General features: G+C 64.0%; 54 protein-coding genes and 1 tRNA gene (2 of these 55 running past the window's edge). 27 read left to right on the forward strand and 28 right to left on the reverse strand.

Annotation, left to right across the window (positions count from 1 at the left end; genetic code table 11):
• The 4 genes from G404_RS0105020 to G404_RS0105035 form a co-directional block, all read right to left on the reverse strand.
• On the reverse strand, positions 1-589 hold the 5' portion of the coding sequence (locus G404_RS0105020; RefSeq protein ID WP_028640105.1) for an alpha-E domain-containing protein. 359 nt of this gene lie to the left of the window's left edge; only the first 589 of its 948 coding nucleotides appear in the window; its start codon is at positions 587-589; its stop codon lies beyond the left edge, outside the window.
• 27 nt (positions 590-616) lie between these two features.
• Complete coding sequence (locus G404_RS0105025; RefSeq protein WP_028640106.1) at positions 617-2041, reverse strand: circularly permuted type 2 ATP-grasp protein; 1425 nt, start codon at positions 2039-2041, stop codon at positions 617-619.
• A 156-nt stretch (positions 2042-2197) separates the two neighbouring features.
• Positions 2198-3478, reverse strand: coding sequence for an MFS transporter (locus G404_RS0105030; protein ID WP_036520416.1), 1281 nt, complete (start codon positions 3476-3478; stop codon positions 2198-2200).
• A gap of 105 nt (positions 3479-3583) precedes the next feature.
• The gene (locus tag G404_RS0105035) at positions 3584-4414 is read right to left on the reverse strand and encodes an esterase/lipase family protein (protein WP_245584396.1); all 831 of its coding nucleotides are present in this window, start codon (positions 4412-4414) and stop codon (positions 3584-3586) included.
• Positions 4415-4660: 246 nt separating this feature from the next.
• Here G404_RS0105035 and uvrB point away from each other — a divergent pair, with 246 nt between their 5' ends.
• Positions 4661-6847 carry an excinuclease ABC subunit UvrB gene (gene uvrB / locus G404_RS0105040; RefSeq protein WP_028640109.1) on the forward strand — a complete coding sequence of 729 codons (2187 nt, stop codon included), beginning with the start codon at positions 4661-4663 and terminating at the stop codon, positions 6845-6847.
• Positions 6848-6891: 44 nt separating this feature from the next.
• Complete coding sequence (locus tag G404_RS18175; protein WP_211230734.1) at positions 6892-7410, forward strand: hypothetical protein; 519 nt, start codon at positions 6892-6894, stop codon at positions 7408-7410.
• A 24-nt stretch (positions 7411-7434) separates the two neighbouring features.
• Here the strand turns inward: G404_RS18175 and G404_RS0105050 are convergent, their stop codons facing one another.
• The 4 genes from G404_RS0105050 to tsaD are packed head-to-tail and all read right to left on the reverse strand — an operon-like array spanning position 7435 to position 11551.
• The gene (locus G404_RS0105050) at positions 7435-7905 is read right to left on the reverse strand and encodes a hypothetical protein (RefSeq protein ID WP_028640110.1); all 471 of its coding nucleotides are present in this window, start codon (positions 7903-7905) and stop codon (positions 7435-7437) included.
• A gap of 13 nt (positions 7906-7918) precedes the next feature.
• A complete protein-coding gene (locus G404_RS0105055) occupies positions 7919-9457 on the reverse strand; it encodes a lipopolysaccharide biosynthesis protein (protein ID WP_245584397.1) in 1539 nt (512 codons plus the stop codon).
• Between the two features lie 40 nt (positions 9458-9497).
• Entirely contained in the window at positions 9498-10505 is a 1008-nt protein-coding gene (locus tag G404_RS0105060; protein ID WP_028640112.1) for an NAD(P)H-dependent glycerol-3-phosphate dehydrogenase, read from the reverse strand.
• Entirely contained in the window at positions 10502-11551 is a 1050-nt protein-coding gene (tsaD, locus tag G404_RS0105065) for a tRNA (adenosine(37)-N6)-threonylcarbamoyltransferase complex transferase subunit TsaD (protein WP_028640113.1), read from the reverse strand. Before tsaD ends, G404_RS0105060 begins: the two co-directional genes overlap by 4 nt.
• A gap of 45 nt (positions 11552-11596) precedes the next feature.
• Here tsaD and hemC point away from each other — a divergent pair, with 45 nt between their 5' ends.
• From hemC to G404_RS18180, 3 genes are all read left to right on the forward strand, one after another.
• The gene (hemC, locus tag G404_RS0105070; protein ID WP_084601040.1) at positions 11597-12589 is read left to right on the forward strand and encodes a hydroxymethylbilane synthase; all 993 of its coding nucleotides are present in this window, start codon (positions 11597-11599) and stop codon (positions 12587-12589) included.
• A complete protein-coding gene (locus G404_RS0105075; RefSeq protein ID WP_028640115.1) occupies positions 12590-13270 on the forward strand; it encodes a uroporphyrinogen-III synthase in 681 nt (226 codons plus the stop codon).
• Between the two features lie 105 nt (positions 13271-13375).
• On the forward strand, positions 13376-14200 hold the full coding sequence (locus G404_RS18180; RefSeq protein WP_051280221.1) for a hypothetical protein: 825 nt from the start codon (positions 13376-13378) through the stop codon (positions 14198-14200).
• A 7-nt stretch (positions 14201-14207) separates the two neighbouring features.
• On the opposite strand, the gene G404_RS0105085 is transcribed toward G404_RS18180, so the two are convergent.
• Complete coding sequence (locus G404_RS0105085) at positions 14208-15428, reverse strand: FAD-dependent monooxygenase (protein ID WP_028640116.1); 1221 nt, start codon at positions 15426-15428, stop codon at positions 14208-14210.
• Positions 15425-17092, reverse strand: coding sequence for an alkaline phosphatase family protein (locus tag G404_RS0105090; RefSeq protein ID WP_028640117.1), 1668 nt, complete (start codon positions 17090-17092; stop codon positions 15425-15427). Before G404_RS0105090 ends, G404_RS0105085 begins: the two co-directional genes overlap by 4 nt.
• A 146-nt stretch (positions 17093-17238) precedes the next feature.
• On the opposite strand from G404_RS0105090, the gene G404_RS0105095 reads away from it, so the two are divergent.
• Positions 17239-19344 (forward strand): protein-disulfide reductase DsbD family protein, encoded by a 2106-nt coding sequence (locus G404_RS0105095; RefSeq protein WP_051280248.1) that lies wholly within the window; start codon positions 17239-17241, stop codon positions 19342-19344.
• Here G404_RS0105095 and G404_RS0105100 read toward each other — a convergent pair.
• From G404_RS0105100 to G404_RS0105130, 7 genes are all read right to left on the reverse strand, one after another.
• Positions 19316-20080: an SDR family NAD(P)-dependent oxidoreductase gene (locus G404_RS0105100; RefSeq protein WP_028640119.1), complete on the reverse strand. Its 765-nt coding sequence runs from the start codon at positions 20078-20080 to the stop codon at positions 19316-19318. The two genes, G404_RS0105095 and G404_RS0105100, sit on opposite strands and share 29 nt — an antisense overlap.
• A 66-nt stretch (positions 20081-20146) precedes the next feature.
• On the reverse strand, positions 20147-22963 hold the full coding sequence (locus tag G404_RS0105105) for a M16 family metallopeptidase (RefSeq protein ID WP_028640120.1): 2817 nt from the start codon (positions 22961-22963) through the stop codon (positions 20147-20149).
• 45 nt (positions 22964-23008) lie between these two features.
• Positions 23009-24457 (reverse strand): hypothetical protein, encoded by a 1449-nt coding sequence (locus tag G404_RS0105110; RefSeq protein ID WP_028640121.1) that lies wholly within the window; start codon positions 24455-24457, stop codon positions 23009-23011.
• Positions 24454-25338, reverse strand: a complete 885-nt coding sequence (locus tag G404_RS0105115) for an ABC transporter ATP-binding protein (RefSeq protein ID WP_028640122.1) — start codon at positions 25336-25338, stop codon at positions 24454-24456. Before G404_RS0105115 ends, G404_RS0105110 begins: the two co-directional genes overlap by 4 nt.
• A complete protein-coding gene (locus G404_RS0105120; protein ID WP_051280222.1) occupies positions 25335-25742 on the reverse strand; it encodes a GntR family transcriptional regulator in 408 nt (135 codons plus the stop codon). Before G404_RS0105120 ends, G404_RS0105115 begins: the two co-directional genes overlap by 4 nt.
• Positions 25743-25799: 57 nt before the next feature.
• Entirely contained in the window at positions 25800-26927 is a 1128-nt protein-coding gene (locus G404_RS0105125; protein ID WP_028640124.1) for a M42 family metallopeptidase, read from the reverse strand.
• 17 nt (positions 26928-26944) lie between these two features.
• Positions 26945-28672, reverse strand: a complete 1728-nt coding sequence (locus tag G404_RS0105130; protein WP_169719687.1) for an amidohydrolase — start codon at positions 28670-28672, stop codon at positions 26945-26947.
• Between the two features lie 150 nt (positions 28673-28822).
• Here G404_RS0105130 and G404_RS0105135 point away from each other — a divergent pair, with 150 nt between their 5' ends.
• Positions 28823-29629, forward strand: a complete 807-nt coding sequence (locus G404_RS0105135) for a phytanoyl-CoA dioxygenase family protein (RefSeq protein WP_036520422.1) — start codon at positions 28823-28825, stop codon at positions 29627-29629.
• A gap of 8 nt (positions 29630-29637) precedes the next feature.
• On the opposite strand, the gene G404_RS0105140 is transcribed toward G404_RS0105135, so the two are convergent.
• Together G404_RS0105140 and G404_RS0105145 are read right to left on the reverse strand one after the other, a co-directional pair.
• Positions 29638-30087: a hypothetical protein gene (locus G404_RS0105140; protein WP_156906203.1), complete on the reverse strand. Its 450-nt coding sequence runs from the start codon at positions 30085-30087 to the stop codon at positions 29638-29640.
• Positions 30088-30203: 116 nt separating this feature from the next.
• Positions 30204-30911 carry a GntR family transcriptional regulator gene (locus tag G404_RS0105145; protein WP_028640128.1) on the reverse strand — a complete coding sequence of 236 codons (708 nt, stop codon included), beginning with the start codon at positions 30909-30911 and terminating at the stop codon, positions 30204-30206.
• Positions 30912-31133: 222 nt separating this feature from the next.
• On the opposite strand from G404_RS0105145, the gene G404_RS0105150 reads away from it, so the two are divergent.
• Positions 31134-32519, forward strand: coding sequence for an aminotransferase (locus G404_RS0105150; protein WP_028640129.1), 1386 nt, complete (start codon positions 31134-31136; stop codon positions 32517-32519).
• Here the strand turns inward: G404_RS0105150 and G404_RS0105155 are convergent.
• On the reverse strand, positions 32516-33100 hold the full coding sequence (locus tag G404_RS0105155; protein ID WP_028640130.1) for a TetR/AcrR family transcriptional regulator: 585 nt from the start codon (positions 33098-33100) through the stop codon (positions 32516-32518). The two genes, G404_RS0105150 and G404_RS0105155, sit on opposite strands and share 4 nt — an antisense overlap.
• Positions 33101-33325: 225 nt before the next feature.
• Here G404_RS0105155 and G404_RS0105160 point away from each other — a divergent pair, with 225 nt between their 5' ends.
• Positions 33326-33652, forward strand: a complete 327-nt coding sequence (locus G404_RS0105160; protein WP_028640131.1) for a CC_3452 family protein — start codon at positions 33326-33328, stop codon at positions 33650-33652.
• A 57-nt stretch (positions 33653-33709) separates the two neighbouring features.
• Here G404_RS0105160 and G404_RS0105165 read toward each other — a convergent pair whose 3' ends face one another.
• Together G404_RS0105165 and G404_RS0105170 are read right to left on the reverse strand one after the other, a co-directional pair.
• Positions 33710-35833 (reverse strand): xanthine dehydrogenase family protein molybdopterin-binding subunit, encoded by a 2124-nt coding sequence (locus G404_RS0105165; RefSeq protein WP_028640132.1) that lies wholly within the window; start codon positions 35831-35833, stop codon positions 33710-33712.
• Positions 35830-36303 carry a (2Fe-2S)-binding protein gene (locus tag G404_RS0105170; RefSeq protein WP_028640133.1) on the reverse strand — a complete coding sequence of 158 codons (474 nt, stop codon included), beginning with the start codon at positions 36301-36303 and terminating at the stop codon, positions 35830-35832. Before G404_RS0105170 ends, G404_RS0105165 begins: the two co-directional genes overlap by 4 nt.
• Positions 36304-36473: 170 nt before the next feature.
• Between G404_RS0105170 and G404_RS0105175 the strand changes: the two genes are divergently transcribed.
• The 14 genes from G404_RS0105175 to G404_RS20040 all read left to right on the forward strand — a co-directional run bounded on the left by G404_RS0105175 (position 36474) and on the right by G404_RS20040 (position 50028).
• Positions 36474-37199 carry a gamma-glutamyl-gamma-aminobutyrate hydrolase family protein gene (locus G404_RS0105175; protein ID WP_028640134.1) on the forward strand — a complete coding sequence of 242 codons (726 nt, stop codon included), beginning with the start codon at positions 36474-36476 and terminating at the stop codon, positions 37197-37199.
• Positions 37196-38056: an ABC transporter permease gene (locus G404_RS0105180; RefSeq protein ID WP_028640135.1), complete on the forward strand. Its 861-nt coding sequence runs from the start codon at positions 37196-37198 to the stop codon at positions 38054-38056. The genes G404_RS0105175 and G404_RS0105180 overlap by 4 nt, the downstream gene beginning before the upstream one ends.
• Positions 38056-38898, forward strand: a complete 843-nt coding sequence (locus tag G404_RS0105185; protein WP_028640136.1) for an ABC transporter permease — start codon at positions 38056-38058, stop codon at positions 38896-38898. Before G404_RS0105180 ends, G404_RS0105185 begins: the two co-directional genes overlap by 1 nt.
• Positions 38898-39983 carry an ABC transporter ATP-binding protein gene (locus tag G404_RS0105190; RefSeq protein WP_036520425.1) on the forward strand — a complete coding sequence of 362 codons (1086 nt, stop codon included), beginning with the start codon at positions 38898-38900 and terminating at the stop codon, positions 39981-39983. Before G404_RS0105185 ends, G404_RS0105190 begins: the two co-directional genes overlap by 1 nt.
• A 52-nt stretch (positions 39984-40035) precedes the next feature.
• Entirely contained in the window at positions 40036-41364 is a 1329-nt protein-coding gene (locus G404_RS0105195) for an NAD(P)/FAD-dependent oxidoreductase (protein ID WP_051280224.1), read from the forward strand.
• A gap of 18 nt (positions 41365-41382) precedes the next feature.
• Complete coding sequence (locus G404_RS0105200; protein ID WP_028640139.1) at positions 41383-42726, forward strand: glutamine synthetase family protein; 1344 nt, start codon at positions 41383-41385, stop codon at positions 42724-42726.
• Positions 42727-42865: 139 nt separating this feature from the next.
• Positions 42866-43933 carry a polyamine ABC transporter substrate-binding protein gene (locus G404_RS0105205; protein WP_028640140.1) on the forward strand — a complete coding sequence of 356 codons (1068 nt, stop codon included), beginning with the start codon at positions 42866-42868 and terminating at the stop codon, positions 43931-43933.
• Positions 43934-44169: 236 nt separating this feature from the next.
• Complete coding sequence (locus G404_RS0105210) at positions 44170-46686, forward strand: TonB-dependent receptor (protein WP_028640141.1); 2517 nt, start codon at positions 44170-44172, stop codon at positions 46684-46686.
• A gap of 93 nt (positions 46687-46779) precedes the next feature.
• Positions 46780-46856 (forward strand) — tRNA-Met (locus G404_RS0105215).
• A gap of 913 nt (positions 46857-47769) precedes the next feature.
• Positions 47770-48186, forward strand: a complete 417-nt coding sequence (locus G404_RS0105220; protein WP_028640142.1) for a (deoxy)nucleoside triphosphate pyrophosphohydrolase — start codon at positions 47770-47772, stop codon at positions 48184-48186.
• A 2-nt stretch (positions 48187-48188) separates the two neighbouring features.
• Positions 48189-49115, forward strand: coding sequence for an HNH endonuclease (locus G404_RS0105225; protein WP_028640143.1), 927 nt, complete (start codon positions 48189-48191; stop codon positions 49113-49115).
• Positions 49116-49281: 166 nt separating this feature from the next.
• Positions 49282-49467, forward strand: a complete 186-nt coding sequence (locus tag G404_RS18185; RefSeq protein WP_051280226.1) for a helix-turn-helix domain-containing protein — start codon at positions 49282-49284, stop codon at positions 49465-49467.
• Positions 49468-49499: 32 nt separating this feature from the next.
• Complete coding sequence (locus G404_RS0105235) at positions 49500-49775, forward strand: BrnT family toxin (RefSeq protein WP_028640144.1); 276 nt, start codon at positions 49500-49502, stop codon at positions 49773-49775.
• On the forward strand, positions 49741-50028 hold the full coding sequence (locus tag G404_RS20040; protein ID WP_084601044.1) for a helix-turn-helix domain-containing protein: 288 nt from the start codon (positions 49741-49743) through the stop codon (positions 50026-50028). The genes G404_RS0105235 and G404_RS20040 overlap by 35 nt, the downstream gene beginning before the upstream one ends.
• 407 nt (positions 50029-50435) lie before the next feature.
• On the opposite strand, the gene G404_RS0105240 is transcribed toward G404_RS20040, so the two are convergent.
• Both G404_RS0105240 and G404_RS0105245 read right to left on the reverse strand, forming a co-directional pair.
• Positions 50436-51338: a tyrosine-type recombinase/integrase gene (locus G404_RS0105240; RefSeq protein ID WP_036520428.1), complete on the reverse strand. Its 903-nt coding sequence runs from the start codon at positions 51336-51338 to the stop codon at positions 50436-50438.
• A gap of 294 nt (positions 51339-51632) precedes the next feature.
• A complete protein-coding gene (locus tag G404_RS0105245; protein WP_028640146.1) occupies positions 51633-52034 on the reverse strand; it encodes a ParB/Srx family N-terminal domain-containing protein in 402 nt (133 codons plus the stop codon).
• A 191-nt stretch (positions 52035-52225) separates the two neighbouring features.
• Here G404_RS0105245 and G404_RS0105250 point away from each other — a divergent pair, with 191 nt between their 5' ends.
• From G404_RS0105250 to G404_RS0105265, 4 genes are all read left to right on the forward strand, one after another.
• Positions 52226-52486 carry a hypothetical protein gene (locus G404_RS0105250; protein WP_028640147.1) on the forward strand — a complete coding sequence of 87 codons (261 nt, stop codon included), beginning with the start codon at positions 52226-52228 and terminating at the stop codon, positions 52484-52486.
• 87 nt (positions 52487-52573) lie between these two features.
• On the forward strand, positions 52574-52843 hold the full coding sequence (locus tag G404_RS0105255) for a type II toxin-antitoxin system ParD family antitoxin (RefSeq protein ID WP_245584398.1): 270 nt from the start codon (positions 52574-52576) through the stop codon (positions 52841-52843).
• Entirely contained in the window at positions 52836-53126 is a 291-nt protein-coding gene (locus G404_RS0105260; RefSeq protein ID WP_028640149.1) for a type II toxin-antitoxin system RelE/ParE family toxin, read from the forward strand. Before G404_RS0105255 ends, G404_RS0105260 begins: the two co-directional genes overlap by 8 nt.
• Positions 53127-53224: 98 nt before the next feature.
• Positions 53225-53500 carry an HU family DNA-binding protein gene (locus G404_RS0105265; protein WP_028640150.1) on the forward strand — a complete coding sequence of 92 codons (276 nt, stop codon included), beginning with the start codon at positions 53225-53227 and terminating at the stop codon, positions 53498-53500.
• Between the two features lie 84 nt (positions 53501-53584).
• Here G404_RS0105265 and G404_RS19770 read toward each other — a convergent pair whose 3' ends face one another.
• From G404_RS19770 to G404_RS0105280, 4 genes are all read right to left on the reverse strand, one after another.
• On the reverse strand, positions 53585-53941 hold the full coding sequence (locus G404_RS19770) for a hypothetical protein (protein WP_156906205.1): 357 nt from the start codon (positions 53939-53941) through the stop codon (positions 53585-53587).
• Positions 53942-53988: 47 nt separating this feature from the next.
• Positions 53989-54279, reverse strand: a complete 291-nt coding sequence (locus tag G404_RS0105275) for a hypothetical protein (RefSeq protein WP_028640151.1) — start codon at positions 54277-54279, stop codon at positions 53989-53991.
• Between the two features lie 73 nt (positions 54280-54352).
• Entirely contained in the window at positions 54353-54718 is a 366-nt protein-coding gene (locus G404_RS20310; RefSeq protein WP_156906206.1) for a hypothetical protein, read from the reverse strand.
• A 53-nt stretch (positions 54719-54771) separates the two neighbouring features.
• On the reverse strand, positions 54772-56803 hold the 3' end of the coding sequence (locus G404_RS0105280) for a strawberry notch family protein (RefSeq protein WP_156906207.1). Its footprint extends 2081 nt past the window's final position; 2032 of the gene's 4113 nt are visible here — the last part of the coding sequence; its start codon lies off the right edge, out of view — the gene reads right to left on this strand; its stop codon occupies positions 54772-54774.

The following is a 56803-nucleotide window of genomic DNA, read 5'->3' on the forward strand; positions in this document are numbered from 1 at the left end:
CGAGGCTGGTCCCGACCGCCGCCAGGCTGGGCAGCAAAACATAGTATTTGACATCGAGGATGCGCGCGGTGTTGTCGGCGCGTTCGGCGAAAGTGCCGATGTTGGCAAAGTAATAGTTTTCGTTGCGCAACATCGTGCCTTCCATCGCGCCGCGCACCTGGATCGCCTGGCGCCGCACCGCATCGAGCACGTCGCGCAGCCGCGTTTCCGCCACCGGCCGCGCCAGAATCTCGCGCAATTTCATCCAGCTTTCGTTGACCGCTTCCCACACTTCGCGGGTGATCCCGGTGCGCACGGCGCGCGCGTTGGTGCGCGCGGTTTCGATCATCGCCAGCACGCTGGCCGGATTGTCGCGATCGCGCAGCACAAAGTTGAACACTTGCGCACCGGTCACGTCTTCGCCGTGGCGCGCGGCATAGGCATGGTGCAGCCCCAGCGTGATCAGCACGCTGCGCCATTCCTCGCTGGCGGCGCCGCTGTCGCGGGTCAGCGCCATGCGGAACCCTGCCTCGATCAGCCGCGCGGTGTTCTCTGCCCGCTCGAGATAACGGAACAGCCAGAACGTGCCATTTGCCGATCTGCCTAGCATGCGCTCATCCCGATAGTCCGCACCCCGTCAATCATCCAGCACCCAGCTGTCCTTGGTCCCGCCGCCTTGCGATGAATTGACCACCAGCGACCCTTTTTTCAGCGCCACGCGGGTCAGTCCGCCCGGCGTGATATCGATGCCCTGCGGGCTGACCAGCACGAACGGACGCAGATCGACATGCCGCGGGGCCAGGCCCGCGCGGGTAAAGATCGGCACGGTCGACAGCGACAACGTCGGCTGGGCAATGTAATTGGCCGGGTCCGCGCGCAATTTGGCCGAAAACGCTGCGATTTCCTTTTTCGACGAGGTCGGCCCGATCAGCATGCCATAGCCACCCGAACCGTGCACCTCCTTGACCACCAGATCGGCCAGATTGTCGAGCACATAGGCCAGCGCATCCGCTTCGGAACAGCGCCAGGTCGGCACATTGGGCAGGATCGGCTTTTCGCCGGTGTAGAACTCGACGATTTCGGGCATGAAGCTGTAGATCGCCTTGTCGTCGGAAATCCCGGTGCCCGGGGCGTTGGCGATGGTGATCCCGCCCGCGCGATAGACATCCATGATGCCCGCCACCCCCAGCACGCTGTCGGCGTTGAACGACAGCGGGTCGAGATAATCGTCATCGACCCGGCGATAGATCACGTCGACCGGTTGCCACCCTTGCGTGGTGCGCATCGCCACCCGTCCACCCTGGACTTTCAGATCGCTGCCCTCGACCAGTTCGGCGCCCATCTGGTCGGCCAGAAAGGCATGCTCGAAATAGGCCGAATTGTAGATCCCCGGGGTCAGCACCGCCACCGTCGGCTTGTCCCCGGTAAAAGCCGCAGGTGCACATGCGGCCAGGCTGCGCGCCAGACGGCGGGGATAGTCCGAAACTTCGCGCACCCGCACGCGGGTGAACAGTTCGGGAAACATCGCCATCATCGTTTCGCGGTTCTCCAGCATGTAGGAGACCCCCGACGGGGTGCGCGCGTTGTCTTCCAGCACCATGAAATCGTCTTCGCCGGTGCGCACCAGGTCGATCCCGACGATATGGGTATAGACCCCGCCCGGCGGGGTAAAACCGGCCATCTGCGGCAGATAGGCCAGATTGCCCTGCAACAGCCGCGCCGGCAGACGCCCTGCGCGCACGATTTCCTGCCGGTGGTACAGATCGTGCAGAAACGCGTTCAACGCGCGCACCCGCTGTTCGATCCCGCGCGACAGCTTGCGCCACTGGCTGGCGGTGATGATCCGTGGCACCGGGTCGAACGGGATCAGCCGTTCTTCGGCGTCGGCTGCGCCATAGACGTTGAACGTGATCCCGGTGCGACGAAAAAACGCCTCGGCCTCGATTCCCTTGCGTTTCAGCAGCCCCGGCGGCTGGGCATCAAGCCACTGGCGATATCCGTCATAGGCCGGCCGCACTGTGCCATCGGGCGCCAGCATTTCATCATAGGCGGTCTCGGTCATAGGCTTATCCCGTCTGGCCCGCATTGCTTGCACAGGTCCCCACCGCGAACAAGCCGGATTGCAGCACCCAACAGACTTTCGGCACATGGCCCTTTTGCACAGATCGATATCACCAGTGTGTCTTTTTCAGCCCGATCCAGTGACCGCAACGCCCTTTTAAGCGCGCTGCCGCCGGTATTGCGCCACGCCTGCAACAAACATCAGCGCCAGCACTTGTGCGCAAACCAGCCCGATAAACCCCCGGTGAAATGTGCCGGTCGCATCCCGGGCCATGCCCCACAGGATCGGGCCGACAAAGGCACCGGTCTGGCTCATCGTGTTGACCATGGCGGTGGCAACCGCCATCTCGCCGGGCCCGACCAGATCGGTGCACAACATCCACACCGACAGCGTGACCGAACCCCAGCATGCGACATAGCAGGCATAAGCGATCAGCCCGGTCGTCCGCCCGCCATCGACTGCAAACAGGCCATAGGCCATCAGCACCATTGCCGTGCTGCCCACCATGAACGGCATGCGCGTGCCGCTGCGGTCCGACAGCCAGCCGGTAAACAGCATGCCGCCCGCACCCACCAGACCGCCCAGACTGACCAGATAGCCCACCTGCACCCCCGACCATCCGGTCGCCTGGGCCAGGATCTGCGGTTCCGACAGGGTAAAGGTGTAATAGGCGCATGTGGTCAGCAACCCGACCATGCCCAGCAGCAGCACTGCGGGCAGCCGCAGTGCTGCCAACGGGTTGCCATGCCGCACCACCGCCCCCTCCTGGGCCAATGTTCCCGACAGCCACGCCTTTTCGGCAGGATTTAGCCAGCTTACCGTTTCAGGCCGTTCGGGCAGCAACCACAGCACGAGGCACCCGACCAGCACCGCGGGCAGGCCTTCGACCACAAACAGCCATTGCCAGCCTTTCAGCCCGCCCATGCCGTTCATCGCCAGCAAGGCGGGCGACAGCAGCCCCATCACCACCCGGGCCAGCGGGCCCGAGATATAGAACCGGCTGATCGCGCGCCCCCGCGCCGCCCTGGGAAACCACAACGACAGATAAAAGATCACGCCGGGAAAGAACCCGGCTTCGGCCATGCCCAGCAGGAACCGCAAGGTGTAGAACTGCCACGGCGTGTGGACCCACATCATCGCGGCGGCGATCACGCCCCAGCTGATCATGATCCGCGCAATCCAGCGCCGCGCGCCCACGCGTTCGAGCAGGATGTTCGACGGAATTTCGAACAGCGCATAGGACAGAAAAAACACCCCGCCGCCGATCCCGTAGATCGTGGCCGAAAACCCCAGATCGGCGTTCATCGTCCTGGCCGCAAAGCTGATGTTGGACCGGTCCATGAATGCAACCAGATAGGCCAGCCCCAACAGCGGAATGATCCGCCACCCCGCGCGTGCCAACACGCGCGCCCCATCGATCGTTTGTGTCTCGTTCATGGCACCCCCACCTGTTCGAAGGGGATTATGGCGCCATCGGCCTGCAAATGCCAAGCCGGGGCCAACGTCGAATTCGCACTTTTGCGCGGATTCTCCTTCAAACCGTCAGGTGTTGTCCTGTTCCAGCGCGCCGATCAGCGATACCAGCGTGCGCGCCACATCGGGATGTCCGGCAAAGCCCAGGTGCGTGCAGCGCAGCGCCACCGCGCGATCGCGTTCGCCCGGCCGGCCGCACGAACTGCGCGGCGATACGATTCCGTCACGCGGGCTCCACAGCGCGATCGTCGGCACCGGCGGCTTTGCGCCAAAGCAGCGTTCGCCCACCGGCGGCGCATCCACGGCATGGCCGGTGATCGCCTGGTAGGCGCGCCACGCATTGTTGGCGCGCCGGTCGCCCGAAAAAGGCGAACCCATGGTGATCACCATCGCCACCGCCTCGGGATGGCGATGCGCAATTTCGCGCGCGAACAGTCCGCCCAGGCTCCACCCGACCAAGACCAGCGGCTGACCTTCGCGCCGCGCCATGGTCAACACGCGTTCGCACAACCGGTCAAACCGGTCTTCGCTCGGCCCGAAATTGAACCCCAGCCCCCAATCGGCCACGCGGTGCCCTGCTGCGCCCAACGCGCTGCGCAACCGTTTCATGCGCGCCGGATGCGTGCCGAACCCGGGCAACAGCATCACCGGGTGCGACGCCCCGCGGTCGGCTGCGGCGGGCAGCGCGCGCCGACCCGCGCTCCACAATTCATACGGCGTCTTCAATTCACTGAGCAGCCGCGCCAGCGTGGGCCCGCGCACTTCGCTGGGACGCGCCTGAAACGCCAACGCGCCGCGCCGCGCAATCGCACGCTGCCACAGCACAAGGCGCGCGCCTGCGCTGCGCAGGGCAACGCCCACGCGATGTTCGTCGCGCACGGCGACTCGGGGAAAAGTCACGGGAATTTTCTGTGTCATCGCCATACGTTGCGCAGAGTGCGATCAACCTGCGATGAACACCAGCCAATTCGCTTTGTTTCAAATTGATGTCAAAATCGGCGGCGATGACGGTAAATTTTTCCACGCGCTGCGCATCGCGCCCGCCACCGGTGCCGCAACAGCCCGCTGCGCCCGGTTGCGGAACGGGACAGGAACGCCCATATTTGCACCTGATCCCATTTGCGCATCCGGAACCCCAGACCCACCATGGCCGAACTCGTTATCCGCAGGGGGCTTGAAGAGCCTGACACCTCGGGCACATTCGTGCCGCACAAACCGCAGCGTCCGGCCAAGGCCGAGGGCGGCCGCCCGTTCAAGGTGGTGTCGGAATATCAGCCGGCCGGCGATCAGCCCACCGCGATCGCCGATCTGGTGGCCGCCGCGCGCGACGGCGAACGCACCCAAGTGCTGCTGGGCGTGACCGGGTCGGGCAAGACCTTTACCATGGCCAAAGTGATCGAGGAACTGCAACGCCCCGCGCTGATCCTGGCGCCCAACAAGATCCTGGCGGCGCAGCTCTACGGCGAATTCAAAAGCTTTTTTCCCGACAATGCGGTCGAATATTTCGTGTCGTACTACGACTATTATCAGCCCGAGGCCTATGTGCCCCGGTCCGACACCTATATCGAAAAAGAAAGCTCGGTGAACGAGGCGATCGACCGCATGCGCCATTCGGCGACGCGGTCGCTGCTCGAACGCGACGATGTGATCATCGTCGCCTCGGTTTCGTGCATCTATGGCATCGGTTCGGTCGAAACCTATTCGGCGATGATCTTCGACCTGAAAAAGGGCGATACGGTCGACAGCCGCGAGATCATCCGCAAGCTGGTGGCGCTGCAATACAAACGCAACGACACCGCCTTTGCCCGCGGCACGTTCCGCGTGCGTGGCGATTCGATCGAGATTTTCCCCTCGCACTACGAAGACACCGCCTGGCGCGTCAGCTTTTTCGGCGACGATGTCGAAGAAATTGCCGAATTCGACCCGCTGACCGGCAAAGCCGGGGCGCGGCTGGAAAAAGTGCGGGTCTATGCCAATTCGCACTATGTCACGCCGGGCCCGACGATGAAGCAGGCGGCCGACGCGATCCGCTTCGAACTGACCGAACGGTTGAAAGAGCTTGAGGCCGAAGGCAAATTGCTCGAGGCGCAGCGGCTTGAACAGCGCACCAATTTCGATCTGGAAATGATCGCCGCCACCGGGTCATGCGCGGGCATCGAAAACTACAGCCGGTTCCTGACCGGGCGCATGCCGGGCGAACCGCCGCCCACGCTGTTCGAATACCTGCCCGAAAATTCGTTGCTGTTTCTGGACGAAAGCCACCAGACCGTGCCGCAAGTCGGCGGAATGGCGCGCGGCGACCACCGTCGCAAGCTGACCCTGGCCGAATACGGCTTTCGCCTGCCCAGTTGCATCGACAACCGCCCGCTGCGCTTCAACGAATGGGACGCGATGCGCCCGCAGACCGTGGCGGTATCGGCCACGCCCAGCACCTGGGAAATGGAGCAGGCGGGCGGCGTGTTTGCCGAACAGGTGATCCGCCCGACCGGCCTGATCGATCCGCCGGTGCTGATCCGCCCGGTCGAGGATCAGGTGCAGGACTGTATCAACGAATGCCGCGAGGTCGCCGCCGTCGGCTATCGCACGCTCGTCACCACGCTGACCAAGCGCATGGCCGAAGACCTGACCGAATTCATGCACGAAGCAGGCTTGCGCGTGCGCTACATGCATTCGGACGTTGAAACGCTGGAACGCATCGAACTGATCCGCGATCTGCGGCTGGGCGTTTATGACGTGCTGGTCGGGATCAACCTGCTGCGCGAAGGGCTCGATATTCCCGAATGCGGGCTGGTGTGCATCCTCGATGCCGACAAGGAGGGGTTCCTGCGCAGCGAAACCAGCCTGATCCAGACGATCGGTCGCGCCGCGCGCAATGTCGATGGCCGGGTTATCCTTTATGCCGACCGCATGACCGGATCGATGGAGCGCGCGATTGCCGAAACCGATCGCCGCCGCAGCAAACAGCAGGCTTATAACGAAGCCCATGGCATCACCCCGACCTCGATCAAGCGCGGTATTGCCGACATCATCGCCGACACCGCCAGCCGCGACGGGGTGATTATCGATATCGAGGATGACAGCCGCAACAATCTGGTCGGCCACAATCTGCGCGGCTATATCGAAGACCTTGAAAAGCGCATGCGTGCCGCCGCCGCCGATCTGGAATTTGAAGAGGCCGGCCGGCTGCGCGACGAAATCCGGCGGCTGGAAGCAACCGAACTCGGCCTGCCCGAAGGCGAGCGCAAGGCACCGATTGTTGGCCGCAGCAACGAGGGCAAGCCCGGCACGCGCAAGACCCGTTACGGAAAATCACAAAAGAAATGGGGCGGTTGACCCGCACTTGATCGCGCCGGCGAACCCTGCCTATAGCAGCGCCTGTGAAAACCAAACTTCGGGCCTGCCTTGTCACCCTGTTCCTGATCGGCGCCTGTTCGCGCCCCGCACCGCAGCCGCAATCGACGGGCGACGCGGGCCCGATCGATGCGCGCCGCGTTGCCCTGCCCGATGCCGATCCGGCACCTGCCAATGCCGATGGCAAGGCGGAATGGTCGATGGCGGGCGATACTGCCCGGTTCGGCGTGTCAGGTGCCGATCCGCTGCTGACACTGGCGTGCCATGACGGACACCTGGTGATCACCCGCCCGATCGCCGCCGAAGTGGGCGCAGGCGCGCTGTTTGCCATCGAAGGCCCCAAACGCATCGTGCGCATCCCGGTGGATGCCACCGCCGTTCCCGGCCATCGCGGCTATGTCTGGCAGGGCAGCATGGACGGCACCGACACCAGCACCGACGTCTTCGAAAGCCCGTTTACCGGCACACTGCCCGGCGGCGGCCTGATCAAGGTCAGCGGCGGCGATCCGGCTCGCACCATCGTGCACCGCTGCCAGAAACACTGACAGCGCCGCAGGACAAGCGGCACGTCACAGCTTGCCGAATTTCGCCTCGTAGGCGGCCGCATCGCCGGCGATCAGCAGCTGCGCCTGTTCGACCCAGGCATCGCGCACCGGACGCCCGGCAAACGCGCCCAGCCGGGCATCGATCGCGGCAATGTCCGCCTCGGTCCAGGCGGCAATCTGGTCCAGCCGGGTCACGCCAAGGTCCGCCAGCACACGGCTGAGCTTGGGCCCCAGCCCCTTGATCCGGGTCAGGTCTTCGCCCTCGTTCGCAACCGTGCCTTCGCCCGCCCCGGGCACCGCGATTGCCGCAGCAGGGGGCGTGTCGATCAGCGCGGTATTGCGTTGCGCCGGGCCCGCACCTTCGGACAGGACATCACGATATTCGCGCCTTTGCACGGGCCTGCGTCGGCGCGACAGCACCAGCCATACCAATCCGATCAGCACCAGGCCGACCCCTGCGGCCAGCACCATGTTGGCTTCGATCCACGCAACCATCATCCGACCCTCTTCATGCAGGATGCTTTCCGAACAACACGCGATCCTCGGGCCCGAAACCGAACCGCCAGATCATCAGGCTATAGACCCCAAGGATCGCCGGTATCCCGAACAGCAGTTCGGCCCATTCGGGCAAAAGATGCGATGCCGCGCCGATCAGCCCCGCCGGCAGCGCCGCCCACACCAGCCCCCAGCGCCAGTTGTTGATCGGTTCGCGCACGATCCGCGCCAACAGGTGTGATTTGACCAGCGAACTTGTCCCCAGCGCGATCGCCATCGCCAGCGCGGCCAGCGCGGCCTGCCAAATGGCCGACAAGCCACAGGTTTGCCCGGCCAGGATGAAGGCCAGGGTCAGCACGCCCTGCAATACGATCGTGCCCAGGCTGATCCACAGATTGCGCAGCCGCGCGACATAGATCAGCGCGGCCTCGCTCACCACGCCTGTTGCGGCGACGACTTCGGCCACCAGCAGAAACACCAGCGCCCATGTGCCCTGGACAAAGGCCGGCCCACCCAGCCCCATCAGCCCCGCGCCGGGTATCGCCAGCGCCAGCGCAATGCCCGCCTGCGCCGCGGTGATCCAGAATCCGACCTGGCACACTTGCGCGGCGATGGCGGCCATGTTGCCGTTGCGCACATTGCGCGTGATCACCGGGCCCAGCACCGGCTCGAAACTGGTCTTCAACTTTTGCGGCAACGACGCAAACTGCTGCGCAAAGAAATAGATCCCCAGATTTGCATCGATCAGGAAGAAGCGCAGGATGAACACATCGATCTTGCGCGTGCCCCATTCCACCGCATCGGCGCCTGCCAGCGGCATGTTGCGCATCGCCAGCCGCAGCAGTGCCAGCGGACGCGGCCGCCAATTGCGCGGCAGGCCATATGCGCGCACCAGCGCAACCAGTGCCACCGCTGTGGCTGCGCCGACCGAGGCCAGGTATGCCAGCGCCAGCCCGCCTTCGGGATAGATAAAATAGGCAAGGCCCGCAGTAATCGACAAGGTCCACGGTTCGACCACCGCGCGCGCGCGCACCGTGGTCCCCACGTCGAACCGGAACGCCAGTGCCGCCAGCGAAATGTCGCCCACCGCCATGGTCCACACCGCCAGCACCAGCAGGCGCTCGGCCCAACTGAAATGGCCGTGCGGATACATCGACTGGGGAAACCACCAGATCAACAGCGACATCGCACCCGCCAGCACGGTCGTTACCAGCAAGGCGTCGGCCACGGCATGCGTGGCCGCATCGGGATCATAAACCAGGCCCTGGCGCTGGCTGCGATCGGACCAGCCGGTTTCATCCAGACGTTGCGCCAGGCCCCGCGTCTGCCCCAGCGTGGCCAACAAGCTGGCGAATTCGACCATCACCAGCGCAGAGGCCAGCCGTCCCATCGCGCTGGCACCATACAGCCGGCTGGCAATGAACAGAAACGGCACGCGAGCGATCAGACGGACCAGAAAACCCAGGATATTGGTACGTCCGCCTTTGGCCAGCGCGGCAATATCGCCGTCATCGCCCGGCACAAACGCGGGTTGCCCTGCCGGTACCGGCACGTTTGCATCCTCAGGGCTGGCTATTGCCTTGGCCAAGCCTTCAATCCCCCCACATCGTTGCGTCCAGTTCGGACCGCAGCGGCCGCGCCAGCAGGCCATCGACCATTGCCCGCACCGGAATCCGGCCCGATACCAATGCCGCAACGGCATCGGCAATCGGCATCGCAATGCCCCGCGTGCGCGCCAGTTCCGACACCACCGGCGCGGTAAACGCACCTTCGGCCACGGTCCGCCGGTCGGCCAGAAGATCGGCCGCAGACGCGCCTTCACCCAGCGCCTTGCCCAGCACAAAATTGCGGCTCGACAGCGAATTGCATGTCAGCACCAGATCGCCAAGCCCCGACAGCCCGCTCAACGTGTCGGCCGCTGCACCAAACGCCAGGCCAAAGCGCACCATTTCCGCATGGCCCCGGCTGATCAGCGCGGCACGTGCATTCTGTCCCAGCCGCAGTCCTTCGACCACACCACAGGCCACCGCCAGCACGTTCTTGACCGCGCCGCCAATTTCCGCGCCGACCAGATCGACCGAATAATAGGGGCGAAAGCCGGGCCGTGCGATTGCCGGCGCCAGCCGGCGCCATTGCGCCAGGCCCTGATCGCAGGCCAGTGTGACCGCGGTGGGCAGACCCGCGGCCACTTCGTGCGCGAACGTCGGACCCGACAGCACGGCGATCTGTGCGTGCGGCTGGGCCGCGCGCGCGACATCGGCCATCAATCGGCCGGTGCCGGCCTCGATGCCTTTGGCACACAGCACCAGATCACCGGCAAACGCGGGCATTTGCGCCAGAACCGCGCCCAGGGCCTGGGCGGGAGTGACCGCCAACACCACCCCGAGGCCGGCCAGATCGGCGGGATCGGCGGTGGCGCGAATGGCATCCGACAAGGCAATACCCGGCAGATAGGCCGGATTGGCCCGGGTCCGGTTGATCGTGTCGGCCAGCGCCGCATCGCGCGCCCACAGCCTGACCTGATGCCCGTCGCCTGACAGCATCTGCGCCAGCGCCGTGCCCCAGGCACCCGCTCCGATCACGCCGATGGTCGCGTTCATGCCTTGACCCCGGCCCCGCGCACCGGCGCCGCGTCGGCATCGAGGGGCCAGCGTGGTCGCGCCGCAAAATCCAACCGATCGGTCAGCCCCTGCGCAAACCGTTCGGCCCCGGCCCAGCCGATCATCGCGGCATTGTCGGTGCACAGCCGCGGCGGCGGTGCAACCAGCGGCAATCCGGCGCTGGCGGCCATGTCCTGCAACGCACCGCGCAGCGCCCAATTGGCTGCAACCCCACCCGCAATCACCACTGCCGTTACCGGCGCGCTGGCGGCAAGCGCCAGGCGCGTGCGATCGATCAGACAGTCGATTGCCGCCTGCTGGAACGATGCGGCAATATCGGCCGCATCGTACCGACCCGATTCGTGCGCACGCAGCACCGCGCTTTTCAGCCCGGCGAACGAAAAATGCGGCTCGCCACTGCCCAGCAGCGGGCGTGGCAACGGCACGCCGCGCGGATCGCCCTCGCGCGCCAGTCGCTCCACTGCGGGCCCGCCGGGATAGCCCAGACCAAGGATCTTGGCAGTCTTGTCGAACGCTTCACCCAGTGCATCGTCGATGGTCGTGGCCAGGCGGCGATAATCACCCAACCCGCGCACCTCAAGGATCTGGCAATGCCCGCCCGATACCAGCAACAGCAGATAGGGATAGGCCAGCGCCGGATCCGCCAGTCGCGGCGACAGGGCGTGGCCTTCAAGATGATTGACCGCGATCAGCGGCTTGCCCGAAGCCATCGCCAGCGCCTTGCCGGTGACCAGCCCGACCATCACGCCCCCGATCAGGCCGGGCCCGGCAGTGGCGGCGATCGCATCGATCGCATCAAGCGAAATTCCGGCATCGTGCAACGTGTCTGCCACCATCGGCGCCAGCACTTCGACATGCGCGCGCGCGGCGATTTCGGGCACAACCCCGCCATAGGGGCGGTGCGCCGCATCCTGCGATGCGATGCGCTGGGCCACCACGCGCGCCTCCAGCGTTGCGCCGCGATCATCGATAACCGCCACCGCGGTTTCGTCGCACGAGGATTCGATGCCGAGGATCAGTGCCATGGGGAGCTTTCCCTTAGAGATAATCCCCGTTACGGCAAGCGGTGCATGACCGAGACTCAGACGCCCTCGCCGCACGATGCCCTTCGGGCAACACCCTTGCCAGCCCGCCCCTTGCGGCTGGGCACCCGGCAATCGCCGCTGGCCATGGCCCAGGCCGAGGAAACCCGGGCGCGATTGTGCGCCGCTCACGGCTGGCCGGTCAGTTCGATCGAACTGGTGCCGGTGGTGGCCAGCGGCGATCGCATCATCGACCGGCCGCTTGCCGAAATCGGCGGCAAGGCGTTGTGGACAAAGGAACTCGACCTGTGGCTGGCCGACGGCACGATCGATGCTGCGGTCCATTCGATGAAAGATGTGGAAACGCTGCGGCCGGCCAATCTGACGATCGCAGCGGTGCTGCCGCGCGCCGATGTGCGCGATGTGCTGATCGGCGCGGACAGCCTGGCGGCCATTCCGGCCGGCGCCGTGGTCGGCACCAGCGCGCCGCGCCGCGCCGCGCAGATGCTGCACACCCGCCCCGATGTGAAAATCGTGTCGTTTCGCGGCAATGTCGCCACGCGACTCGGCCGGCTTGACCGGGGTGAGGCCGATGTCACGCTGCTTGCTGCGGCCGGTCTGGAACGGCTGGGTCATGCCGACCTTGGCGCGCCGCTCGATCCGGCCACCTGGCTGCCGGCGCCCGCACAAGGCGCCATCGGCATCGAATGCCTGGCCGCGCGCCACGATGTGCTGGCGCTGATGGCGGCGATCGACCATGCCCCCAGCCATGCCGCGATCCGCGCCGAGCGCGCTTTGCTGGCCGGACTGGGCGGCACCTGTCACAGCCCGATCGCGGTGCTGACCCGGCACGACAACCTGTCGCTGCATCTCAGCGCCACGCTGTTCAGCCCCGACGGGTCCGAACGGGTCGATGGCGAACGCGATGTACCGCTCGACCATCCCGAAGATGCGCGTGCGCTGGCGCATGACCTGCTCGCCGCGGCATCGCCCGCCATTCGTGCGCATTTCCAGGGCCCCGGTCTGCAGAGTGCCGGCTGAATGCGGCCGGTGCTGGTGCTGCGTCCCGAACCGGGCAATGCGGCCACTTGCACGGCTGCGCGCGCGCTGGGGCTGGAACCGGTGCCCGCACCCCTGTTCGTTTATGCGGCGCGCGCATGGCATGTGCCGCCTTGTCGCGCATGGGACGGGCTGCTGATCGGCAGTGCTGCCGTGTTTGCCCATGGCGGTGCGGGATTGCACACGCTGCGCAGCATCCCCGTCCATGCCGTGGGCGCTGCCACGGCGCGCGCCGCGCAAACGGCGGGGTTTGGCGTTGTCCGCATTGGCAGCGGCGGACTGCAACCGATCGTCGCCAGCCTGCCCCCGGGCCGCTATCTGCGGCTGGCGGGCGCAGCGCATGTCGCGCTTGATCCGCCTGCCGACGTGCACATTGACGATGTCATCGTCTACGCCGCCGTGCCGCAGCCGCTGGCCCCCGCTGTGGTCGCACGCCTTGCCCGGGAACCCGTGCTCGCACTGCTCCATTCGGCCGAGGCGGCGCGGCATTTTTACGAACACTGCGTGCGCCATGGCCTGGCACGCGACCGTATCATGGTCGCCTGCCTGGCGCCGCGCGTGGCCGCCGCGGCCGGGTCGGGCTGGCAGGCGATCGGGGTTGCGGCGTTTCCCGGCGATGACGCAATGCTTTCCATGACGCGGCAAATGTGTCAGACGGTGTGACTTCGGGGACACGGACAAAGCGAAAAATCACGGATGGCGGAACTGAGTTTAAGTTCAGCGGTGGATTCGCGCCCGTCGCGGCGGGGCCGAGGACGAGGGCTGGGCGTGGTGCTGGCGGCCCTGGTGCTGGCAGGTCTGGGTGGCGGGGCCTGGTATGGCTGGCACACCGGCTGGCTGCGCACGGCCCTTGCCCCGGTCACGAACGACCCGGTTGCAACACCCCTGGCCAGCCCCAGCGCCACCACCGTCGCGATCGTGGCGCAGGGCAACCTTGTTGCCACCAATGCCGCACTGGCCGATGCCGCCGCCCGTCTAACCGTCCTGCAACAGCGCCTGGCCGACCTTAACCAGCAGGCCGTGGCCGCCTCGGGCCAGGCGACGCGCGCCGAATCGCTGCTGGTGGCATTTGCCGCGCGCCGCGCGGTCGAACGCGGTCAGCCGCTCGGCTATCTTGAAGCCGCGCTGCGCGTGCGATTTGGCGACAGCCAGACCAATGCGGTCGATACGGTCGTCGCCGCCGCGCGCAAGCCGGTTACGATCGGTGGATTGACCGAAGAATTCGCCCGGATCGAACCCAGGCTGGTGACCGGCCCGACCAACGAACGCACCTGGGACTGGCTGACGCGCAAGGCGGGCAGCATGTTCATCATCCGCCACGACGACACGCCGTCGCCCGCCCCCGAAAGCCGCATGGCCCGCGCCCGGGCCGCATTGAATGGCCAACGCGTCGACCTGGCGATTGCCGAAGTTGAACGCATGCCGGGCAAGGACAACGCCGCCGACTGGTTGGCCCATGCCCGCCAATGGGTCACGACCCAGAATGCGCTCGATCAGATCGAAAGCGCGGCACTGGCAGTGCCTGCAGTCGCCCCCGTACCGGTTGCACCGCCCCCTGCGCCGCCAGCGGCAAAGCCGACACCGGCGCGCTGACGCGCGATCAGGCCTGCAACAATGCGGGCAGCTTGCCGCTCATCCCGCGCGCTTCGTTCATGAAAAACCGCTTGAGCGTAGGGCTGCGCTGGACGCCGGCCATGCCCAGCCGGCGTACCGCCGAAGGCAGGCGCCCCGGAACGCCGAACAGGCGGGTCAAGACATCGGTCGCACCCGACACCATGAACCCGTCGAGCGCGCGCCAGCGTTCATAGCGGTTCAGCACTTGCGCATCACCCGGATCGAGGCCGAGGCGCATCCCGTCGGTCAGCACTTCGATCAGGGCCGCCACATCGCGCAGGCCCAGATTCAACCCCTGGCCGGCAATCGGATGCATGCCGTGGGCGGCATCACCCACCAGCACCAGGCGTTGCTGTACGACTTTGGCGGTGTGGTGAAAATTCAGCACATAGGAAGATCGCGCCGTGGCAAGCGCGATCGGCCCAAAGATATCCCCCATGCGCCGCGCCACTTCGGCGGTGAATGCCGCGTCGGGCAGCGCAAGCACACCGGCCGCATCGTGTTCGGCCACCGTCCACACCAGCGCGCTGCGGTGGCGCCCCTCGGCATCGTCAAGCAGCGGCAACAGTGCAAACGGCCCTGCCGGATAGAAGATTTCCCACGCCACATTGTCATGCGGACGTTCGTGGGTCAGCCCGGCGATGATCGCGCGGTGGTGATAGCTCCATCGCGCGGGCGTAAACCCGGCCTCGTCGCGCGTCGGCGACTGGCGTCCTTCGGCCCCGACCAGCAGACGCCCGGTCAGACGACGGCCATCGGTCAGCGTAACCGAAACGCCGTGATCGCCACGTTCGCGCGTGGCGACATGGGCATTGGGCAGAAACGTGATCAGGTCCTCGCGCGCGGCCACGCCATACATCACCAGCCGCAGATCGCGGTTGGCAAACATCCGTCCCAGCGATCCGTCTCCGGGATCGGGGGTAAAGTCGATCCGCCCCGGCTTCATCGCGTCGGTCACCGCGATCGAGGCAATCGGGCAACCCTTTTCGGCCAGTTCGCCGGCCATGCCCAGATGCGTATAAAGGTTCCAGCTGGCGGTGGAAATCGCCGAGGCGCGCCCGTCAAACCCCTGCGCGGTCTGCGTTGCCGGGTCGGAACTGTCGACCACGATGCTGGCAACGCCTTCGCGCGCCAGACCGATCGCCAGCGTCATGCCGACATGGCCTCCGCCCAGAATGACCACGTCGGCAGACAGGGTTTCGCTCATTGTGCGGCTCCGCAGGTTGTGCCGGGGCCGGCATCAAGATCGAGGCAGCGCCCGTCAAACGTGCCCTCGGGCAGTTTCAACCCGATCCACGCGGCCAGCGTGGGCGCAATATCGACCGTTTCGACCGGACTGGGCTGTTCAAACCCGGTCATCCCCTTGCGCCAGAACAGGATCGGCACGCGCCGGTCATAATCCCACGGGCTGCCATGCGTGGCAACGTAACCGGGACCGGGCACCGGCATGGCCATCACGCCGCGTTTCAGCAGGACCACATAATCGCCCGAACGCGGCGCATAGAACGATGCACGCGCACGCTGGATCAGGCTCCAGGTCTCGGGCGATCCGGTCGGCATGGGCGTCTCGGCAAGCTCTGCATGGGTGAACACCGCGGCCACCTGCGGCTGCGCCAGCAGATCCGCGCGCGCGGCGGCCACCACCGCGCTCTTTTGCTCAGGCGTCAGATCGCTGCGCACCCAGACATCGCCCGAGGGCCCTTCGGCCAGCAACAGGCCTTTGGGATCAAGGCCCAGCTTTGCACCGACGCGTTCGCCAACCGCCTTTGGCAACAGCGCCGCATCGGCGCGCGCGGCCTGGGGCAGCGCCTGTTCGCGCAGCCGTTCTGGCATGTCAAAGCCGCCATGATCGGCGGTCAGCACCACCGCATAATCGATCCCGCGCGCATCGAGCGCGGCGAAGAAATCGCCCAGCACGGCATCGAGCTGATGCACCTGGATGCACATTTCGGCGCCTTGCGTGCCGGTGCCGTGGCCGATGTAGTCGGTTGCCGACAGGCTGATCGCCAGCACATCGGGGGTGGGGCCGCGCCCCAGCCGATCGGCATCGACCACGCGCGTGGCCAGTTCGATCACCGCGCGGTCGAGCCTGGGCGACGCGCGAAACGCGGTGGCATCACCCGCAGCCAGCGCGAAACGCCCGGTGCCCACGGTGACCGTGCCGGCGGTGATGGCGCGATCGTGCACCGCGCAATCGGCCGGCAGGTCAAACCCCGGCGCACCGGCGCTCAGCACGGTTGCGACGGCGGCATTCTGTTCCAGCGCCACGCGGCCGGGAGTCGCGCCCTCCTGCGTGACAAAGCCCTTGCCCTTCCACCAGTAGACTTCGTCGATGCGATGTCCGCCCATCATCAGCGCGGCCCGGTCCTTGCCCGACACGGCCACGTTGCGGCTGGTCGGCCAGACCGCCTTGATGCGTTCGCCCAGCGTCGGCACCATCAGGTGCCCGACCGAAGCGACATAATCGCCGGGGCCTGCCGTTTTTGTCTCGTCCTCGGCGCAATAGACCGATTTGGCCGCGCGCGCGACCGACTGGTCGAACCAGTTGTTGGCGATGATCCCGGTATGCGCCGGGCGCATGCCGGTCAGGATGGTCGAATGGCCAGGACAGGTTTCGGTGGCGGCGTGTGACTGGTATCCGGCCGGAAACACCGCGCCGTTCAGCAGCCGGGCAAAGCCACCGGTGACGTGCGAACGATATTGGGCAAACAGATCGGCTGAAAACTGGTCGATCGAAATCGCCACCACCAGCCTGGGCGCGTCGGCAGCGGGCACCGGCCCTGGTGCCACCGGCCGGCGTGCCAGCGCAGGCGTTGCAAACGGCAGTGTCATACAGGCTGCAAGCAGCATGGCCTTTCGGGCGAAGGTCATGTTTGTCGGTGCTCCTTTGCGGGGCAAGCGCTGGACTCGCAGGCCCGCGTTACCTATCTGTGCCGCTGATGGCCTTCCCCGGCGCGCGGTGCAAGGGGGGCTGCACCATTGTCACAGCCGCAAGAGATCTCCCGCCCATCATGGCCATGGCATTCCCCCTGTTTCGCCGCGTTGCCCTGTGGCTGGTTCCGTTTCTGGCGCTGGCCGGCACCGAAAATGCCCTGGCCGAAAGCCTGGCACCCGATGCGCCAACGCATATTCATGCAGCACTCGTGCCCGAACGCGCGGGCCAACCGGGCGAAACGATCACGCTGGCGCTGACCATGCAACCCGCCCGGGACTGGCATGGGTATTGGTCGAACCCCGGCGATGCGGGGCTTGCCCCCACGCTCGACTGGACCCTGCCCAAGGGCGCCAGCGCCGGGGCGATGCAGTTTCCGGTGCCGCAGACCTTGCTCGTGGCGGGGCTGATGAACCATGTCTATGCGCATGATTTCGCGATCCTGATCCCGTTCACCCTGCCGCGCGACGCAAAGCCCGGCGCGGTGCTGCCGATCAAGGCCAAGGCGCAGTGGCTGGCCTGCACATCCACGATCTGCGTGCCAGAGGACGCGGTGCTGACCACCACGGTCAACGTGGGCGCGGCAACGAAGCCCGACGCGCGTTTTGCCGACTGGCGCGCGGCTCTGCCCGCGCCGCTTGACCAGCCGGCCCATTTTGCCGCGACGCAGACCGGCTATCGGCTGGCCATCCCTTTCCCCGCCGGCACCGCGATCACCGATCCGCATGTGTTCCTGGGCACCGATGGCGTCATCGACTATGCCGCGCCGCAAGCGTTCAGCCGCAGCGGCGATACGCTGATCATCGAACTGGCCAAGTCAAAGACCCCGCTTGGCGCCACGCCTGCCGCGCTGACCGGCGTGCTGTCGCTGGGCCATGACGCAGCGGGCCGCGATCTGGGCGGCATCAGCTTTGGCGCGCAACCCGGCGCTGTGCCTGCAGGCGGAGCGCCGCTGGCCGGAACCGCAAAGCCGGCGCCGTTTTCGTGGGCGCTGCTGGGTCTTGCTATCCTGGGCGCGATGGCCGGCGGGCTGGTGCTCAATGTGATGCCTTGCGTCTTTCCGATCCTCAGCCTCAAGGCGCTGGCACTGGCGCGCGGCAACAGCCACCACGCCCATCTCGAAGCGCTGGCTTATACCGCAGGTGTCATGATTGCGTGCCTGGCGTTGGGCGCGGTCATGCTGGCCTTGCGCGCGGCTGGCGGCGAAGTGGGCTGGGCGTTCCAGTTGCAGGACCCTGGCGTGGTCGCGGTGCTGTTCCTGCTGGCCATGGCGATCACTGCCAATTTTGCGGGCCTGTATGAACTGCCCGGCCTGTCGATGTCGGGCGGCGCGCCCGGCAAGGGCGGCCTGTGGGGCGCATTCGGCACGGGCTTGCTGGCCGCATTTGTCGCCACGCCCTGCACCGGGCCATTCATGGCCGCCGCGATGGGGGCCGCGCTGGTGCTGCCCACGATTGCGGCACTCGCGGTGTTTGGCGCGCTGGGCTTTGGTCTGGCGCTGCCGTTCCTGGCGATCGGCTTTATCCCGCCGCTGCGTCGTCTGCTGCCGCGCCCGGGCGCCTGGATGGTGTGGTTTCGCCATGCCATGGCGGTGCCGATGGGGCTGACCGTGCTGGCGCTGGGCTGGCTGGCGTGGCGGCTGGGCGGCACGCATTATGCCGCAGCGGCTGTGGCCTTGGGCGCAGGCGTGCTCGTGCTGCTGGCCTTTGCCGGACGCGGCCAGCATGCCGGGCGCGCGGTCGGGCGCTGGGTGGTGCCGGGTCTGATCGTGCTGGCTGTGCTGGCGGGGGCAGGTGCGCCGCGCCTGGCCAGCGCCGAACGCCACGACGATGCCAGTCTGATCGGGGCCAGGCCGTTTACCGAGGCCGCGCTCGATGCCGCGCGCGCCGCGCACAAGCCGGTGTTTGCCTATTTTACCGCCGACTGGTGCCTGTCGTGCAAGGTCAACGAACATGTCGCAATCGAAACGCAACAGACCGCCGACGCGTTCCGCAAAGCCGGGGTGGTCGTGCTGGTGGGCGACTGGACCCGCCGCGATCCTGCGATCACACGCTTTTTGACTGGCGCCGGTGCCGCCGGAGTGCCGCTGTATCTGTGGTATCCGGCCGATGGCGACGCGCAGAAACTGCCGCAGGTGATGACCCCGTCATCGCTTGCAGCGCTTACAACGACTGGCCGTCGTCAACCGTGATATGCGCGCCGGTAACGTGGGCCGACGCGTCAGAGGCAAAGAACAGCATCGGATCGTTCAACGCCTCGATCGGGGTCAGGCGCTTGCGCGGCCAGGTCTGAACTTGCGCGCGGCCGCCTTCGGTCGCAAACCAGTCGGCATCGATCTCGGTCAGGATATAGCCGGGCTGAACGGTGTTTACGTTGATCCCCTGCCGCGCCCATTCGCGCGCCAGCTGGCGACCCAGATGCACCACGGCAGCCTTGCTTGCGGCATAGGCGCTGTCGCCCTGCCCGGTCATTTCGGCGGTGATCGATCCGGTCAGCACGATCCGGCCCCGACCCGATTGTTTTGACCCCGCGGCGATCATGCGCCGCGCCGCTTCACGCGCGGTCAGATAGACGGCGGTAAAATTGGTATCGATCACGCGGCGCACCTGATCGACCGCAAGGTCGATTGCGCGCCCCGCATCGGCCATCCCGGCGTTGGCCAGCACAGTGTCGGGGGTGCCAAAACGGGCCTGCGCAGCATCGAACGCGGCCACGATCGATGCCTCGTCGGTCACGTCCATGGCCACGGCCAGCGCGTTTTCGCCGATTTCGTGGGACAGCGCGGCGATCCGGTCCACGCGCCGCGCGCCCAGCACCACTTTGGCCCCGGCCTGCACAAACAGCCGCGCCAGATGCGCGCCGATACCCGAACTGGCCCCGGTGATCAGGGCGATGCGGCCATCGAGCGAAAAATTCGGGCGGGACATCAGGCATCCTTGTGGCAGAGCGTTTGACCGGGTTGTTAAACGCTCTGCCACGATTGGCAATGCTGCCTACTTTGCCCGCGCCACGATCGTGACAGGGGTTTTATCGGCGGCAAGCCGCGCAAACAGCGCCTGCACGTCCTCGGCCTTGACCGCGGCCAGCCCCGCGCCGGTATCCAGCACCTGCCCGCGCACACGCGGATCGCGCAGCACCAGCGGCAACCAGGTCGCCCAGAACGCGTTGCTCTCCATGTCCTTCACCCGGCCTTCGACCAGCGGGCGGCGCGCACGATCAAGCTCGTCCGCAGTCACCGCCCTGGCCGCCAGATCCTTGATCTGTGCATCGAGCAGCGTGCGGAATGTCGCGAAATTGGCTTGCGGCGTTTCGAGCACCGCCCCCAGATAGCCCAGGCCATCCAGCTGCACCGAAGCCACCGCCTCGGTCATCGGCGAATACGTGATCCCCAGCTTTTCCCGCACCGTGTCGATCAGCCGGGCCTGCAACACACCGGCCGCGACCCGCGCGGTGTAACTGGTCCGGGGATCGGTGAAATAATCGGGCAGCAGGAAATATTCGCCATAATAGGCCTGGTCGGCGCGGCCGCCGTGCAGCGCCACGTGGGGTTCTGCCGATGGCGCAGGCAATCGGGCGTGCGCGGTCAGCGCGGGGCGCGCGGGCAGAACGGGGCCCGCGGCAAAGGTTGCCTGCATCGCGCGGATTGCATCGTCGACGGTGATATCGCCCACCAACGCCACATCGGCGGGGCCTGACAACGCGCTTTTGAGCAGTGCGGGCACGTCCCCCGGCCTGGTCGCGGCAATATCGGCGGCCGAGGGAATGTCGGAATACCGCGTGTCGCCGCTGGTCAGCAGGCTTTTCGACGCGCGCACGAACACCGCGCCGGCGTTCGCCTCGACCTGGCCTGCCACCATCGGCCCGACCGCACCCAGCTTGTCGGCAAGCTCGGGCCGGAACCCGGGATCGCGCGCGACTGCGGCCAGCAATTGCATTTCGCTGGCAAAATCGGCGGGGCGGGTCTTGCCGCCCAGCATGAACGCGCGCGTATCGGGCTGCATCTCGGCCGCCAGCGTGCGGCCGCCGCTTTGCGCCCAGCGTTCGATATCGCCCGCCGGCAACTTGCCCGTGCCACCCACCGACAGCAACTGGGTGGCCCACAGCGCATGGACCAGCCCGGCATCGGCGCCGGCGCGACCATTGCCCAGCGCGACCTTGACCGTGATATGGTCCTTTTCAAAGGCTGTCGGCTTCACCACCAGCCGGCTGCCGTTGGCAAATGTGACCGTGGTTGTGCCAAGCGCCGCGTCGTCGCGCCGCGATTGCACGACGCCAGGCAGGCCAAAGCTGGTATAAGGCCACACCACCGCGCTGTCCGCCGCGCGCACGGCAAGTTTGGCCTGGGTATCGGCCGCCAGCGCCGCCTCCAACGCGGGGGCGCCGACCGGCCCGGCCTGCGCCGCGCGGAACAGCACCGGGCCCGATCCCGAAAACATCCGCCCCAATGCAGCGGACAAGTCCGCCGTGGTCAGGCCGGCAAGGATCGGCCTGGCGATGGCCAGGTCCTGCGCGGGGCTGGTGAAGATCTGGTCATCGTTGACCGTGGTCACCAGCGCATCGGCAATATCGCCATCCTTGCGCGTGGCCGCGTTGGCAGCCGCCGCTTCCAGCGCGGTCGAAATCTGGGTGACCGCGCGCTTTACGTCTTCGTTGCCAAGCCCGCCGTCCACCACCCGGCGCTGTTCCTCGACCACGGCTGCCAACGCCGGTTGCCATTTGTCGGGCGCCGCGGCGATCTGCAGAAATGTCAGCGACGCCACGCCATACAGCGATGGCATCGCCTGGACTTGCGCCTGCACATAGGGGCTGCCCGGGCGCGCGGCACGATCGGCCAGGCGATTGTTGAGCACCGTTGCGGCAACCAGTTCGGCCAGCTTTTCGCGGTCATAGCGTTCGGTTTCGGCGCGTGGGTCGGCAGGGCGCTGCCACGACAGGCTTAGGGTGTCGGGCGCGCCGGCGGCAATGAATTCGCCCACAGGGCGCACAGGATGCGGCACGCCGGGGTTCAGCGTGTCAGCCGGGCCTGCCGGTTTCCAATCGGCAAAGCGTGCCTTGATCTCGGCCTCGACCTTGGCGACGTCGATATTGCCGACGATGACGATCGTGGCATTGTCGGGGCGATAATTGGCGTTGTAGAACCGGCGCAGGCGTTCGGATGTCGCGCCCTTGATCGTGTCGATGGTGCCGATCGGCCAGCGATCGGGCAAAGGCGTGCCGGCCAGCGCATTGTTCAGATTGGCCTTGATCGCCTGATAGCCGGGGCTGTCGCGCAGCCGTTCTTCCGACAGGATCACGCCACGCTCTGCCTCGACCGCGGCCGGCGCCAATGTCAGGCCTTCGCCGATTTCGCGAAACAGCGTCAGCCCCGTGTCGAGCGCGCTGGCATCGGCCTTGGGAAAGGTGAACATGTACACGGTTTCGTCTTGCGCGGTGAACGCGTTGGTATCGGGGCCAAAGCGCAAGCCCTGGCGTTCCAGCATGCGCACCACTTCGCCATCGGCGATATGCGTGCTGCCGCGGAATGCCATGTGTTCCAGGTAATGCGCCAGGCCCTGTTCCTCGGTCCGCTCTTTCAACGATCCCGATCCGATGCGCAGGCGCATGGCCACGCCGTCGGCCGGGGTTTCGTTGTGCATGATCGCATAGCGCAAACCATTGGGCAGCGTGCCAAAGCGTACCGCAGGGTCGGCCGGGCGATGCAGATAGTCCTGCGCCCAATGGCCGGGCTGTTTGACCGGTGCATCATCGGCCAGGGCGGGATTGGCAGAACAGGCAAGCGCCAGCAGGCTGACCGAAAGACACAGTTTCATGGTTCAGATCCCTTGTTTCGCAAGACACACACAGACATCAAACTTTCAGGCCGTACGCCACCCTCCGGCAGCCCCCGGCCATGGGCGATAGGGCGCACGGGTGCTCCGCAATTGCCAGCGGCACCAGACAAGCGCCATGACCAGCACGATCAACGATACCCCGCTGATCGGAACCAGCGCGGATCGCGCCAGTGCCGGGTCCAACTTCGACATGGCGCCAAATGCGCCGATCCCGATCAAGGGCAGGCTGATGACCAGCGAATTGGTCAGCACCCGCGCATATGTCGTGGCCCCCAGGTTGCAGGCAAAACCTGTATAGATCATGGCCAGGCCATAAAGAACGCTGGCCGCCACCTTCACCGCCCAGATCGGTTCGGCCATGATTTGCGGCCGGATCAGCGCAAATGTTGCCACAAACACCAGCGCGGCGTTGAACAGCGGGGTCAGCAGGATCAGGCGATCCCCGTGCGGCAGCGACAGCAGCAGCAGGCGCGCGCGAAACAGGTATTGCTGGGTCAGGTTCGCCAGCAGCGCCGCGGCCATCGCCGGGGTGGCCCAGACCAGCGACGCCATGCCAAAGGTCATGCCCTGCCGCATCCCTTCGCGAAAGGCCGCGTCGTGCGGATCAAGTCCGCCGGGGCCAGGCACCAGCCGCGACATACCCAGCGTGATCACCGCGAACCACGCCCACAGCAGCGCCGTGCGCCGTGCCTCGCGCACAAAATGCCCCGACCAGCCCGACAGGCGCATGCCAAACACACTTTGTGCAGCATCGCTCAGCCCATCCAGCGTTCCGCCGGACGATTGCTGCTGGTCCAGCCGGGCCACGCGCAACGCCACCGGCAACAGCACCGCGCACAGGCCAACCGCAAGGATCGCGCCGGTGGGTCCCGCGCCGGGCAGCGCAGCAAACCGGTCGCCGTATACGATCATTCCGACAGTGATCAGACCCATCACGCCATACATCAGCCAGTCGCGCGGCTGGCGGCGATCCACCTGCCATTGCGCCACCGCCGTGTCGGGCCAGTTGCCGAAACAGATCGCCATCGCCGCATAGCCTTGCATCGCCAATCCGCGCAGTGCGAACTGGATCAACCCGCGCCGGGCCACATCGGACTCGCCCACAAAGGCCGCCAGCCCGATATCGAGCAGCGTCGATGCCAGCGCCACCAACAGCGGCAATAACGATACCAGCATCCACGCCGCCGCGCGCCGCTCGTGCGCTGTCGCGGCCAGCATGCGCCAGCCCCTGTTGCACAAGCCCGTCGCGAAATGCAGGTAATAGGCGGTCAGCACAAACCAGATCACGCCAAGACCGTTGGCATGCCCGAGTTTGGCCTGGGACGTCAGGCCGATAAACCCGACCAGCGCCAGCCACACCACCATCAGCACAAGGATGGCCGGATTGCCTATCCCGCCGATGCGCCCCAGCGCCTGCGCCAGACGAAACGCGCGCGGCCATGCGACCGGTGCGGCCCCGATCGCGCGCGTCATGCTGCCTCTCCGGTCAGGCCGAGATAGACCTCTTCCAGGTTCATCGGCACTTGCGCCACCACATCGAGGTCGGACAGCACCTGCACATCGGCCAGATCGACCATCAGCCGCAACCGGTTCGGCTGTCGGCCCAGCACGCGCGCGGTGGCGGGCAGAACCGGCTCAACACCGGGCAGCGCGATGTCCCATTGTTGATAGCGTTCGACCAGATCGCCGGTGCTGCCGCAGGCGACGATGCGCCCTTCGCGCATCACCGCAACGCGATCGGCGATGCGTTCCAGTTCGTTCAGCTGGTGCGACGAGATCAGGATGGCGCGGCGCTGGCCAGAGCTGGCGGGCTGGTCGATATAGCGCAACAGTTCGGTAAACAGGTGATGCCGCCCGGCAACATCGAGGCCGGTGGTCGGTTCATCCAGCAACAGCACATCGGTCTCGCGCGCCAGCGCCATGATCAATGACAGCCTTGTGCGCGCGCCGAACGACAGTCCGCCGATCTTGTCGCGCCGCGACAGCGCAAACAGATCGAGCAGCCGGTTGCATTCGTCGGCCTGCCATGCGGGATAAAACCCCGACACATAATCCAGCGCCGCGCCAACCCGCCCGAAGCCGGCAAACGCCAGTTCGGGCGAAACATACCCGACCCGCTGCCGCAATGCGACCAGATCGCGCGGCAGGCTCAGCCCGCCCATCACGATCCGGCCGGCCTTGGCCTGGCCCAGGCCATAAACCAGATCGATCAGCGTGGTCTTGCCCGCCCCGTTCGGCCCGATCAATGCGGTGATCGATCCTTCAGGCAGATCGAGATCGATCGGCCCCAGATCGAACCGGCCCACCCGATGGGCAAGCCCGCGCACGGACAACACGGATGGATCGTCGGTCATGCTTGGTCCCCTTCCTTGAGCATTGCGCGCAACAGCTGGAACATTTGCGCTTCGGTCAGGCGCGCACGGCGTGCCGCCACAATGGCTGCGCCCAGCGCCAGCTTGACCTCGGCCAGCGCATCGGCGCCTGCGTGCGCCGCCGCATTCTCGGCCACGAACGCGCCAATGCCCTGCCGGCTGTAGATCAACCCGGCGCGTTCCAGTTCTTCGTAGGCGCGCTTGATCGTGATCACGCTGACCAGCAGATCGGCCGCCAGCTTGCGCACCGAAGGCAGCATGTCGCCGGGCGACAGACGCCGTGCGGCAATCTCGCGCGCGACGGCGCTGGCGATCTGTTCGTACAACGGCCCTTCCGCCGCGCTCGAAATCGGCCCGAACTGCAGGTCTGGCGAATCACTGTTCATACTGTGTATATATCATACATACACAGTATGAACAGTGATGTTTTGGTCAGAACCCGGTCAGGGCGTGAAATCGCGCAGATCGGCCACCGTTTTGGCATCCAGCCGACGCAACAATGCCACCACCAGATCGACCGTCTGGTCAAAATCATGCCGATTGATCACGCCGGTGTGCACATGGGTATAGCGCGCCGGCACAACCAGGTTCACCGTCGGCGCACCACCTGCAACTGTCTGCATTTCGGCGCTGTCGTCGCCATATCCCTGCACCAGGTCAAATTGCAGCGGCACGCCCGCCTCGCCCGCCACCTTGCGGATCAGCGATACCAGCTTGCGATTGGGCAAGGCGCTTGAATCATACAGAAACAGGCCCGGCCCGTGGCCCAGTTTCACTTGCGATTCTTCCGGATGCGCGCCGCCCGCATCGCCGGTTACCCCGCCTTCGATCGCAATGCCGATGTCGGGCTTGACGATCGCGGTTGCCGTACGCGCGCCGCGCAAGCCGATTTCCTCCTGCACGGTGGCGACAAAAAAGATCTGGTTGGGGTGGCCGGTCACCTTCAACCGTTCCATCGCCATCAGCAGCACCGCGCAGCCAACCCGGTCATCCCAGGCCTTGCCCGCATAATTGGCCGTGCCGTTCAGCACTTCAAACCCGCTGTCGGGCACAACCGGGTCGCCGGGTGCAATGCCAAGCGCCGCCACTTCGGCGGCCGATCCTGCACCCACATCCAGAAACACCGCATCGCGTTTGATCAGGCTGCCGCGTTCTTCGGCCGCGGCCAGATGGATATCGCGGATCGAACTGACCGCGTGGACCGGCCCCTTGCTGCCGATGATCACCCAGCGTTGCCCGGCCAGCGCCTGGTCCAGCCAGCCGCCCAACATCTGCATCGACAGAAATCCGTCGGGCGTGACCCGCCGCAACACCCCGCCCAGTTCGTCCATATGCGCATCCAGCATCACGCGCGGGCCACTGCTGCCCTGGCGCGCGATGACCGAACCAAGCCCGTCATAGCGCAGATCTTCGGATGCGGCCTTCATCCGCGGCACCATGATCGCGCGCACCGCCTCTTCAAAGCCGGACGGCCCCGGCGCGTTGCTCAGATCGCGCAGCAAGGTTTCGGTGGGGTCGGCCATCGCCAGACCGGGGCAGGCCAGCAAAGCCGCAGCAAGCAACAGGCGCATCAGGATGATCTTTCGGTTCAGGGATGGGTATAGACCAGCTTGCCACCGACAAATGTCATGTCGACATGCCCGTTGAGGAACGCCTGCGGCTGTGCGGTCAGCGGATCGAACGGCAGCACGATCATGTCGGCCAGCTTCCCAGGCTCCAGCGTGCCCTTGATCGCTTCTTCGCGCGACAGGTATGCGCCGTTGGCGGTGTACATGCGGATCGCTTCGGCCACACCCACCGCCTCGTCCGCACCATGCACCGCACCGCTTGGCCCCTTGCGCGTGATGGCGGCATAAAGCCCGACCAGCGGCCCGACCGGCAGATTGTCGCTGCCGAATGCCATGAAGATGCCGAACTTGTGCGCCGGCGTGGCAATCGGATTGTTGTGCTCCAGCCGCCAGTCATCGAGCGTGGCGGCATAGCGGTTTTCCAGATTGTAGAGAAAATTGGGCTGCTGCGCGATCCAGATGTGGTCGCGCGCCATTGTCGCCATGGTCGCATCGGGCGGCATGATCGTGAAATGGTCGGTAAACCAGCGCCGGTCATCGGCCGCATGCGCCGGGTCGGGGATGGTCTCGAGCGAATGCGCATAGGCATTGATCGTCTGCACGATCGCGGCATCGCCGATGCAGTGCAACCCAAGCTGCCAGCCCAGCCGGTTGGCGGTATCGACCATGTCCTGCAATTCGGCATCGGTATAACGGCCCTTGCCGCGAAAGCCCGGTTGTCCCTTGTAATCGACCAGCAGCCAGGCGGTCGGACCGGTAAACCCGCCATCGACCAGATTTTCGCCGATCGCGCCGATCCGCACGCGGTCGTCGCCAAATCCGGTGTGGTGGGGAAACGCCTTCAGCCGTTGCGGCCCGGGATACGAAATATACAACGTCACCCGCGGCAATTGATCGCCCATTTCGGCATAGAGCGCCTGCGCACGATGAAAGGTCATTTCGCCGCTGGCCACTTCTTCGCCGGGGCTGGCTGGCGCGATACCGCCCTGCCCCACGGGTTCGTCATCGATCTTGCCGCTGGCATCGTGAAAGCTGGTGATGCCCAGCGCCAGGAACCCTTGCAAGGTGCGGATCATCGGCGCCTTCATTTCGGCCCAGGTCGGCGGCGGGATAAACCGTTCGACAATATCCTGCCGCTCGCGGATGATACCCGAAGGCTCGCCCGCGGCATCGTGTTCGATCAGCCCGCCTTTGGGATCGGGCGTATCGCGCGTAACGCCCGCCAGTTTCAGCGCCAGGGAATTGCCGGCGGCCGAATGCGCGCCCGCGCGCACCAGCAGGACCGGATTGTTCGGCGCGGCTGCGTCCAGATCGGCACGGGTCAGATTGCGCTTTTCGGCCAGTGCCGCTTCCTGCCAGCCATAGCCGGTGATCCATTTGCCCGGCCCCAGTTCGGCGGCCTTTTTGCGCACCATGTCCTGAATTTCGACGATCGAATGCGCGATCAGCGGATTGACATCGCTTGGCCCGATCGGGATCGGGTGGAGGTGCGTGTCGATAAACCCCGGCATCAGCGTACGACCATGCAAGTCGATCACCCGCGCAGCGCTATACCGGTCCAGCAGGTCCTCGGCGCCGGTCGCCACCACCCGGCCGTTGCGCACGGCAATCGCCGATCGCACTGAAAATGCAGCATCGACGGTCAGCACTTGCCCATCGTGGATGATCAGATCGACCGGCTCCTTGGCCATGGCCGTTGGCCCTGCACCCAGCAACAGCCCCGCAAGCGTCAGTTTTACCGCCCTCATCGTGATGCCCTCCATGCCAGCCGGCGCAGCATGACGCGCACGGCGGCGCCCGGCAAGGCGGTGACGATTAGAAAAATTGTACTTGGCGTGGCCTGCGCGCGGTGCTTGTCTGATCGCCGTCCTACCCCGGTTTTTTTAGGATATTCGCGCATGACCACGCTGCCGCTGCTGTCACCTGAAACCCACGATGCGTTTCGCGCCGATGGCGTGGTCGTGCTGCGCGGACTGTTTGCCGAATGGATCGACCGCTTGCGCGAAGGGGCGCGCACCAATCTTGACCGGCCAAGCCCGCTGCACCGCAATTACACCCGCGATGGTGCGCGTTTTTTCGGCGATTATTGCAATTGGACGGCAATCCCCGAATTTCGCAGCTTCGTACACGACAGCCCTGCGGGCGAAATTGCGCGCCAGTTGATGGGCTCGCGCGTGGCGCGGATCTTTCACGAACATCTGCTGGTGAAAGAGGCCGGGGCCGACATCCCCACCCCATGGCACCACGACAGCCCGTATTATTGCGTGTCGGGCCAGCAAAGCGTCAGCCTGTGGCTGCCGCTCGATCCGGTCCCGCGCGAAATCTGCCTTGAATCGGTGGCTGGCAGCCATGCCTGGGGCAAGCTGTTCCGCCCGCGCCGGTTTGACGGCACCGCCTATGACCACACCACCGACGATCTGGTCGAGATGCCCGACATTTCGGCGCATCGCGATGAGTATCGCATCCTGTCGTGGGATCTGCAGCCGGGCGATTGCATCGCGTTCGATTTTCGCACCGTGCATGGCGCGCCCGGCAATCGCACCGCAGGCGGCCGCCGCGCCTTTTCCACGCGCTGGTTCGGCGAAGATGCGGTCTATGCCGACCGGGGCGGCGCGACGTCACCGCCCTATCCGCACCTGGCCGGGCAGTTGAAAGCGGGCGACCCGCTGCCGCTGGACGAATTCCCGGTGATTGCGCGCGCCTGAGCGCGCGATTACTGCCCCAGGCGCTTCAACGCTTCGGGCGGCATGTATTTGGCAAACGCCGACATCGCCGCGCCCACCGACGGATCGGTCATCGCATCGCGCATTGCGATGGCACCAAGCGTGCTGAACCCCTGTTCGACGCCCTTGGCATCGCCGGCCTTTTTCAACGCCAGGATCTCGTTCAGGCAATCAACCGTCATCAGCCGGGTATACGTCGCAGCCAGCGCACGATCGGCCGCTTCCTTGCCTGCGGGGTCAACCTGAACCATGGTCTGGGCCAGCGAGGACGAGGCAAGACTGCCCAGGATCCAGCGCACCAGCGCCTCGCGATCGGCGCCGGTCGATTTTTTGACGAGGCACGTCGACAGCGCCTGTTCCAGGGCCTGGTTGTCCGTCTGGGCCATGGCCGGGGTGGCCAGAACCAGCGAGCCAACCGCAATTGCGATAACCATACGCATCAAGGTGTCGTCCTTCGTCAAAAGAGATCGGTGTGCAACATAGGCAAATGCGCTCCGGCGCGCCGCCGGCGATTGGCGGTCGGACCGTGTGCGGTGTCCGGGATCGGGATGCTTGGCTACCACGCGTTCAGCCGCTCCCAATCCTGCATCAGATCGCCGCAATCGCCGATATCGGCGGCGATCGCAGCGCCCAGTGCGTCCGCATCACCCGCAGCGATCGCGGCAAGCGCGACGCGGTGCTGATCGATCATCTTGGCGGTGCCATAGCGGCCATAGACAACCCGCATGAACGGCCCGAACTGCATCCACAGGCTATCGATCATGCGCAGCGCCAGCGGCAACGGCGCCGCGCCATAGATCAGCGAATGGAACCGGTGGTTTGATTGCATATAGGCCAGCACATCCCCACCGGCCAAGGCGGCGTCGGTCGCCTCGTCGGCGGCTCTGATGCGGTGCAGCAGGTCGGTATCGATATGCGGCAGCGCGGCGCTGGCCACCATCGGTTCGAGCAGACGGCGCAACCGCATGATCTCGTCAAACCGGGCCGAGGTCATGCGCGGCACCATGACCGCGCGCTTTGACCGGATTTCGACCGCGCCTTCGGCCGCAATCCTGCTGAGCGCATCGCGCACCGGCATCTGGCTGACCCCAATTTCCTGCGCCAGACCGCGCGTCGAAATGCCCACGCCCGGCGCAATCCGCCCGGTGATCAGCCGGGTGCGCAGATCGTTGTAAACCTGTTCGCGCAGCGAAGTCGGACCATCGCCCACTGCCAGGTCATCGTCAAAATCCTGGATCGGATCGGCGCTGACGACTGCTTTCATCGGTACGATCACCTTTTGGGCGTTGCGGTCCGACACACCTTGGCGAAATCGGCGCCCGGGCGCAATCTCTTGCCATCGCAATGCAGACGCCCGGGCCGCGATGGTGCCTCAACGGCCACGTTGCCGGCCCGACATCGCATTGACGCTCTGCCGCCTTAAAGCTATCTGTGATCTTAGTTGACGGCCCGGCCGCAACGACAGGTCCTCTTGCGAAAGAATTCCATGGTCACGGTTCGCAATTACGACATTCCCGCGCTGCGCCAGCTGGATGTTGCGCACCATCTGCCCGCGCAATCGAGCTATGGCCTGCAGGTGGAACTGGGCGGAAGCCGGATCATCACGCACGCGCAAGGATCGACCGTCTATGACGGCGATGGCCATGCCATTCTGGACGGGATGGCCGGATTGTGGTGCGTCAATGTCGGCTATGGGCGGCCCGAACTGGTCGAAGTGGCAGCGCGCCAGATGCACGAACTGCCGTTCTACAACACCTTTTTCCGCACCGCGACCGTACCGCCGATCGAACTCGCAGCGCGCCTTGCCGGGCTTCTGGGGGGCGAACTGCAGCACGTGTTCTTCAACAACAGCGGGTCGGAATCGAACGACACGGTGTTCCGCCTGGTGCGCACGTATTGGGCGATGAAGGGGCAGCCGCAGCGCAGCGTGTTCATCAGCCGGCACAACGCCTATCACGGATCAACGGTTGCCTCGGCCAGCCTGGGCGGCATGGACTATATGCACGTCCAGGGCGGGCTGCCGATCCCCGGCGTCGAACACGTGATGCAGCCTTATGCCTTTGCCGACGGGTTCGGCGAAGACCCGGATGTGTTTGCCACCCGCGCGGCGCAGGCCATCGAAGATCGCATCCTGGCGGTCGGACCCGAAAACGTTGCCGCCTTCATCGGTGAACCGGTCCAGGGCGCCGGCGGGGTGATCATCCCGCCGCGCGGTTATTGGCGCAAAGTCGAAGCGATCTGCCGCAAATACGGCATCCTGCTGGTCAGCGACGAGGTGATCTGCGGCTTTGGGCGGCTGGGCCAATGGTTCGGGTTTCAGCATTACGGCATCACCCCCGACATCGTGTCGATGGCCAAGGGCCTGTCGTCGGGATACCTGCCGATTTCCGCCACCGGCGTGTCACGCGAAATCGTTGCAGTGCTGCGCGCCTCGGGCGAGGATTTCGTGCATGGCTATACCTATTCGGGCCATCCGGTCGCGGCCGCTGTGGCGCTGCGCAACATCCAGATCATCGAGGATGAGGACCTGGTGCGGCGCACGCGCGAAGACACCGGCCCTTATCTGGCGCGCGCGCTGGCGCAACGGCTGGCGGATCATCCGCTGGTGGGCGAAGCGCGTTCGCTGGGCCTGATCGGCGCGGTCGAGATCGTGGCGGAAAAGGGCACCAACCGCCGCCACGGCGGTGGCGGCCAGGCCGGACCGATCGTGCGCGATGCATGCATTGCGCGGGGCCTGATGGTCCGGGCAATCCGCGATTCGATCGTGATGAGCCCGCCATTGGTGATCACGCACGCCGAAATCGATCAGATTGTCGACACGATCGCCGCCGCGCTCGACGCCAGTGCCGGGGCGCTTGCGGCGCTCGACTAATCGCGCGGGCCGCGGGCCAGCGCCACGGTGGCGCCGCCTGCGACCTGCAGCAGGGTTTCGCGGCTGGCCTGCGCGCGCGCCATCGCCATCAGGCCCAACACCATGACGACCAGCGCATTGGCCGCTGTGGCCGGGTCCTGGTCGCGCCGATAGTCGCCGGCGCGTTGTGCGTTTTCGATCTGCAACTGGAACCAGCCGCGCACCTCGTCGACCAGCATCTGCGCCAGTTCGAGTGTTTCTGAGCTGTGCGCAAAGCGCTCCATGATGGTGTTGCAGATCAGGCAACCCTTGCGATCGGGATCGTCGGCCAGTGCGCCGACAAAACCCCGCAGCCACCCGTCGATCGCCGCGGCACCTTCGACCCCGGTCGGAATCGTGCTGCGAAACCCTTCGCCATAGCGTTGAAACACGCGGCGAAAGAGGTCGTTCTTGTCCTTTACAAAGGCATAGATACTGCTCGCGCCAAGTCCGGTGGCCTCGTAGATGTCGGACATCGAAGTGGCGGCAAAGCCGCGCCGCCAGAACACATCCAGCGAACGATCCAGAAACGCATCGATATCGAAACTGCGCGGGCGCGCCATGCCTTGCCTGCTCCTAGGTTCGTAAAAAAAACCTATCAATGATCGGAAAACGGGTTGACCAGTTCCGGAACGTTCATTACCGTAACAATCGTTCCAGAATGGACCTGTGCCATGAATATCACGCCATTACCAGTCGCACGTCGATGTCCGTTCGCCTCCACTCTGGCGCAAACCGGCTTGGCCGGAACCCGAATGCTCCCCCCTTTCGACCAAAGGATAAGACCGATGGCCCGTACCCTTGCCGCGCTGAAACTTGCCCTGCCGTTTGCCCTGATGATTGCCGGCCCTGCCATGGCGCAATCGGCCGACGGTTATTATCATGCCGTGATGGAAAAGCCGGCCGCGCCCGGCAGCCATGTCGTATCGAGCGACGTGGTCTGGACCGCCAACGGCACAGCCTATGACGCCTCGGTCTCGGGCGACATTCCCAAGCGCGTCTGCGCGACACTGGCGCAGAAGACCGGCACGATCACCGGGTTTACGGTCGAAGGAAAGCCGCTTTCGGCCGACGACCTGGCCTATTGCAACAAGCACGCACGCAAGACGAAATAAGCATCTGCCTGCGGTGATGAACCTTGCCCCCTCCCCCCCGCGGGGAGGGGTTCGGGTTCAGGCGGTGTGCAACGCCTTTTGCAGTGGCAGCGAACGCACCCGCTTGCCCGTGGCGGCAAACACCGCATTGGCCAGCGCGGGGAAGATGACCGCGTTGGGCGGTTCGCCCATGCCGCCGGGCTTTTCGTGGTTTTCCACGATCGACGTCTCGATCTTCGGCGCCTCGTTCATGCGCAACACGCGATAGTCGTGGAAATTCGACTGTTCGACACGGCCATTGGCAATCGTCACTTCGCCGTATAGCGCAGCCGAAGTGCCAAAGATCACCCCGCTGTCGATTTGCGCTGCAACCCCCGAATGGTTGATCACCTGCCCGCAATCGACCGCCACGGTAACCTTTTTGACCACGATCTGGTTGTCCTTGTCGACCGTGACTTCGGCCACCGCCGCCATATAGGTTTCCCACAAGTGGATCACCGCCACGCCGCGACCGATGCCGGGCGCGGGCTTGTCATCCCATCCCGACAACGCATGCGCGATTTCCAGAACGTGGCGCGCGCGCGGGTCCTCGATATGCGCCAGACGGAACGCGATCGGATCCTGGCCGACCTGGTGCGCCAGCTCGTCGATCGCCGATTCCATCACGAATGCGCTGCGCAACGGCCCCACGCCGCGCCACCAGCTGGTCGGCACCATGCTTTCCTGCTGCTGGAACGTTACCTTGCGCGCGGTGGCGGGATAGATCGGCGTGATCGCGCCTTCGACGGCATCGTCATCGACACCCTTGAACGCGGCGCCCATCAGCCGCGCATAGATCGACGATCCGGCAATCTTGTGTTCCCAGGCCGCAATCTTGCCATCGGCGCCCAACGCGATATCGATGCGATCGGCATAGGCGGGGCGATACCAGTCGTGCGCCGTGTCTTCCTCGCGCGACCAGATCAGCTTGACCGGAAACGGCACCTGCCTGGCCAGATCGATGCACCGTTCGATCATGTCGGTTTCCAGGCGCCGGCCAAAGCCGCCCCCCATCAACCGGTTGTGCACCGTGACTTTGTCCAGCGTCAGGCCCAGCCGTGCCGCCGCCGCCTTGCGCGCGTCGGACGGGACTTGTGTGCCGGTCCAGATTTCGCATTGCCCGTCATGGACATGCGCCACGCAATTGGCCGGTTCCATTGTGGCATGGGCCAGAAACGGCTGGGTATAGGTCGCGACAAACCGATGCGCGGCGCCTTTGCGTGCCGCATCCAGATCGCCCGAGGTTGCGGCAACAACGCCCGGCTTGTCGAGTGCAGCGGCCACCGCACCGACGATCGCGGCGGTCTGGGTGCCGTTCAACGCCGCATCGGCCGTCCACTGCGGCTTGGCCGCGGTCATGCCCTGCCGTGCCGACCAGGTGTTGTCGGCCACGATATACACCACATCCGCACCGCGGATCACGCCCGACACCCCGGGCACCGCGCGCGCGGCGGCTTCATCCACGCCTGCCAGTTTGCCACCGAACACCGGCGACACCGCGATCGCCGCATATCTCATACCCGGCAGCACGACATCGATGCCGTATTCTGCCGTGCCGCGCGCCTTGGCATCGCCATCCAGCCGGCGCTGCGATTTGCCGATCACGCGATAGGCCGTGGCCGGACGCACGGGTGCCTCGGTCGGCAGCGGCGCCGCTGCTGCGGCCGCGACAAGCGCTGCATAAGGCAACACTTTGCCGCTGGGCTTGTGCACGACCGCACCGTTTTGCGCATCGCATTCGCCTGCCGCCACGCCCCACTGCCTTGCCGCTGCATTGACCAGCGCGGCGCGCGCCTTGGCCCCGGCTTCGCGCAGCGGTTGCCAGACCTCGCGCACCGATGTCGATCCGCCGGTGCCCTGGTCGATCGGCGCAAAGCGCGCCGCATCGCCATCGGGCAGCGTGACCTTGATGGCTTCGGGTTTTACCGCCAGTTCTTCGGCGGCGATCATCGTGATCGTGGTCAGGATGCCCTGGCCCATTTCGGTCTTGGGCAGCGCCAGCGTCACCTGCCCCGCGGCATCGACCGCCAGCCAGGCGTTGGCAGCCAGCGACGGCGTGGTGGCGGCGCGGCTGCGCCCGTTGCCCATCGCAACGGGCACGACCAGCGCGCCGGTCACAACCCCTGTGGCCAACAGGACATCACGGCGTGTGGCGCGGCTCATGCTTTGTCTCCCGCATGGATTTCAGCGGCGCGCTTGATCGCCGAACGGATCCGCGGATAGGTTCCACAACGACAGATGTTGCCGCTCATCCCTGCATCGATCGCGGCATCGTCGGGCCGCGGATTGTCGCGCAGCAACGACGCCGCCGCGACAATCTGGCCCGGCTGGCAATAGCCGCATTGCACCACATCGCCTTCGTTCCAGGCGGCGACCAGCGCCTTGCCCAATGGCTGTTCGGTCAGGCCCTCGATGGTGGTGATGGTCTTGCCCACCGCATCGCCCGCGGGCGTCTGGCACCCGAACACGCGCACGCCGTCGACCAGCACACTGCATGCCCCGCACAGGCCTGCCGCACAGCCAAATTTGGTGCCGGGCAGATGCGCGATATCGCGCAGCAGCCACAACAGCGGCATTTCGGGCGAGGCGTCAAAGTCGCGCCGCTTACCGTTGATCGTCAAAGTAACAGCCATGATCTTCCCCAGGGTGGACCTTTTGACCAGCAGAAGGCCGCAGCCCACCGCCCATGTCAAGCACCCTGCAGGGGCACGGGCACGCAGGAATGCGGTTGCACTGGCGTCGGCCGCCGGTATGACAGGTTTTCCGCTTTGATCACAGTTCGTAAATCGGAGTTTTTGCGCAGATGGGCCGTCCCCTGCTCGGCATTGTTGCGTGCACGCGCAATCATGAGGACGAGACCATTCACCGCGTGATTGACCGGTATCTGCGTGCGCCGGCGCAAACCATGGCCGTCGATGTCGTGCTGATCCCGGCGCTGGGTGCGCTTGCCGACAGCCGCAATCTGGCCGCGCGGATCGACGGCCTGCTGCTGACCGGCAGCACATCCAACCTCGAAAGCTGGCGCTATGGCGGCGCGGGCGACCACGGCCCCTTCGATCCCGCGCGCGATGCCACCAGCCTGATGCTGGCGCAGGCCATGCTCGATGCCGGCAAACCGGTGTTCGGCATCTGCCGCGGGTTCCAGGAATTGAACGTGCTGTTCGGCGGCACGCTGCAGCACCTGCCACCGGCCCGGCAGGCGCTGCACCACGCACCGGCGGGCGTTTCGATCCCGGCCATGTTCGCGCATGGCCACACCGTCACCCCGGTGCCGGGCGGCATGCTGGCCCAGGCACTCGGCACGGCACCGATCACGGTCAATTCGGTGCATTTTCAGGCGATCGACACGCTGGGGACTGGCCTTGTGGCGCAAGCCCACGCCCCCGACGGACTGGTCGAGGCGTTTTCTGCGCAAGTCGGCCCCGCGCAAGTGCTGGGCGTGCAATGGCACCCCGAATGGGACGCCGGGCACAACCCGCAATCGCGCTGGTTCTTTGATGCTTTGGGCCGTGCCATGGGCGCGTCATGACGCGCATTACCGGGGGCAGCCGCGCCGCGTTCTGGGCGCTGTTCGCCGCACCGGCGGTGTGGATGACCGCGTTTTTCGTGGTGCCGCTGTCGGTGATCTGGGCCTACAGCTTTGGCCGCACGCTGGGGCTGACCCAGGTGGACGTGACCGGCACGCTGGCCAATTATGCGCGCGTGTTCGATCCGGTTTACCTGTGGATCTTTGCCAAGTCGCTGGTCTTTGCCGGTGCCACGACCGCGATCTGCCTGGTGATCGGATTTCCTTATGCACTGGTCATGACCTTTGCGTCGAACCGCGCCAAGATCGGCCTGCTGCTGGCGATCATGCTGCCGTTCTGGACCAACCTGCTGGTGCGCACCTATGCGCTGATGGCGGTAATGCGCACCGAGGGGTGGATCAACGATGGCTTGGGCGCGGTCGGCCTGGGGCCGTTCGAAATGCTGCACACCAATTTCGCGGTCATCACGGGGCTGGTCTATGTCCACCTGCCGTTTATCGTCCTGCCGCTGTTTTCCACTTTGGACCGGCTCGATCGTTCGCTGATCGAGGCCAGCCTTGATCTGGGCGCGGGCCACTTGCGCACCATTTTCCAGGTGGTGATCCCGATTGTGTGGCCCGGTATCCTGTCGGCCTTGCTGTTGTGCTTCATTCCCGCGCTGGGATCATACCTGACGCCTGATCTGCTGGGCGGGACTGACAGCCAGATGATCGCCAGCGTGATCGAGCGCCAGTTCAAGCGCGCCAACGACTGGCCGTTCGGCGCGGCCCTGTCGTTCATGCTGATGTACCTGACGCTGGCCGCGATGGCCTGGCGCGCGCTGGCTGAACGCCGCGCCGTGCTGCGCAAGGCGCGCTGATGGGCAGGCGTCGCGCACCGGGCCCGCTCGACTATGCCCGACGCTGGCCGCTGCGGCTGTGGGTCGCGGGCGTCATGCTGTTCCTCTACCTGCCGCTGGCCAGCCTGATCGCGTTCAGCTTCAACGATTCCAGACGCACCATCCGCTGGCAAGGGTTCACGTTTGGCTGGTACGGTCGCCTGGCCAGCGATGATGCGCTGATCGCAGCCTTTGCCAATTCGCTGACCATAGCGGCGATGTCGACCGTGGTCAGCGTGGTGCTGGGCGCGATGGCGGCGGTTGCGCTGTGGCGGTTCCGCTTTCCCGGCCGCAGCGCGTTCGACGGGGTGATCACGCTGCCGATCGTGGTGCCCGAAATCTGCATGGGCGTCGCGATGCTGGTGTTTTTCGGCACCATCGCGCCGTGGCCGCGCGATCTGGCCTGGCCGTTCGATCTGGGCGCCATCGCGATTGCGCATATCACCTTCAGTTTTCCCTTTGTCACCGTGGTCGTGCGCGCGCGGCTCGCCTCGTTCAACCGCGAGATGGAAGAGGCCGCGCGCGATCTGGGCGCCAGCGAATTGCGCGCCCTGTGGGACGTGGTCTTGCCGCATATGCGCCCGGCGCTGATTTCGGGCGCCTTGCTGGCGTTCACGCTCAGCCTTGACGATTTTGTCATCACCTTCTTCACCGCAGGGCCCAACACCGTCACGTTTCCGGTCAAGATCTATTCGATGGTGCGATTTTCGGTCACGCCCGAGGTCAATGCCGCCTCGACCGTGCTGATGGCGATCACTGTCATCCTGACCTTGATCGGGATGACGCTTCAGGGCACCGATATTGCCAAGACAGAAGGCGCCTGATGCTGATCCGGTTTGAAAACGTTACCAAACGCTTTGGCCGCTTTGCCGCGGTCGACAATGTCAGCCTGGACATTGCCGCGGGCGAATTCTTTGCGCTGCTCGGCCCGTCGGGCTGCGGCAAGACCACGCTGCTGCGCATGTTGGCAGGCCTGGAACCCTTGAGCGAAGGGCGCATCCTGATCGACGGCATCGATATGGCGGGCACGCCCCCCAACCGTCGCCCGGTCAACATGGTGTTCCAGTCTTATGCCGTGTTTCCGCATATGACCGTGGCCGACAATGTCGCCTATGGGTTGAAGATCGACAAAGTGCCCCGTGCGCAGCGCGAAACGCGCGTGGCCGAGGCGCTGGATCTGGTCAAACTGGGTGATTTCGCGCAGCGCCGCCCCGATCAATTGTCGGGCGGGCAGCGGCAGCGCGTGGCCCTGGCCCGTGCGCTGGTCAAACGGCCCAAAGTGCTGCTGCTCGACGAACCGCTGTCGGCGCTCGATGCCAAATTGCGCGATGCGATGCGCGGCGAACTTGCCGCGATCCAGCGCGAGGTCGGCGTGACATTCGTGATGGTCACGCATGACCAGGACGAGGCGCTGGCCATGGCCAGCCGCTGCGCGCTGATGAACCTGGGCAAATTGCAGCAGGTGGCAAGCCCCGGCGATCTCTACGAACACCCGGCCAACCGTTTCGTGGCCGACTTCATCGGCTCGATCAATCTGTTCGAAGGCACATTGGCGCCGGACAACACCTTTGCCACTGCGGCGCTCGACACGCCGGTCCTGATCGAACCGGGCGCAACCGCAGGCCCGGCGTGGATCGGCATCCGGCCCGAAAAGATCGTCATGACCCCCGCCAGCGCGCCGCGCCCCACCGGTCCTGCCGCGCGGCCCGCGGCCAATGTGACGCGCGGCACGATCGTGACCAGCGCCTATCTTGGCGCAACCACCCAGTACGACGTCCGCACCGGCAGCGGCACGCTGATCAAGGTGACCGCCCCCAATGGCACGCGCAGCACCAGCCCGGCGCTGCCCGTCGGCACCGCGGTCTGGCTGCACTGGGCACCCGATGCACCGGTGGTGCTTTACGGATAAACCCGTGGCGTCCGATTGACCGGCCCCGGCCCCGGGCGTAGACGAGACGGCAATGTTGAAGTCTCGATCCATCGAGAGGGCAGGTCCGGGTGGCTGTGATATCCGCCACTTTCCACGCTCGTACTATGCCGCGACGATCGACCAAACGATCGACGCTCCGGCGTTGCAGCACGATGCGATCACCGACCATTGCGTGATCGGTGGCGGCTTTACCGGGCTTGGCGCCGCGCTGGCGCTGGCGCGCGCAGGCCAAAGCGTCCGCCTGGTCGAAGCGGGCCCCATCGGCTGGGGCGCGTCGGGCCGCAACGGCGGCCAGGTTCATGTCGGCTGGCAACAGGATCTGCCGTGGCTCGAGCGACGGCTGGGCCACGCCGCCACATCCGCCATGTGGCAGGCGGCGCTGGCCGCGCGCGCGCATCTCGATACGCTGCTCGACCTGTGCGATGATCGTTGCGATTACCGCCCCGGCCTGATCCATGCCGACCACCGGCCGGGCGCAGTCGCACAGACCCATGCGCATGTGGCAATGATGCGCGACACCTGGGGCTATCGCAGCCTGACCGCGCTCGATCGCGATGGCCTGCGCGCAGCAGTGGGCAGCCCCGACTATCACGGCGGCAGCATCGACATGCTGGGTGGTCATCTGCACCCGCTCAAACTGGCAATGACGATGGCGCGCGCGGCGCAGTCCGCAGGGGCGGTGATCCACGCCCACACCGCCTGCACCGCGCTGACCCGCACAACCGGCGGCTGGTGCGTGACCACCCCGCACGGCGTGATCCGTGCCGGGCGCGTGCTCGATGCCACGGGCGCCTATGCGCGCGCGCTGGTGGGCGAAACCCAGTCGCGGATCCTGCCGATCAACAATTATATCGCCACCACCGCGCCGCTCGATCCCGCGATCGCACAAGGGTTGATCGCCAATGGCGCCGCGGTTTCGGACGCGCGGTTTGTGGTCTATTATTTCCGCATGACCCCCGATCATCGCCTGCTGTTCGGCGGCGGAGAAACCTACGGCACGCGCATGCCGCGCGATCTGGCCGGCGTGGTGCGGCCGCACCTGCAACGCATCTTTCCGCAATTGGCGGGCGTTGCGATCGATCATGCCTGGGGTGGTACGCTGGCCATATCGCCCAACCGGCTGCCCTTCGTGATCGAGCCGCAACCTGGCCTCTATGCCGCCAACGGGTTTTCCGGCGTCGGTGTGGTGCTGGCGCCGTGGCTGGGCGATGCGGTGGGTCGCGCCATGGCGGGCGAGGCCAATCCGGGGTATGACCTTGTTCGGCGCCTGCCCGCGCCGCGTTTTCCCGGGGGGGTGTGGCTGCGTTGGCCGACCCAGGCCCTGGCCATGCGCTTCATGGCATTGCGCGACCGCTTCTGATTGATGGACAAGCCCAAGATGACCGAAGTTTTTGCCGACTGGATCCGCAGCCGAGGGATCAGCGAAGTCGAATGCCTGGTGCCCGATATCAACGGGGTGGTGCGTGGCAAAGTGTTCCCCGCCGACAAGTTCATCTCGTCGGTCGGATCGATGAGCCTGCGCCTGCCTTCAAGCGTGTTTTCGGTGACGATCACCGGCAACTATGCCGATACCGATGCCGACGATTTCCTGTTTCGCGATCCCGACGTTTCGCTGCGGCCCGATATCCGCTCGATCTGCGTGGCGCCGGGGTTTCGCACGCCGACCGCATTTGTCGTGGCCGATGCATTGCACCGCGACGGCACGCCCTTCGAGATTGCCCCGCGCTATGTGCTGCAACGCGTGCTCGACAAATTTGCCGCGATCGGCTGGACGATCGTGGTCGCGCCAGAGCTTGAATTCTATCTGACCGAAATCAATTCCGACCCCGATCTGCCGATCGTGCCGCCGCGCGGCCGATCGGGCCGGGCGGAAAGCTCGCCCCAGCCCTATGGCCTTGAATCGGTGACCGAGTTTGAAGACATCATCGAGGAAATCTACGACAATTCGGAAATCGCCTCGCTGCAACTCGATACCATGATCCACGAAAGCGGCACCGCGCAGCTGGAAATCAATTTCAACCATGGCGAGCCGATCGCGCTGTGCGATCAGGTCACGATCTTCAAACGCATCGTGCGCCAGGTCGCGCTCAAACATGGCGTCTATGCCACTTTCATGGCCAAGCCGATGGAAACCCAGCCGGGCAGTGCCATGCACCTGCACATTTCGGCAGAGGATGCCGATGGCCGCAACCTGTTCGGGACAGAGGCCGGGATCACCCAGGAATTCCGCCATTTTGTGGGCGGCCTGCAACGTTATCTGCCCGAAATCGCACCGTTGTTTGCGCCCAATGTCAATTCGTTCCGCCGCATGCGCCCCGCACACAGCGCGCCGATCAATGTGCAATGGGGGCACGACAACCGCAGCTGCGGACTGCGCATTCCGACCTCTGCGCCGCAGAACACCCGCATCGAAAACCGACTGCCCGGTGCCGATGCCAATCCCTATATCGCCATCGCCGCCAGCCTGGCCGCAGGTTTCCTGGGCCTGCGCGACCGGATCGAGCCAATGCCATTGATGACGCACAACGCCTATCTCGAAGAACGCACCTTGCCGCGCACGCTCGATGGCGCGCTCAAGCAGATGATGGCGTGCGAACCCGTGGCCGAACTTTTGGGCGAAGGGTTCATCCGTGCGTTTTACGAGATCAAGCTGAACGAACTGTCGGCCTATGATGAAGTGATCAGCTCGTGGGAACGCGACCACTTGCTGCTCAAGGCCTAGGCGGCGTCGACGAATTCCGCAGCGCCGCAGGGGCCGGACCAAAAGCCGTGGTGCTGCGGAATTTGTCCACGCGGCGCAGGTGTGCTTTTACGGGGTGCCCGGCGATTCTGCCGCGCCCCGATCAAGGAACACCGACCCGATGAAGCAATCCCGGCGCAATTTTCTCAGCCAGGCCGGACTTGCCGGGATCGGGATCAGCTTTGCCGGCGCGCTTAGTGCCTGTTCGCGCCACAATGCTGCGCAGACGCTCAATCTGTACACCTGGGACACCTATATCGGCAAACACACGCTGCCCGATTTCGAAAAGGCGACGGGCAGCAAAGTCAATATCAGCCTGTTTGCCAACAACGATGAATTGTTTGCCAAGCTGCGCGACGGCAACCAGGGCTATGACATCATCGTACCGTCGAACGATTTTGTCGAACGGCTGCACCAGGCGGGATCGCTGATCGATCTCGATCATGCCAAAATCCCCAATCTGGCCAATATCGATGACAAGTTCCTCACTCCGCCGTTCGATCCCGGGCGCAAGGTATCGGTGCCCTATACCTGGATCGTGACCGGCATCGGCTATCGCAAGTCAAAGGTCGACGGTGTGCCCGACAGCTGGAAATGGGTGCTCGATTCCGATCGGTACAAGGGCCGCATCGGCCTGTTGGCCGAAGCCAGCGAACTGTTCGAAATCAGCGCCAAATACCTGGGCCTGCCCGCAAACACCGCCGATGCGGCGACAATTGCGCGGATCCAGGCAATGCTGCTGAAGCAGAAACCGAACGTGTCGGTGTTCCACGATGACAACGGGCAGGACCTGTTGCTGGCAGGCGATATCGATCTGGTGATCGAATACAACGGCGACATCGCGCAAGTAATGCGCGAAGACAAGGATCTGGATTTTGTCGTGCCGCGCGAAGGCGGCATCCTGGCCAGCGACAGCCTGTGCATTCCCAAGGGCGCGCCTAACCCTGACCTGGCCCATGCGTTCATCAATTTCGTGCTCGATGCGCACAACGGCGCGCATATTTCCGAAACGATCCGTTACCCCACGCCCAACAAGGCGGCACTGGCACTGATGCCGGCGGAATACCGCAACAATCCTGTGATCTTTCCACCTGCGGCGGTGCTCGCCCATTGCGAATATTCGCATTACCAGGGCCAGGCCATCCAGTCGGCCTATGAACAGGCGATGACGCGCGTGCGCGCGGGCTGACCGGTGGCGGGCCGCAGGGCGGGTGCGCAATTTTTGGCATGGCGTGCGTGACTTTTTCGACACACCCGACAAGCCGATCCAGAAGTTCTTAGAAGAGATTTGACAATCGGGGTGAAGCGGAGTGAATTCGGCGCATGAGAAATCTGTGATCCCTGCCGGGAAAACCTTGAAATAAGGCAGTTAGACCCGGCGCTTTTGGGATCGATGTCAAACCGGCCTAAGGGGGGCTAGCGTTGATGCACCGTAATTCCGACCGTCAGAACGCCACGACACTGCGCAAATGGCTGCTCGCCGCAACCAGCCTGACCGTGCTGGCCCCTGCCGGCGCCCATGCGCAAAGCGCCGCCCCTGCCGACCAGTCGGCCACCGCCGATACCAAGCCCGCCGGCCTGGGTGAAATCGTCGTGACCGCAACCCGCCGGTCGGAAAGCGTGCAGAAGGTTCCGATCAGCCTTCAGGCGCTGACCCCGGAAAAGCTGGAACAGCGCCAGGTCGTCAATTTTGCCGACTATGCCGCGCTGTTGCCCTCGGTCAGCTATGCGTCGTTGGGGCCCGGCCGTTCGGATCTGTATTTCCGCGGTATCTCGTTCGATTCCGAAGGTGCGGGCGATACCTCGCAGCGTTCGGTTGCGGGCATCTACCTCGACGAAATCCCGATGACCACCGCCGGCCGCATGCCCGAAGTGCACGTCTACGACATGCAGCGGGTCGAGGCCCTGTCGGGTCCGCAGGGCACGCTGTTCGGTTCATCCTCGCTGTCGGGCACCTTGCGCCTGATCACCAACAAGCCAAAGCTCGGCGTGCTGGAAGGCGGCTATGATGTCGAAGTGAACAAGTTCACCAAGGGCGGCAACAACACCGGCACGGTCGACGAAGGCTTCATCAACATTCCCGTGGCCAAGAACGTCGCGATCCGCATGATGGCCTATTACGACCATACCGGCGGCTATATCGACAATGTGCCCGCCACGCACACTTACCCGTTCTATTCGCCAAATGCAGACGGCGGATATGACCAGACCAGCACCTATACCATCAGCAACAGCAATTCGCTGCCGGCCCAGACGGTCAAGAACCTGGCCAAGCGCAATGCCAACCCGGTTGACGAATATGGCGGCCGCCTGTCGTTGCTGGCACAGTTCGGCGACTGGTCGTTCCTGCCGCAGGTGGTCTATCAGTACCTTGATGCCAAGGGGTCGTTCAACTTTGACCCCAAAGTGGGCGATCTTCAGGTTCACGACTTTGGCCCGACCGAAAACCGCGATGCCTGGATCCAGGCGGCGCTGACCATCAACGGCAAGATCGGCGATTTCGATCTGGTGTCGTCGACCGGCTATATGCATCGCCGGATCAAGAACTCGAACGATTATACCTATTACACCGTTGCCTATGACGTGCCGGGCAACACATCTGCGGTGTTCTTCCACGACAGGAACGGCAACCAGCTTGACCCGACGCAGGAATATTACGGCAACAACACCTTCACCAACTTCACCCAGGAAGTGCGCATTTCGGTGCCGAAATCCTGGCCCTTCTCGTTGACCGCGGGTGCTTTTTACCAGCACCAGAAAAAGGAAATCAACGAAGAGTATTCGATCGCGGGCTTTGGCCAGTCGGTCGACAATGCGATCATCAATCCAAACACCGGCCTGCTGCAAAGCCAGACACTGCGCGACGATGCGTTCTATCTGACCGAAAACAACAAGGTTTACACCGATTACGCGCTGTTTGCCGAAGGCACCTATCCGATCACCACCCAGCTGAAGCTGACCGCGGGGATCCGTCTGTTCCGGGCAAAGGATGCGGACAGCGGGTTTGACGGCACCGCAGCGGGCAGCGCCTTTCCCAACGGCTGTGCCACGCCGTTTACGGCCCCGCGCCTGCAGGCCTGCGACAATGTGACACCGCCCAGCCCGTACGACCAGAGCGGGGAAACGCACAAGGTTACGCTGACCTACCAGGCCGCGCCCAGCAAGATGATCTATGCCACCTATTCAACCGGCTTCCGCCCGGGCGGCAACAACACCATCGCCAAGAACAATCCCTACAAGGCCGACACGCTGTCGAACTTCGAATTGGGCGTAAAGACCAGCTGGGGCCCCAATTTCCGCATCAACGGTGCGGTTTATTACGAACAGTGGAAGGGCGTGCAGTATTTCATCGTGCCGATCGGGTTCAACGGCAACGGGCTGACGCTCAACGCCGGAAACGCGCGGGTCTATGGCGTGGAAAGCGATTTTGACTGGCACATCGGCAACCTGGCGCTGTCGGGATCGGGCGCCTACAACGATGCCGCGCTGTCGACCGATTTCTGCGGCCTGACATCACCTGGCAGCACGGTGCAATTTGCCAATTGCGCGGGCAACCCCAACGAAACCGCCGCCTACAAGGGCACCCGCCTGCCCCGCCAGCCCCGGTTCAAGGCGCAGATGCAGGCGCGCTATACCTATACGATTGCCGGGCTCGACGCATTTACCCAGCTTGCCGGCAACCACCAGTCTTCGTCGACCTCCAACCTCGACCAGACCAAGGACGCGCTGCTGGGCGATGTTCCGGGCTTTACCAGCGGCGATTTCTCGACCGGGGTCAGCAAGGACAAGTGGAGCCTGGAGTTCTTCATCGAAAACTTCACCGACACCCGTGGCCAGCTGTCGCGCAACACGTTCTGCGCCATCGAAGTCTGCGCCAATTCGACCCGCACCCTGCCCAGCAAGCCGCGTTTTGTCGGCCTGAAGTTCTCGAACAAGTTCTGACCTGACGGGCGGCGGACAACCGGCAAAAACCCGGTTGACCCCGCCGCCCCACCCGCTTATGTGCGCCACCTGCCCCACGCGGCAGCCCCTTGGGGCGGAGTAGCTCAGCTGGTTAGAGCAGCGGAATCATAATCCGCGTGTCGGGGGTTCGAGTCCCTCCTCCGCTACCAAATTCCACATGAAAACAAATGCTTATTCCTCCGGGAAAGCTATATCTGATTTGCACGGTTTATCGCACGGTTTTGGACTGTGCGATACGGTGCGGAACGGGCTTTGGCACGGTATTGAACGGCCGTGTGACACGACTGATCATCGTTGGGTTGAAATTTGCGCTTGCAGGGTCGTGCAGCGTGGGAGCGCTGGGTCGAGCGATTGCGCGCTGTTGAGCGTGCTGGGCGCTGTACTGGCTGGATTTGGGCTGGACGCGAATAGTCTGTTTAACCGACCGATGGCAGCCGCGAGGACGGCACTTGCCAAACGCACCACCCCACAATAGCCCATACCGAATTGGGTTAGGGACAGACTCGGATCATGCGGAGATTTGCAGCAGCGTTAGCATTGGTGGCAATGTCTGTGCCACCGCAGGCGATAGCAGCCGAGTGGATTTACGTAACAAGCAGCACAGCCGAGGAATCTATCTATTATGACAATGGGTCTATTAGAACAATATCTCCTGGTATAAAGAAATATTGGATGAAGCTTGTTGACAAAGATGGCATCGATTCTGTTGAATTATACTACACAAACTGCCGGTCGGGGACATCAAAAATCATTCAAAGCATCAAACATTACACTGACGGCCGCACTTACACTCAGAAGGTGAATAGTATTTGGCAAGATGATGCCCCAGACACCATTGGAAGCACGCTTAATAGTGTGATATGCCATAAGCGGTGATCGTGCACCAATGCCACCATCTGGCTTCGTGCATACCCCCTGAAGACCGACGCCTCTCTTGATAACTTATGGTTCAGTTCGTGCAAGGATGGTTCCCAAACGGTTGTGCGACACGACCATTCGCGATCGGCGGAACAGCAAGCCTGCCACTTATCGCGTCCTGCTGTTTGTAAAATTCCATCGACTATGAAATCAGCCACCGATGTAGCCGCCGCCATCATTCTGCGCCAGAATCGAGTTCTGGTGGCACGGCGGGCAACTGGGCAAAAAATGGCTGGGCTTTGGGAGTTTCCTGGAGGCAAAGTTGAACCAGGTGAATCGGCGCAATCGTGCATTGTTCGCGAGCTGCACGAGGAGCTGGCGATCACCGGTCATGCTGGCGCGGTTCTTACCACGAACCTTCATCACTATCCGGGTGGTGCGATCAACCTTATCGCTGTGCAGTTCGATATGGATGGCGACAGCTGGCAATTGTCGGTCCACGACAAAGTCGAATGGGTTGGCCTCAATGTGTTGCTCGGGATCGAGCTTGCACCAGCGGACGTTCCCATTGCAGAATATCTCTGCGCAACGTTGCTTCGCGCTGGAACCAACCCGGAGTGAACATGCGCTATTGGTGGGTCAATCAAAACCAAACCTTCAAACATGAGGTCCAAGGCGGATTTCTCTGGTCGCCCAAGCGGAGCAAGGGGGATCGGCGCAATCCCTTCTACGACACTATGATTGAGGTGCGGGCGGGCGATCTGGTGCTGTCCTTTTGCGATACACAGATCAAAGCCGTTGGCGTTGCGCAAGGATCAGCCGAATCCGCGACCAAACCCGCATTTGGTAACGTTGGCAATCAGTGGGACAATGAGGGATGGCTCGTCCTGGTTGAATTTACCGAAGTTGAAAGCCCAGTTAGGCCGAAAGACATCATCGATGATCTTCGCCCACATATGTCGGCCAAACACGCCCCCTTGCAGGCTAATGGAAATGGCAACCAGGGGGTCTATCTGGCTGAGGTCTCGGCGACGTTTGCCGAGATCATCCTAGCCAAAGTTGGTTTTTCGGTTGGTCCTGTCGCTGCAGAGCCCGATGAAAGTGTCAATGAGGTCGCTGACGAGGCTGCCCAGGAAGCGGTGCAAGGCCGCACTGACATTGGCCCAACCCAGAAGCAGCAATTGGTCCTCGCACGTCGCGGGCAAGGCGTGTTCAAGGCCAACGTGCGATTGAACGAGCAGCGGTGCCGTGTCACCGGCGTCATAGACCCGAAGTTTCTCATCGCGAGCCACATCAAACCTTGGCGGGTCAGCAACGACCAAGAAAAGCTCGATGGCTGCAATGGTCTTCTGCTCTCCCCTCATGTCGATCGCCTGTTCGATGGAGGCCTGATCAGCTTCGATGACGATGGAACGATCCGGCATTCAAGCCTGCTGCCGCCTGAGGTTTGGTCTGCATGGGGCTTGGATGCGGTCAAAGGCGTTGGCGGCTTCAATGCCGCTCAGTGCGCATTCTTGGAGTATCACCGCACCAAGATTTTCAAGGCATGATGCCGCGGTCGGGCCGGTGCTTCGCAGGTTGCGGAATGGTCGAGTTACACCACTGTTTGGGGTGGGGCTCAAATTTGCTCTGTGGGCCTGCTACAGCGTGGAGGCGCTGAGTTGAGCTAAGCTCGCCCTTGAAAGCCGCAATGTTGAGGCGATGCCTGCTGCGCGAGTGCGTGAAATCCGGCGTTCGCTGGCCAAGAGCACCAAAGATTTTGAACGCCGCTTTGGCATCCCGGCACGGACTGTCGAGGGATGGGAGCAAGGGCGCAAGATCGACGTGGCCCACCGAGTGCTGCTCACAGTGATCGCCAAATCGCCTGAGGTGGTTGAGGCTGCATTGGCTGAGGCTGGTTGACAAGGGTATGTAAATCACATACTTTATGTCTCATGGAAATCGAGTTCGACACCGACAAAGATGCAGCCAATATGGCCAAGCACGGCGTCTCACTCACCCACGGCGCTAAGGTTTTTGACGATGGCGACGTGCTGATTGTGCCAACGATCAGGGATGAGGATCGGGAGGATCGCTACAAGGCGATTGGGCTGATCGATGGCAAGCTGTGGACTGCCATCCATGTTTATCGGGGAAGCGCGGTTCGGTTTTTGTCGGTACGAAGGAGCAATCTCAATGAGCAAAGAATCTACGATAGCAGTTCCGGCTGATCCCGATGATGCCGAAGACCGGGCTGTCAGTGATGCTGGCCTTGAGCGGGCACTGATGGGCCGTCGCATTAGAAAACTGCGCAACAGCCTTGGGCTTTCGCAGGCCGAGTTTGCTGAGCGGTATTCGATCCCACTGGCCAACATTCGTCAGTATGAGATTGGTCGCACATTACCACCAGTGGCAGTGCGGGCCTATTTGCGCATCATCGAAGCCGAGCCACAGCATGTGGCCGATGTGTTGCAAGCTGCCTGATTGGCATGTCCGCCATCAGTCGTGGGACACGACCCTTGGCGATGGCGTCAAATCCGCGCTGCAACAGCCCGCACAGCGTTCAAGCCAGCGTCTCCGCAGCCATGCAGCGGGCCTGGCGCTTGGCTGCTGTAGGGCGCTGTAAACCCGCTGGCCAACCGGCCCAAAACCATTATCGCACGGTTTGTACGATCAAGTGCCTGAAATTAAACGGTAAAGTGGCACGGCATATCACACGGTTCAAAAATGGTGGGTTTAACCCATTGAAAATGAACGCAGCTTTTGACCAGCATTAGCATCATAATCCGCGTGTCGGGGGTTCGAGTCCCTCCTCCGCTACCATAAAAACAAGTACTTAGCTGCATGTTCGTCACTCCCTTAAGGGGCCGGTTTACAAACTTTGTAAACCGCTACGCGCTCAACCGTTCCACCATGGACACGACAACGCGCGCTTCATCGACATATCTGGCCCGAATTTCGCTGATCCTTTTGGCTGTCCAGCCAATGGTTCGAGCGATCTCATCATCGGTCAAACCGCGCATCGCGAGCCATGTGGCGTAAGTGCCGCGCAAGTCATGCATGGTCCGATCAAAGCCTTCGGGCTTGGCCTTCTGGAACACCGAACCAAGGCCACTTTCGGTCCATGGCTTACCCCGACTGTTGCGCAAAACTTCGCCCTCGCCGCGCCCGATGCTGTCGAGCAGCGATCGCAGGTCCGGCAAGATCGGGATGATCGCACGCCCCTTGCGCTTGCGGGTGGTCAGGATGATCGCCTTATCGCCAACGTCGTTCCACGTCAGCCGGACCAAATCGCCCAGACGAAGTCCGGTGAGGCTGGCGAGGCGCAAGGCGCGATCGAGATGATCTGTATAAAGGGAACGGCCGGCAGCGTCCTTGCTTGCCTGCATGGCCTCCCAGTGCCGTGTTTCCCAAACCTGGTCAGACTTGTTGACATGGTGGAGCTGGCGAATGCCTGCGGCGATATTGACGGAGACAAGCCCTTCCCCTTGCGCCCAACCCAGCACCGTCGCCATCGTCACGCTTGCCTTGTCGGCGCTGCGTGGTTGATCAGCCCAGGTGTTGCGCCAATCGATGATTTCAGTGCGCATCCGCTGGTCCTGGAACGCGTCGATCGGTGCCGAGCCAAATTTGGAACTGACCCGGTCCAGCCAGAGGCGATAATCGCGCTGGGTACTGTCGGCGAGACCTTTGAATTCCGGGCTGTTGCGGTAACGGTCAAGGATGTCGTCAAGCGTTTCAAGTTTGCTGCTCGAAGGTGCACGGGCGTGTTGAGCCTTGGAAATCAGGGCCATGTCTATGACTGGTTTTTCTCCAGGTACGCGGTGAATGCACGGCCCGCCGCGCCAGGCATACACGTACCATATCCGCCCCTGTGCCGTCCGCTTACTGACGAGGTGCAGACCGGTCACGATTCTGGCTTTGTGCTTTCCATGCATCGAATGCCGTTCCTGCCTGTTGTCCCGCAGGGGGTAAAAAAGTCACGCCATCCGCGCGTATGTCAACGCCGGCAGCGGAATGGCCGAGACTGGTCCACCATTCATAAGCTTGTTGGACCTCTGACAAAGGCACGAGGCGGCGTCGCGCGCTCATCCCCGTCTCACGCTCTTCACAGCGAAGATCGCGCCCAAAGCAGTCCTGTAGGCGCGGGCTTCGTCTGCCGGCGTCATCGCCTCGCGAATGAGGTTTTCTGCCAGGCTGATTTCGCGGGCGGCGGCGTCTTCGTCACCGCACAGCCGCACATCGACGGCGTGATCCTTCGGCAGGACACCGCGTTCGATCAGCAGGCCGATCGCGCGCCAGCGCCGGCCGCCGGCATGGACATCGAAAAGCGTCTTGCGGCCTTTCGCCGGACTGACGATCAGCGGCTGCAGCAGGCCGTGTTCGGCAATGCTGGCAGCAAGCGCCTCAAGGCCAGATTCGGCATTGAGCTTGCGGACATTGCTGTCGGACAGGCGCAGCTTGGCGTGTTGGATCGTGGTGGTCTGCATGAAGGGTCTCCCGGACCAGTTCCGAGGCCCGGATCATGCGAGACACTTTTGTCTCCCAGGGGGCCTCGACCCCCATTTCACCACTCTCCTCTCTGCATCCCCGCTCCCGCCAGAAGCTGCGCCGGCATAAGCGCGGGAAGCGAACATACCCGGTTGACCCCACACAGGCTTGGCGGGATAGGCTGCGGGTCATGGACTTCGATGACCAACTTCGCCGCTTTTTCGGGACTGACGACCTCGGCACCCTCACACCAGCTGCGCTTGCCGGCGGGGTGGAGCATATGCGCGTCGAGTTCGGACTGGAGAAGGACAAAGACCGGCGTTTCGCGATGTGGACGATCCTCTTCATGCTGGGTGAAGCGCCGGATCTCGATGTCGCGTTCAAGGATCCAGCGGACCGCGATGCGGCGCGCAATTTCATGGACTTGTTGGACAAGTCGACGAGCGGGTAGCCACGCGCGGTCGGGCTGACGCCCCCTTAACCTATGCGATGCGCACCTTGCAGACACCACCCAACTGGCCTAAACCGCACCAATAGTATGATCATCGGCATGGAGGCCGACATGGCTACGGTGCGCAAAACCATCACACTGACCGAACAACAGGATGCCTGGATCGCTGCGCAGATCGCCGCCGGTCATTATACCAACGACAGCGAAGCAATCCGCGACCTTATCCGGCGCGAACAGGAACGCAGTTTCGAAATCGAGACGATCCGGCAGGCCCTGATCGAAGGTGAGCAGAGCGGGGAGCCGGAATCTTTCGATTTCGCGGCGTTCAGGCAGCGCAAAACTGCGCAATATGGCTGAATTTCGGCTCAGCCCACGAGCCCAGCGCGACCTTGAGAGCATATTCGATTACACGGCGACGCAATGGGGCCTGCCCCAGGCGATCCGATATTCCGAATCTATCGAAGCCGCCTGCGCCGCTCTGGCACAAGCGCCGCCTCAATCACAGAACTGCGCGACAATCAGGCAGGGCTATCGGCGACGCAATGTCGAACAGCATGCCATCTACTTTCGCCAGACGGCCTACGGGATCGCAGTCATTCGCATTCTTCATCAGCGGATGGATCAGGTGAGGCACCTGTGACCTCAGCCCCGTCGGGTGGCTGCTGATTTCCTCGCGTGGATTTTCGCACGGTTTGCCGCTAGCAGTTTCACTTCCACGAACGACGGAAGTTGAAACCAATGAACAACAGTGACCTTGCCGATACGATTGCTGCGGCACACGGGCTGACCAAGGCCGATGCGCGCAAGCTGGTCGACGTTGTGTTTGCCGAGATTGCTGCAGCGGCAGCCAAGGGCGATGAGATCAGTTTGAACGGCTTTGGCAAGTTCAAGATCAAGGATACGCCGGCACGTGAGGGCCGCAATCCCTCGACCGGGGCGACCATCCAGATTGCGGCTTCCAAGAAGCTGACTTTCGCGCCCGCCAAGGCGGTGAAAGACAAGTTGAACGGATGATTCGGCTATAGCGCCCTGCCCAAAGGCGGGGCGCTGACCGACCCGCAGCCAGCCTGGAAATCCCGATTTCGCGGAGGAACGAAATCAATCTCGATTGACGCGGGCGCCCTTGAGGCTGCGAAATCGCTCGATCGCAGCAGCAACAAATCCCGGAGGCGAGCGGCCAAAGACGCTGGTCTGCTTGCCGGGCACGAGTCGAAGGTCATAACCAACCCAGGTAAAATCATTGGCCTCGGCGGCGAGGAGCCAGCTTTCATTCGGTCTTGGCAATCCCATGGCCCGGGCGACATCTTCAGGGATCTTGACCGTTGCCGAGGTCGAGAATTCACCCTTGGTGGTCACTGCCATCACGACTACCCTGCCTTCACCGGCTGCGATTACCAGGACAGGGCGTGCCTTGTTGCCTTCGCTCGATCCCTGAGCGGCGTCAGCTTTGAACAAGTAGACATAGTTGTGAACTTCGCCGAGCTTTGGGAACGGAAAGCGGTTTACTCCCGCCATTGGCCCGTTGCCACTTCGTCTGCTGACGGACCGAACCGGGTCAGGAAGCTGTCATCCTGTTCGCTCAACTCTTCGGCCGCGATGACACGCCTGTTGCCGTGCAGAACCTTGATCGCCTGCTCGGCCAGCGCGAAATAGTCCGGGCTGACGACATAGGCGTAGGGCCGCTTGCGCTTGGTAAGCGCGACCGGCCGTTGACGGCTCGTGTCGATAAAGCCACCTGGTTGGTGGTGGAACTCGGTGAGGCTCACCTCGACGGGTTCAGTGGGGCCGGCCATCTCATTCTCCTTAGAATTAGCATTATGGCTATTTTGCTGAAAATAGCAACAATGCTAACTCCCTGGTTTCCAATCATGGCTCCGAACTGACGGTCTCCCGCTCAACGAGATAGAGCGGAGGCGGCTCTGCCCAGGCATATCCTTGGCGCTCCATCTGACGTGCTATCGAGCGGCGATAGCGAGCGGGCCAATCCAGGTGTCGCTTGAGTCGACGCTCAAGCTTCACCGCATGGCTTGCCAGCGCCGCGCGGCGGATGAAAAGCGCGGGATCGATCCAGTTGGTCCGTGCATCTTCCAATCTGCCGACGGCATCATAAGCGCGCTGGAAGTCGGATTCGGCATCTGCTGCACATCGCATGAGACGGGCATCGTCCTGTTCGATTGGTGGGAAGCCGGATCCCGGACAGGGTGCCCCGCCGACGTAATGGCGGGTTACCATGCCGTTCTTGCGCAAAGACTTTCGCCGTGCACAGATTTGGCAGCGATCACAGCTCATGCCGCCAGCTTTTCGAGAATATCGCTGGCAGTCTGGACGGGGACGAACAACCGGCACTGAAACTGGATGATTTCGGTGAAACAGCCCTTGGCCTTGTAGGCCGGCAGCGCACGGGCATCGAAGCCGAGAATCTCGAGCCGCTGTTCGCCGTTGACGCGCGAACGCTTGAGATTGAGGCCGCGCGCCGCGTTGATGGGCACCACCTTCCCGGCCAAGGCCGCGCTGACGATCTCGGATACGGTCAGTTGGATTGTTGAACCAAGGCCAAGCTTGTCGAGCAGTGCGTTGACGGCATCGACCGGCACGATGCGGCCCAGCAGGCTGCGGCCGTCCTGGGTAACGAGCCTGCGCACCTGCGCATCCTCCCCCAGCAGGTTCCAGATCGGCAGAAGGCGTCCGGTCGCAAGGAAGAACCGTTCGACGTGGGGATGAAGGGCTGCGTTGTCGGCTTCCGCTTGCCAAAGCGGCGTGAAAGTCGCTGCATCGATATCAACCCAGTGGCTCTCCTCGAGATCACTTTGCGGGATCAGAGAACTGCGTCCCTGACGGTATAGCTTCCAGACTTTCATGAGATGACCATCCTCATCGAGCCAGGGTCGGTCGGGAATGAGCAAAGCGACTTTGCCCGATCGCTGATTGCGCATGAAGCGCCCCAGTCCGCCTGCCCTTGCGGCGCGCGCCAGAATGTCTTCAAGCGAAGTGATCCGGACCGCCCATTGCGCCTCGATCGTCAGCAGTTGTGTGATGCTCCCGGCCTTGTCGCGGAACATTTCCCGCTCCTCAACGATGGCCAGCTTGTCGGCGATCAGCGTCTCGACGCCCGCATCGAATGTTCCAGCCTTCTTGGCCGCCTCGATGCGCGCCTCGACCAGGCCAAGAAATTCGTCGAAGATGGCGTTCTGCATCGCGATCGGCAGCGCCAGAATGCGATTGAGCCAGCGCTGGATCGGCGGCAGATTCTCGACCAGCGAGCCTTCATACTCGAGCTTGAGGCCTGTCCGGTCGCAGAAGGCCTCGAAGCTGGTCGATGTCAGCTTGCCAGCGTGCAGCAGGCGATACCACTGGATCAGGCCCTCACGAGCGTATTCACTCTCCAGATTGTCGGCGGGGTTGAACAGATTCTGCCCCCCGGTCTGGCGCTGCCCACGCGTAAGCGCGCCGAGCGCATCGAGCCGGCGCGCAATCGTCGAAATAAACCGCCGCTCGCCCCGGCAGTCGGTGGTGACAGGCCGGAAGATCGGCGCCGAGGCCTGGTGCGTGCGGTTGGTGCGCCCGAGCCCCTGGATGGCCTTGTCGGCGCGCCAGCCCGGCTCAAGCAGAAAATGAACGCGGCGCTGCTGGTTCGCCGCAGCCAAGCTGGCGTGATATGACCGACCGGTCCCACCGGCGTCGGAAAAGACCAGCACGCGCTTCTTGCCCGCCATGAACAGATTGGCATCGGCAATGCCGGAGGAGGCGGATCGCGACTGCAATTTCTGCGAGCCATCCGGCAAGGTCAGGAGCCGCTTGGTTCTGCCGGTGACCTCGGCCACGGCATCGACACCGAAACGCGTGATGATGGCATCGAGCGCTGACGCGATCGGGGGCAAAGCGGCAAGCAGTTCGATGGTGTCGTCGCGGATGCGGATAGCCTTGGGGCAATGGACGGGGTTGCCGTCATCACCGATCCGGGGGCGTGACCGTTCGTTACCGTCATCGTCGAAATAGCTCTCCATCGCCCGGGTCGGAAAGGCATGCTGCAGATAAGTGAGACAAAGCTCCTTGGGGGACAGATCGATCGCCAGTTCCCCCCGATCATCGGGATCGAGATCGGCAAGCCTCCGGTCGAGCAGAGCTTCGGACGTGGAGACCAACTGCACGACTGCACTCATGCCGTCGTCGAGTGCGCGACTGATCGCCGGGAGCAACGACGGCAGTTTCATGGACAGCAACAGCTGGCCGAAGAACCGCTGGACCGAACTCTGGAACCGGCTGCGCGCTGCTGACAAGGCTTGCCCGTTTAGCGTTTTGCCCTCCAGCGGGTCGATC

Source organism: Novosphingobium acidiphilum DSM 19966, from assembly GCF_000429005.1.
Classification (GTDB): Bacteria; Pseudomonadota; Alphaproteobacteria; order Sphingomonadales; family Sphingomonadaceae; genus Novosphingobium; species Novosphingobium acidiphilum.

Excerpts from the sequence above, each read along its gene's own strand:
- G404_RS0105025 (WP_028640106.1), bottom strand. The coding sequence starts at position 2,041 with ATGACCGAGACCGCCTATGATGAAATGCTGGCGCCCGATGGCACAGTG.
- G404_RS0105030 (WP_036520416.1), bottom strand. The coding sequence starts at position 3,478 with ATGAACGAGACACAAACGATCGATGGGGCGCGCGTGTTGGCACGCGCG.
- uvrB (WP_028640109.1), top strand. The coding sequence starts at position 4,661 with ATGGCCGAACTCGTTATCCGCAGGGGGCTTGAAGAGCCTGACACCTCG.
- G404_RS0105050 (WP_028640110.1), bottom strand. The coding sequence starts at position 7,905 with ATGGTTGCGTGGATCGAAGCCAACATGGTGCTGGCCGCAGGGGTCGGC.
- G404_RS0105060 (WP_028640112.1), bottom strand. The coding sequence starts at position 10,505 with ATGAACGCGACCATCGGCGTGATCGGAGCGGGTGCCTGGGGCACGGCG.
- tsaD (WP_028640113.1), bottom strand. The coding sequence starts at position 11,551 with ATGGCACTGATCCTCGGCATCGAATCCTCGTGCGACGAAACCGCGGTG.
- hemC (WP_084601040.1), top strand. The coding sequence starts at position 11,597 with ATGACCGAGACTCAGACGCCCTCGCCGCACGATGCCCTTCGGGCAACA.
- G404_RS0105075 (WP_028640115.1), top strand. The coding sequence starts at position 12,590 with ATGCGGCCGGTGCTGGTGCTGCGTCCCGAACCGGGCAATGCGGCCACT.
- G404_RS0105085 (WP_028640116.1), bottom strand. The coding sequence starts at position 15,428 with ATGAGCGAAACCCTGTCTGCCGACGTGGTCATTCTGGGCGGAGGCCAT.
- G404_RS0105090 (WP_028640117.1), bottom strand. The coding sequence starts at position 17,092 with ATGACCTTCGCCCGAAAGGCCATGCTGCTTGCAGCCTGTATGACACTG.
- G404_RS0105095 (WP_051280248.1), top strand. The coding sequence starts at position 17,239 with ATGGCATTCCCCCTGTTTCGCCGCGTTGCCCTGTGGCTGGTTCCGTTT.
- G404_RS0105100 (WP_028640119.1), bottom strand. The coding sequence starts at position 20,080 with ATGTCCCGCCCGAATTTTTCGCTCGATGGCCGCATCGCCCTGATCACC.
- G404_RS0105105 (WP_028640120.1), bottom strand. The coding sequence starts at position 22,963 with ATGAAACTGTGTCTTTCGGTCAGCCTGCTGGCGCTTGCCTGTTCTGCC.
- G404_RS0105110 (WP_028640121.1), bottom strand. The coding sequence starts at position 24,457 with ATGACGCGCGCGATCGGGGCCGCACCGGTCGCATGGCCGCGCGCGTTT.
- G404_RS0105115 (WP_028640122.1), bottom strand. The coding sequence starts at position 25,338 with ATGACCGACGATCCATCCGTGTTGTCCGTGCGCGGGCTTGCCCATCGG.
- G404_RS0105120 (WP_051280222.1), bottom strand. The coding sequence starts at position 25,742 with ATGAACAGTGATTCGCCAGACCTGCAGTTCGGGCCGATTTCGAGCGCG.
- G404_RS0105125 (WP_028640124.1), bottom strand. The coding sequence starts at position 26,927 with ATGCGCCTGTTGCTTGCTGCGGCTTTGCTGGCCTGCCCCGGTCTGGCG.
- G404_RS0105130 (WP_169719687.1), bottom strand. The coding sequence starts at position 28,672 with ATGAGGGCGGTAAAACTGACGCTTGCGGGGCTGTTGCTGGGTGCAGGG.
- G404_RS0105135 (WP_036520422.1), top strand. The coding sequence starts at position 28,823 with ATGACCACGCTGCCGCTGCTGTCACCTGAAACCCACGATGCGTTTCGC.
- G404_RS0105140 (WP_156906203.1), bottom strand. The coding sequence starts at position 30,087 with ATGCGTATGGTTATCGCAATTGCGGTTGGCTCGCTGGTTCTGGCCACC.
- G404_RS0105145 (WP_028640128.1), bottom strand. The coding sequence starts at position 30,911 with ATGAAAGCAGTCGTCAGCGCCGATCCGATCCAGGATTTTGACGATGAC.
- G404_RS0105150 (WP_028640129.1), top strand. The coding sequence starts at position 31,134 with ATGGTCACGGTTCGCAATTACGACATTCCCGCGCTGCGCCAGCTGGAT.
- G404_RS0105155 (WP_028640130.1), bottom strand. The coding sequence starts at position 33,100 with ATGGCGCGCCCGCGCAGTTTCGATATCGATGCGTTTCTGGATCGTTCG.
- G404_RS0105160 (WP_028640131.1), top strand. The coding sequence starts at position 33,326 with ATGGCCCGTACCCTTGCCGCGCTGAAACTTGCCCTGCCGTTTGCCCTG.
- G404_RS0105165 (WP_028640132.1), bottom strand. The coding sequence starts at position 35,833 with ATGAGCCGCGCCACACGCCGTGATGTCCTGTTGGCCACAGGGGTTGTG.
- G404_RS0105170 (WP_028640133.1), bottom strand. The coding sequence starts at position 36,303 with ATGGCTGTTACTTTGACGATCAACGGTAAGCGGCGCGACTTTGACGCC.
- G404_RS0105175 (WP_028640134.1), top strand. The coding sequence starts at position 36,474 with ATGGGCCGTCCCCTGCTCGGCATTGTTGCGTGCACGCGCAATCATGAG.
- G404_RS0105180 (WP_028640135.1), top strand. The coding sequence starts at position 37,196 with ATGACGCGCATTACCGGGGGCAGCCGCGCCGCGTTCTGGGCGCTGTTC.
- G404_RS0105185 (WP_028640136.1), top strand. The coding sequence starts at position 38,056 with ATGGGCAGGCGTCGCGCACCGGGCCCGCTCGACTATGCCCGACGCTGG.
- G404_RS0105190 (WP_036520425.1), top strand. The coding sequence starts at position 38,898 with ATGCTGATCCGGTTTGAAAACGTTACCAAACGCTTTGGCCGCTTTGCC.
- G404_RS0105195 (WP_051280224.1), top strand. The coding sequence starts at position 40,036 with ATGTTGAAGTCTCGATCCATCGAGAGGGCAGGTCCGGGTGGCTGTGAT.
- G404_RS0105200 (WP_028640139.1), top strand. The coding sequence starts at position 41,383 with ATGACCGAAGTTTTTGCCGACTGGATCCGCAGCCGAGGGATCAGCGAA.
- G404_RS0105205 (WP_028640140.1), top strand. The coding sequence starts at position 42,866 with ATGAAGCAATCCCGGCGCAATTTTCTCAGCCAGGCCGGACTTGCCGGG.
- G404_RS0105210 (WP_028640141.1), top strand. The coding sequence starts at position 44,170 with ATGCACCGTAATTCCGACCGTCAGAACGCCACGACACTGCGCAAATGG.
- G404_RS0105220 (WP_028640142.1), top strand. The coding sequence starts at position 47,770 with ATGAAATCAGCCACCGATGTAGCCGCCGCCATCATTCTGCGCCAGAAT.
- G404_RS0105225 (WP_028640143.1), top strand. The coding sequence starts at position 48,189 with ATGCGCTATTGGTGGGTCAATCAAAACCAAACCTTCAAACATGAGGTC.
- G404_RS0105235 (WP_028640144.1), top strand. The coding sequence starts at position 49,500 with ATGGAAATCGAGTTCGACACCGACAAAGATGCAGCCAATATGGCCAAG.
- G404_RS20040 (WP_084601044.1), top strand. The coding sequence starts at position 49,741 with ATGAGCAAAGAATCTACGATAGCAGTTCCGGCTGATCCCGATGATGCC.
- G404_RS0105240 (WP_036520428.1), bottom strand. The coding sequence starts at position 51,338 with ATGGCCCTGATTTCCAAGGCTCAACACGCCCGTGCACCTTCGAGCAGC.
- G404_RS0105245 (WP_028640146.1), bottom strand. The coding sequence starts at position 52,034 with ATGCAGACCACCACGATCCAACACGCCAAGCTGCGCCTGTCCGACAGC.
- G404_RS0105250 (WP_028640147.1), top strand. The coding sequence starts at position 52,226 with ATGGACTTCGATGACCAACTTCGCCGCTTTTTCGGGACTGACGACCTC.
- G404_RS0105255 (WP_245584398.1), top strand. The coding sequence starts at position 52,574 with ATGATCATCGGCATGGAGGCCGACATGGCTACGGTGCGCAAAACCATC.
- G404_RS0105260 (WP_028640149.1), top strand. The coding sequence starts at position 52,836 with ATGGCTGAATTTCGGCTCAGCCCACGAGCCCAGCGCGACCTTGAGAGC.
- G404_RS0105265 (WP_028640150.1), top strand. The coding sequence starts at position 53,225 with ATGAACAACAGTGACCTTGCCGATACGATTGCTGCGGCACACGGGCTG.
- G404_RS0105275 (WP_028640151.1), bottom strand. The coding sequence starts at position 54,279 with ATGGCCGGCCCCACTGAACCCGTCGAGGTGAGCCTCACCGAGTTCCAC.
- G404_RS20310 (WP_156906206.1), bottom strand. The coding sequence starts at position 54,718 with ATGGTAACCCGCCATTACGTCGGCGGGGCACCCTGTCCGGGATCCGGC.